The 57,671-nt window shown below is 42.7% G+C and carries 53 protein-coding genes and 1 tRNA gene (2 of these 54 cut by a window edge); 23 read left to right on the forward strand and 31 right to left on the reverse strand.

All coding sequences use genetic code 11. From position 1 onward, the window contains the following. Nucleotides 1-511, reverse strand: the beginning of a protein-coding gene (locus tag IRJ18_RS04700; protein ID WP_194105044.1) for a PAS domain S-box protein. It extends 2,507 nt beyond the left edge of the window; 511 of the gene's 3,018 nt are visible here — the first part of the coding sequence; its start codon is at nucleotides 509-511; its stop codon lies off the left edge, out of view. Between the two features lie 145 nt (nucleotides 512-656). On the opposite strand from IRJ18_RS04700, the gene IRJ18_RS04705 reads away from it, so the two are divergent. Both IRJ18_RS04705 and IRJ18_RS04710 read left to right on the forward strand, forming a co-directional pair. After that, nucleotides 657-1,943: a citrate synthase gene (locus tag IRJ18_RS04705; protein WP_194105045.1), complete on the forward strand. Its 1,287-nt coding sequence runs from the start codon at nucleotides 657-659 to the stop codon at nucleotides 1,941-1,943. Between the two features lie 301 nt (nucleotides 1,944-2,244). Continuing rightward, the gene (locus IRJ18_RS04710) at nucleotides 2,245-2,421 is read left to right on the forward strand and encodes a histone H1 (RefSeq protein WP_144246444.1); all 177 of its coding nucleotides are present in this window, start codon (nucleotides 2,245-2,247) and stop codon (nucleotides 2,419-2,421) included. Between the two features lie 102 nt (nucleotides 2,422-2,523). Here the strand turns inward: IRJ18_RS04710 and dapA are convergent, their stop codons facing one another. The 4 genes from dapA to IRJ18_RS04730 all read right to left on the reverse strand — a co-directional run bounded on the left by dapA (nucleotide 2,524) and on the right by IRJ18_RS04730 (nucleotide 7,383). Beyond that, a complete protein-coding gene (gene dapA, locus IRJ18_RS04715) occupies nucleotides 2,524-3,420 on the reverse strand; it encodes a 4-hydroxy-tetrahydrodipicolinate synthase (protein ID WP_194105046.1) in 897 nt (298 codons plus the stop codon). Between the two features lie 121 nt (nucleotides 3,421-3,541). Beyond that, the gene (locus IRJ18_RS04720) at nucleotides 3,542-5,998 is read right to left on the reverse strand and encodes a DUF5686 and carboxypeptidase regulatory-like domain-containing protein (RefSeq protein WP_194105047.1); all 2,457 of its coding nucleotides are present in this window, start codon (nucleotides 5,996-5,998) and stop codon (nucleotides 3,542-3,544) included. 86 nt (nucleotides 5,999-6,084) lie between these two features. Continuing rightward, entirely contained in the window at nucleotides 6,085-6,723 is a 639-nt protein-coding gene (locus IRJ18_RS04725; protein WP_194105048.1) for an HAD family hydrolase, read from the reverse strand. Between the two features lie 369 nt (nucleotides 6,724-7,092). Then, nucleotides 7,093-7,383 (reverse strand): hypothetical protein, encoded by a 291-nt coding sequence (locus IRJ18_RS04730; protein WP_194105049.1) that lies wholly within the window; start codon nucleotides 7,381-7,383, stop codon nucleotides 7,093-7,095. Nucleotides 7,384-7,925: 542 nt separating this feature from the next. Here IRJ18_RS04730 and IRJ18_RS04735 point away from each other — a divergent pair. Then, complete coding sequence (locus tag IRJ18_RS04735) at nucleotides 7,926-9,212, forward strand: metallophosphoesterase (protein WP_194105050.1); 1,287 nt, start codon at nucleotides 7,926-7,928, stop codon at nucleotides 9,210-9,212. Nucleotides 9,213-9,233: 21 nt separating this feature from the next. Here IRJ18_RS04735 and IRJ18_RS04740 read toward each other — a convergent pair whose 3' ends face one another. Both IRJ18_RS04740 and gpmI read right to left on the reverse strand, forming a co-directional pair. Next, on the reverse strand, nucleotides 9,234-9,743 hold the full coding sequence (locus tag IRJ18_RS04740; RefSeq protein WP_194105051.1) for a hypothetical protein: 510 nt from the start codon (nucleotides 9,741-9,743) through the stop codon (nucleotides 9,234-9,236). A gap of 49 nt (nucleotides 9,744-9,792) precedes the next feature. Further along, nucleotides 9,793-11,316, reverse strand: a complete 1,524-nt coding sequence (gene gpmI / locus IRJ18_RS04745; RefSeq protein ID WP_194105052.1) for a 2,3-bisphosphoglycerate-independent phosphoglycerate mutase — start codon at nucleotides 11,314-11,316, stop codon at nucleotides 9,793-9,795. 102 nt (nucleotides 11,317-11,418) lie between these two features. Here gpmI and IRJ18_RS04750 point away from each other — a divergent pair, with 102 nt between their 5' ends. The 5 genes from IRJ18_RS04750 (at nucleotide 11,419) to IRJ18_RS04770 (ending at nucleotide 15,143) form a co-directional block, all read left to right on the forward strand. Then, a complete protein-coding gene (locus tag IRJ18_RS04750) occupies nucleotides 11,419-11,820 on the forward strand; it encodes a DUF4783 domain-containing protein (protein ID WP_194105053.1) in 402 nt (133 codons plus the stop codon). Between the two features lie 244 nt (nucleotides 11,821-12,064). After that, the gene (nadC, locus tag IRJ18_RS04755) at nucleotides 12,065-12,913 is read left to right on the forward strand and encodes a carboxylating nicotinate-nucleotide diphosphorylase (RefSeq protein WP_194105054.1); all 849 of its coding nucleotides are present in this window, start codon (nucleotides 12,065-12,067) and stop codon (nucleotides 12,911-12,913) included. Nucleotides 12,914-12,958: 45 nt separating this feature from the next. After that, nucleotides 12,959-13,618, forward strand: a complete 660-nt coding sequence (gene plsY, locus IRJ18_RS04760) for a glycerol-3-phosphate 1-O-acyltransferase PlsY (protein ID WP_194105055.1) — start codon at nucleotides 12,959-12,961, stop codon at nucleotides 13,616-13,618. Further along, a complete protein-coding gene (locus IRJ18_RS04765; protein WP_194105056.1) occupies nucleotides 13,615-14,412 on the forward strand; it encodes a M48 family metallopeptidase in 798 nt (265 codons plus the stop codon). The genes plsY and IRJ18_RS04765 overlap by 4 nt, the downstream gene beginning before the upstream one ends. Before the next feature lie 5 nt (nucleotides 14,413-14,417). Further along, nucleotides 14,418-15,143, forward strand: coding sequence for a YqjF family protein (locus IRJ18_RS04770; RefSeq protein WP_194105057.1), 726 nt, complete (start codon nucleotides 14,418-14,420; stop codon nucleotides 15,141-15,143). Between the two features lie 2 nt (nucleotides 15,144-15,145). Here IRJ18_RS04770 and IRJ18_RS04775 read toward each other — a convergent pair whose 3' ends face one another. The 5 genes from IRJ18_RS04775 to IRJ18_RS04795 all read right to left on the reverse strand — a co-directional run bounded on the left by IRJ18_RS04775 (nucleotide 15,146) and on the right by IRJ18_RS04795 (nucleotide 21,977). Further along, nucleotides 15,146-16,375, reverse strand: coding sequence for an MFS transporter (locus IRJ18_RS04775; protein WP_194105058.1), 1,230 nt, complete (start codon nucleotides 16,373-16,375; stop codon nucleotides 15,146-15,148). A gap of 98 nt (nucleotides 16,376-16,473) precedes the next feature. After that, complete coding sequence (locus IRJ18_RS04780) at nucleotides 16,474-17,736, reverse strand: anthranilate synthase component I family protein (protein ID WP_317174052.1); 1,263 nt, start codon at nucleotides 17,734-17,736, stop codon at nucleotides 16,474-16,476. Between the two features lie 69 nt (nucleotides 17,737-17,805). Continuing rightward, entirely contained in the window at nucleotides 17,806-19,083 is a 1,278-nt protein-coding gene (locus IRJ18_RS04785; RefSeq protein ID WP_194105060.1) for an adenylosuccinate synthase, read from the reverse strand. A gap of 34 nt (nucleotides 19,084-19,117) precedes the next feature. After that, complete coding sequence (locus IRJ18_RS04790; protein ID WP_194105061.1) at nucleotides 19,118-19,585, reverse strand: Fur family transcriptional regulator; 468 nt, start codon at nucleotides 19,583-19,585, stop codon at nucleotides 19,118-19,120. Between the two features lie 163 nt (nucleotides 19,586-19,748). Then, a complete protein-coding gene (locus tag IRJ18_RS04795) occupies nucleotides 19,749-21,977 on the reverse strand; it encodes a RelA/SpoT family protein (protein WP_194105062.1) in 2,229 nt (742 codons plus the stop codon). A 104-nt stretch (nucleotides 21,978-22,081) separates the two neighbouring features. On the opposite strand from IRJ18_RS04795, the gene IRJ18_RS04800 reads away from it, so the two are divergent. The 4 genes from IRJ18_RS04800 (at nucleotide 22,082) to IRJ18_RS04815 (ending at nucleotide 24,904) form a co-directional block, all read left to right on the forward strand. After that, a complete protein-coding gene (locus IRJ18_RS04800) occupies nucleotides 22,082-22,693 on the forward strand; it encodes a DUF4294 domain-containing protein (protein ID WP_194105063.1) in 612 nt (203 codons plus the stop codon). Between the two features lie 3 nt (nucleotides 22,694-22,696). Next, a complete protein-coding gene (locus IRJ18_RS04805) occupies nucleotides 22,697-23,203 on the forward strand; it encodes a glutathione peroxidase (RefSeq protein WP_194105064.1) in 507 nt (168 codons plus the stop codon). 6 nt (nucleotides 23,204-23,209) lie between these two features. Next, nucleotides 23,210-23,935 (forward strand): bacillithiol biosynthesis deacetylase BshB1, encoded by a 726-nt coding sequence (bshB1, locus tag IRJ18_RS04810; RefSeq protein WP_194105065.1) that lies wholly within the window; start codon nucleotides 23,210-23,212, stop codon nucleotides 23,933-23,935. 96 nt (nucleotides 23,936-24,031) lie between these two features. Next, the gene (locus IRJ18_RS04815; RefSeq protein WP_194105066.1) at nucleotides 24,032-24,904 is read left to right on the forward strand and encodes an aldo/keto reductase; all 873 of its coding nucleotides are present in this window, start codon (nucleotides 24,032-24,034) and stop codon (nucleotides 24,902-24,904) included. 58 nt (nucleotides 24,905-24,962) lie between these two features. Here the strand turns inward: IRJ18_RS04815 and IRJ18_RS04820 are convergent, their stop codons facing one another. The 4 genes from IRJ18_RS04820 to IRJ18_RS04835 all read right to left on the reverse strand — a co-directional run bounded on the left by IRJ18_RS04820 (nucleotide 24,963) and on the right by IRJ18_RS04835 (nucleotide 29,107). Then, entirely contained in the window at nucleotides 24,963-25,406 is a 444-nt protein-coding gene (locus IRJ18_RS04820; protein WP_194105067.1) for a hypothetical protein, read from the reverse strand. Between the two features lie 228 nt (nucleotides 25,407-25,634). Beyond that, a complete protein-coding gene (lat, locus tag IRJ18_RS04825; protein ID WP_194105068.1) occupies nucleotides 25,635-26,966 on the reverse strand; it encodes an L-lysine 6-transaminase in 1,332 nt (443 codons plus the stop codon). Nucleotides 26,967-27,156: 190 nt separating this feature from the next. Then, nucleotides 27,157-28,047 carry a 1-aminocyclopropane-1-carboxylate deaminase/D-cysteine desulfhydrase gene (locus tag IRJ18_RS04830; protein ID WP_194105069.1) on the reverse strand — a complete coding sequence of 297 codons (891 nt, stop codon included), beginning with the start codon at nucleotides 28,045-28,047 and terminating at the stop codon, nucleotides 27,157-27,159. 4 nt (nucleotides 28,048-28,051) lie between these two features. Beyond that, entirely contained in the window at nucleotides 28,052-29,107 is a 1,056-nt protein-coding gene (locus IRJ18_RS04835) for a DUF6588 family protein (RefSeq protein WP_194105070.1), read from the reverse strand. 71 nt (nucleotides 29,108-29,178) lie between these two features. Here IRJ18_RS04835 and IRJ18_RS04840 point away from each other — a divergent pair, with 71 nt between their 5' ends. Both IRJ18_RS04840 and IRJ18_RS04845 read left to right on the forward strand, forming a co-directional pair. Continuing rightward, the gene (locus IRJ18_RS04840; RefSeq protein WP_194105071.1) at nucleotides 29,179-30,222 is read left to right on the forward strand and encodes an RluA family pseudouridine synthase; all 1,044 of its coding nucleotides are present in this window, start codon (nucleotides 29,179-29,181) and stop codon (nucleotides 30,220-30,222) included. A gap of 19 nt (nucleotides 30,223-30,241) precedes the next feature. Further along, nucleotides 30,242-31,078 (forward strand): aminotransferase class IV, encoded by an 837-nt coding sequence (locus IRJ18_RS04845; RefSeq protein ID WP_194105072.1) that lies wholly within the window; start codon nucleotides 30,242-30,244, stop codon nucleotides 31,076-31,078. Nucleotides 31,079-31,081: 3 nt separating this feature from the next. On the opposite strand, the gene IRJ18_RS04850 is transcribed toward IRJ18_RS04845, so the two are convergent. Both IRJ18_RS04850 and IRJ18_RS04855 read right to left on the reverse strand, forming a co-directional pair. Continuing rightward, a complete protein-coding gene (locus tag IRJ18_RS04850; protein ID WP_194105073.1) occupies nucleotides 31,082-32,071 on the reverse strand; it encodes an aldo/keto reductase in 990 nt (329 codons plus the stop codon). Between the two features lie 98 nt (nucleotides 32,072-32,169). Continuing rightward, the gene (locus tag IRJ18_RS04855) at nucleotides 32,170-33,090 is read right to left on the reverse strand and encodes a PfkB family carbohydrate kinase (RefSeq protein ID WP_194105074.1); all 921 of its coding nucleotides are present in this window, start codon (nucleotides 33,088-33,090) and stop codon (nucleotides 32,170-32,172) included. An 87-nt stretch (nucleotides 33,091-33,177) separates the two neighbouring features. Here IRJ18_RS04855 and IRJ18_RS04860 point away from each other — a divergent pair. Then, nucleotides 33,178-33,254, forward strand: a tRNA-Asn gene (locus IRJ18_RS04860). On the opposite strand, the gene IRJ18_RS04865 is transcribed toward IRJ18_RS04860, so the two are convergent. After that, nucleotides 33,217-34,155, reverse strand: coding sequence for a recombinase family protein (locus tag IRJ18_RS04865; RefSeq protein ID WP_377095089.1), 939 nt, complete (start codon nucleotides 34,153-34,155; stop codon nucleotides 33,217-33,219). The genes IRJ18_RS04860 and IRJ18_RS04865 overlap by 38 nt on opposite strands. A 58-nt stretch (nucleotides 34,156-34,213) precedes the next feature. Here IRJ18_RS04865 and IRJ18_RS04870 point away from each other — a divergent pair, with 58 nt between their 5' ends. The 8 genes from IRJ18_RS04870 (at nucleotide 34,214) to IRJ18_RS04905 (ending at nucleotide 41,456) form a co-directional block, all read left to right on the forward strand. Then, nucleotides 34,214-35,077: a hypothetical protein gene (locus IRJ18_RS04870; protein ID WP_194105076.1), complete on the forward strand. Its 864-nt coding sequence runs from the start codon at nucleotides 34,214-34,216 to the stop codon at nucleotides 35,075-35,077. 314 nt (nucleotides 35,078-35,391) lie between these two features. Then, the gene (locus IRJ18_RS04875) at nucleotides 35,392-35,706 is read left to right on the forward strand and encodes a hypothetical protein (RefSeq protein ID WP_194105077.1); all 315 of its coding nucleotides are present in this window, start codon (nucleotides 35,392-35,394) and stop codon (nucleotides 35,704-35,706) included. A gap of 8 nt (nucleotides 35,707-35,714) precedes the next feature. Further along, nucleotides 35,715-36,662: a hypothetical protein gene (locus IRJ18_RS04880; protein ID WP_194105078.1), complete on the forward strand. Its 948-nt coding sequence runs from the start codon at nucleotides 35,715-35,717 to the stop codon at nucleotides 36,660-36,662. Nucleotides 36,663-37,110: 448 nt separating this feature from the next. Then, complete coding sequence (locus IRJ18_RS04885; protein ID WP_194105079.1) at nucleotides 37,111-37,773, forward strand: hypothetical protein; 663 nt, start codon at nucleotides 37,111-37,113, stop codon at nucleotides 37,771-37,773. Nucleotides 37,774-37,849: 76 nt separating this feature from the next. Further along, complete coding sequence (locus IRJ18_RS04890) at nucleotides 37,850-38,518, forward strand: BON domain-containing protein (RefSeq protein ID WP_194105080.1); 669 nt, start codon at nucleotides 37,850-37,852, stop codon at nucleotides 38,516-38,518. Between the two features lie 61 nt (nucleotides 38,519-38,579). Further along, entirely contained in the window at nucleotides 38,580-39,416 is an 837-nt protein-coding gene (locus IRJ18_RS04895; RefSeq protein ID WP_194105081.1) for a universal stress protein, read from the forward strand. Nucleotides 39,417-39,575: 159 nt separating this feature from the next. Continuing rightward, the gene (locus IRJ18_RS04900) at nucleotides 39,576-40,427 is read left to right on the forward strand and encodes a universal stress protein (RefSeq protein WP_194105082.1); all 852 of its coding nucleotides are present in this window, start codon (nucleotides 39,576-39,578) and stop codon (nucleotides 40,425-40,427) included. Between the two features lie 165 nt (nucleotides 40,428-40,592). Then, nucleotides 40,593-41,456, forward strand: coding sequence for a universal stress protein (locus IRJ18_RS04905; RefSeq protein WP_194105083.1), 864 nt, complete (start codon nucleotides 40,593-40,595; stop codon nucleotides 41,454-41,456). 45 nt (nucleotides 41,457-41,501) lie between these two features. Here IRJ18_RS04905 and IRJ18_RS04910 read toward each other — a convergent pair whose 3' ends face one another. The 12 genes from IRJ18_RS04910 to IRJ18_RS04965 form a co-directional block, all read right to left on the reverse strand. Then, complete coding sequence (locus IRJ18_RS04910; protein WP_228072555.1) at nucleotides 41,502-42,608, reverse strand: zinc-dependent alcohol dehydrogenase family protein; 1,107 nt, start codon at nucleotides 42,606-42,608, stop codon at nucleotides 41,502-41,504. Then, on the reverse strand, nucleotides 42,592-43,473 hold the full coding sequence (locus tag IRJ18_RS04915) for a universal stress protein (RefSeq protein WP_194105084.1): 882 nt from the start codon (nucleotides 43,471-43,473) through the stop codon (nucleotides 42,592-42,594). Before IRJ18_RS04915 ends, IRJ18_RS04910 begins: the two co-directional genes overlap by 17 nt. An 83-nt stretch (nucleotides 43,474-43,556) precedes the next feature. Further along, nucleotides 43,557-46,115 carry a magnesium-translocating P-type ATPase gene (gene mgtA, locus IRJ18_RS04920; RefSeq protein ID WP_317174053.1) on the reverse strand — a complete coding sequence of 853 codons (2,559 nt, stop codon included), beginning with the start codon at nucleotides 46,113-46,115 and terminating at the stop codon, nucleotides 43,557-43,559. 6 nt (nucleotides 46,116-46,121) lie between these two features. Then, on the reverse strand, nucleotides 46,122-46,937 hold the full coding sequence (locus tag IRJ18_RS04925; protein WP_194105085.1) for a hypothetical protein: 816 nt from the start codon (nucleotides 46,935-46,937) through the stop codon (nucleotides 46,122-46,124). An 87-nt stretch (nucleotides 46,938-47,024) separates the two neighbouring features. Continuing rightward, a complete protein-coding gene (glgP, locus tag IRJ18_RS04930; protein ID WP_194105086.1) occupies nucleotides 47,025-48,671 on the reverse strand; it encodes an alpha-glucan family phosphorylase in 1,647 nt (548 codons plus the stop codon). Continuing rightward, nucleotides 48,672-48,836, reverse strand: coding sequence for a hypothetical protein (locus tag IRJ18_RS04935; RefSeq protein ID WP_194105087.1), 165 nt, complete (start codon nucleotides 48,834-48,836; stop codon nucleotides 48,672-48,674). It abuts the gene before it with no gap. Next, nucleotides 48,833-51,223, reverse strand: a complete 2,391-nt coding sequence (locus IRJ18_RS04940; RefSeq protein ID WP_194105088.1) for a phosphoketolase family protein — start codon at nucleotides 51,221-51,223, stop codon at nucleotides 48,833-48,835. The genes IRJ18_RS04935 and IRJ18_RS04940 overlap by 4 nt, the downstream gene beginning before the upstream one ends. Next, complete coding sequence (locus IRJ18_RS04945; protein WP_194105089.1) at nucleotides 51,220-52,416, reverse strand: acetate/propionate family kinase; 1,197 nt, start codon at nucleotides 52,414-52,416, stop codon at nucleotides 51,220-51,222. Before IRJ18_RS04945 ends, IRJ18_RS04940 begins: the two co-directional genes overlap by 4 nt. A 66-nt stretch (nucleotides 52,417-52,482) precedes the next feature. Then, nucleotides 52,483-54,984: a cation-translocating P-type ATPase gene (locus IRJ18_RS04950; protein ID WP_194105090.1), complete on the reverse strand. Its 2,502-nt coding sequence runs from the start codon at nucleotides 54,982-54,984 to the stop codon at nucleotides 52,483-52,485. Nucleotides 54,985-54,986: 2 nt separating this feature from the next. Next, the gene (locus IRJ18_RS04955) at nucleotides 54,987-55,853 is read right to left on the reverse strand and encodes a universal stress protein (protein WP_194105091.1); all 867 of its coding nucleotides are present in this window, start codon (nucleotides 55,851-55,853) and stop codon (nucleotides 54,987-54,989) included. Between the two features lie 89 nt (nucleotides 55,854-55,942). After that, complete coding sequence (locus IRJ18_RS04960) at nucleotides 55,943-56,617, reverse strand: ABC transporter ATP-binding protein (protein ID WP_194105092.1); 675 nt, start codon at nucleotides 56,615-56,617, stop codon at nucleotides 55,943-55,945. After that, a protein-coding gene (locus IRJ18_RS04965; protein ID WP_228072557.1) for an ABC transporter permease crosses the window boundary here: on the reverse strand, nucleotides 56,614-57,671 show its 3' portion. It continues 160 nt past the right edge of the window; only the last 1,058 of its 1,218 coding nucleotides appear in the window; its start codon lies off the right edge, out of view; the stop codon is at nucleotides 56,614-56,616. Before IRJ18_RS04965 ends, IRJ18_RS04960 begins: the two co-directional genes overlap by 4 nt.

The following is a 57,671-nucleotide window of genomic DNA, read 5'->3' on the forward strand; positions in this document are numbered from 1 at the left end:
TTGCAGGTACCATTGTTTCCGTGATGGCCTTACCACGGTATGTCTCCACATCTGCAATAATGTTTTGGCTTTTATTATACCACAGGTTTATGCAAACTTTATTTTCGTCGTACTCAAAAATAATATCCGATAATGAATTAAGCAGGGCATTAGTATTAGTCCTTTCAGCTAACATATCTGCTGATTGATAAGTTTCCCGGCTCAGCATTTCAGCAGGCAGGGAAGGAGGCGGGGTTGTAGTAACAGGTGTTTGTTTAACCGCAAGAGTTTCAAGGTCAAGATCAGGTTCAGGAGAAGGGGCAGTTGCCGTAAACTTAATTACGGGTTGTTGTTTTAAGTCTGTATCAGGCTCTTCAGTGTTATCGTACAAAGCTTCTTCGTGTAACCGGTTCAGTTTTTTATAAAGCAAAAATGCTGCCGCAAATACCAACAGCAACGCAAAGCCGGCCAGCATTAGCTGATTGACAGACAATTCCTGACGTATTAATAAATAAGTTCCTTTAATAAACATTAAGCGCAACAGCAGCAGCAACCAATAAAAAATAGTATAGTGGGTTTAATATTACAACAAAGATAATTTTACAAATTGAAAATTATATTGGAGAGTAATAATACACAGATTTAATTACATTTGCTACGTATACAATTAAATTTCTATGTCGGAAACTGCACAGCTTAAAATAGGGGATAAAACATATGATCTGCCCGTAATTGAAGGGTCGGAAAATGAGAAGGCTATTGATATTTCAAAACTAAGGGACCTAAGCGGGTACATTACCCTTGATATAGGTTACAAAAATACCGGGGCCACTAAAAGCGCAATTACGTTTTTGGATGGTGAGGTTGGTATCCTTAAATATCGTGGCTACCCGATTGAGCAATTGGCCGAAAAATCAACATTTATTGAAGTAGCCTATTTACTGATATACGGTGAATTGCCAAACGCGGAGCAGTTGAAGGAGTTTGAATACCAGATCAGCCGTCACACCCTCGTGCACGAGGATATGAAGAAATTCTTTGATGGGTTTCCTTCAGGTTCGCACCCAATGGGGCAGTTATCATCGTTAATTGGTGCGCTTGCAGCTTTCAACCCGGCATCGCTGAAACCCGGCCTGAATGCCGACGAGATAAACCTGGAGATCATGAAGCTGATTGCCAAAATGAGTACCATTGTATCCTGGATATACAAAAAATCATTGGGCCATCCGCTTATCTACCCGCAAAATAAATACGACTATGTAACCAACTTTATCCATATGACCTTTGGGCAGCGTACCGAAGAAGTAGAGATAAAGCCGGTGGTTGTAAACGCAATGAATAAGCTATTGATCCTGCATGCAGATCACGAACAGAATTGTTCGGCATCAACTGTAAGGATAGTAGGCTCATCTGACGCTAATTTATATGCTTCTATCTCGGCAGGTATATCTGCCCTTTGGGGCCCGCTGCATGGCGGCGCTAACCAGGCGGTTATTGAAATGCTGGAAAAGATTAAAGCTGACGGCGGCGATACCGATAAGTGGATCAAAAAAGCGAAGGATAAAAACGACTCGTTCCGTTTAATGGGTTTTGGACACCGCGTATACAAAAACTTCGACCCGCGGGCTAAAATTATTAAAAAAGCCTGCGATGATATATTGGATGAATTAGGCCTTGATGATGAAGTGTTGGAAATAGCCAAGCGTTTGGAAGAAGTGGCCTTAAAAGACCCTTATTTTGTTGAACGTAAACTTTACCCTAACGTAGATTTTTATTCGGGTATTATTTACCGCGCTTTAGGCTTCCCGACAGAAATGTTCACAGTTTTATTTGCCCTTGGCCGTTTACCGGGATGGATAGCACAGTGGAAAGAAATGAAAGAGAACAAGGAGCCAATTGGCCGCCCACGCCAGATATACGTAGGCGCCACCACCAGAAATTATACAGATATTAAAAAACGATAAACGTTTTAATAATTAAAGTCCCCAAAATAGGGGACTTTTTTATTTAGCCGGCTTTAGTTAATACAAATTGAAAGGAATAATAATATTGTGTAACCTTAGGCATTTATAGCTATAAAACGCTGTAAACCAACCCGTATAATATTAAAATGGGCTATTTTCCCAAACATCTTTTAGAAAATAGCCTTAAAAAGTATTTTAAACGTATATTTTTAAGCTATAAATTTTTTTTTAATAAAAAAACAATTTAGATTAGCATTAAACAAAACAATAAACCTCAACTATTTTAAAGGAGTAACTTAACATGAAAAAATTTACTGAAGTGAAAAACCTAATCGCATCGCTGGAAGCTGATGCTGACAAATTTTACAACAAAGGCAATAGCGCTGCAGGTACACGCGTGCGCAAAGGTATGCAGGACCTGAAAAACTTAGCCCAGGCTATACGTTTAGAGGTGCAGGAAGCTAAAAACAAAGCCTAGTTTTAAGGAACTTCACGATATAAAAAAACCGATCCATTTTTTGGATCGGTTTTTTTCTGCTTTCTGCTTTCTGCTTTCTGCTTTCTGCTTTCTGCTTTCTGCTTATGCAGGTACGCTTTGCGCAACTATCTTTTTTGTTTCAGCTATAATAGCTTCTGCGGTTTTGCTGCTTACCTGTACTAATGGTAACCTCACTACATCGCCGCAAATACCTAATTGTTTTAAGGCGGTTTTCACTCCGGCCGGGCTGCCTTCAGCAAACATTAAGCGGGTAAACTCTACCAGGCTGCTGTGCAGCTTGCAGGCTGTTTTGTAATCGCCCTGCAGGCATAAGCGCACCATATCCGATGTTTGCCTTGGCAGCGCGTTACCGCTTACCGATATCATGCCTACTGCCCCTAAGGCCATCATTGGCAGGGTAATGGCATCGTCGCCTGATATCAAAACAAAGTCTTCCGGCTTATCGCGCATAATCTGGCTGAATATCTCAAAGCTCCCCGAGGCTTCTTTAATGCCTATAATGTTCGTAAAATCGTTAGCTAAGCGCAGCGTAGTTTCAGCACTGATGGTGCTGCCGGTGCGGCTGGGTACATTATATAATATGATGGGTAACTGCGCTACTTCGGCAATAGCGCGGTAGTGCTGGTAAATACCCTCCTGAGTTGGTTTATTATAATGCGGACTTGCCGACAGGATAGCATCATACCCCGGGATGTTGAATACGCGAATTTCTTCTACCACCTCGTAAGTATTGTTACCGGCCAGGCCTGCTATTAATGGAACCCGTTTATTTACAATTTCGGCAGTAAATTCAAACACCTTTCGCTTCTCCTGCTTATTTAAAGTGGCGCTTTCGCCGGTTGTACCTAACGATACAAGGTACTCCAGCCCGCCATCAATCAAATAGTTGATCAGGTTTTTCAAACCCTCATAATCAACCTGTCCATCTGCCTGAAAAGGGGTTACCATAGCCACCCCGGTTCCATAAAATCTGTTCATTGTAATATTAAAGTTGCTAAGATAGGAATTAGCAGGGAAGTCCGGAAGTATGGCAGGCGGAAAAGTCCGGAAGAAAACAATCCGGTAACCCTAAACATCCGTTAAACCGCGGTTCAGACGGTTAAAACTTCGCCCCGATCCTCAGCGCGTTTGTCAAATTATCCCCACTGTTGAACGATTTGGCAAACATTATCCGGAAGCCGAAGTACTGTACACCCAGGCCCAGTTCGGTATAATTGTGCAGGGCAGGGGTGCTCAGGTAATTTACGTCGGCAATTTCCTGTAGCTTCAATTTACGTATCAACGGCAGCTTGTTCAGGAAAAAACCTGAGAAATTTTGCTCGAAATGTCCTTCAAGGTATTGGTCGGGTGTGCTGTAGGTATAATAATCCAGCAGCAGGAACTTGTTGATACCGGCGGTGAATACCCTGATCTCGTTACCCGAAAAGTGGCGGTAATCTACATAGGTAAGGTTCTGGGCGTCCAGGTACTTACCTGCACCTACATAGAACGATGTTTTGCCCAGCATACCCAGGTTCAAATCGCTCTTGGTAATATCTGCGCTAAGCAAACTGTAGCTCACATCAGCTCCAAACACATTCTGGAAGGCATGGGTGAAATTCAGATCTATCCGCGGATATTTTGATGGCTCGTAACGGCGACCGTTGGGATAGGTGGAATATTTGTTACTAAAATCGTAGCTGGTGCGCAGGGTAACTTTAAAGGCTTGGTTCTCGGCAAACAATGGTACATCAGCATTGGGAACTAAGGGGTTGTTTGAGGTAAACTCGCGCCCTTTAGGGGTAAATATGCTATAGCTGGTGCTGTTAGGCAACCATTTGCGATTAGCGTATTCAGTGCTGATACCCGCTGTCCAGGTGCCGGTAATGCGGGTGTTTAACCCCAGGTCAATAAATTGTTTGTCGTACAGTTTCTCAAAGTTCTGCCGGAACAACAGGCTATGCACCGTGTTCATCCAGGTTGAAATAGGCTGGCGGTTATTCATATCTACCACATCGCTGCCTGCGGCAAAGTAGAATGAAAGGTCTCGGTTGGAGATGCTGCCATTAACACTGCCATGCCATTTTTGGTTGGCAAAGCCATAACGCACTTTACCACCCAGGTTTAAATAACGGTTAGTAACGCTGTCTATCTGCTTGTGGTAAGTAGCGCCATAATCAAACGCGAAACCTTCTACGGTGTTGTACAGCAGCGATTCGCTTAGCGAATTGAAATGAAAGTTTGTTTTTTGGTACCGGTTATAATGTGAATAGCCACTGCCGATGATCATACTGCTCGCATGAAACTTATTGCGCTTTTTATCTATCGAATCAAGATATGGTTTTGATTCGCGTTTTTCGGCCAGTTTTTCTTTCTTTTTGTAATCGGTAATTTCCTCACCCGTCAATGGGATGGGGCGTGAGTTTTCCCAATAGGTTGAATCCTTTTTGTTTACGCCCTTGGTAATGCGCATCACTTCGTTAAAAGTGCTTTTGGCAAAAGTGGGTTCCAAATCATAGTTTTTGAATATGCCAATAAAGTAACCACCAAATTTAAAGCCAAGGAAAGCGCCGGTAAATTCAAACTTAACCGACGACGGCATCCACACCGACTTATCAACCGGTAAAAACTGCTGGTTTATTTTTAAGGTATCTAACAAAAAGATGTTCGACCTTTTAGACATGTTCAAATCGACACTGTGAATGCGCCAGCTATCCTCAATAATATAAATATAGCCGTCAAAAACCGGGTCGTGCGCGCGCTTAGGGGTTACCTTTATTTTGTTGATGGTCTCGCCGTTCTCAACCGCGAAGCCTACGTATTTATAGTTGTAATAAAATAAAGCATTATCAGCAATAGGCGATACAAACGGGCGGTTACTCAGCCCTTCCCAATCTAAAAGGTTCTCGTAAAAGTTCACCTTAAAATCCGACGCCCGGTTAAAACTAAACGCCCGGTTATTGCCTGATACCTTGGATGATATCATTTCCTCGTGCTCCTCGTTCGGGCGTTTAAAGCTGTATTTAGATTCAGATTCGGACAGGTAAATAATACCCCGGCGACCGGAATCAAGCCCCATATCACGGGTGATTTCGTCCATATTACGACCCATAAAACGCTTAGGTGTTTGCAACAGCTTTTGTAAGCCTTTAATATAAACATCGCAGGTAAAGGCGTTTACTTCCTTTAAATAGGTTTTGCGTTTTTTTATGGCTTTGCGGATGATGGCGTAGGCCGGGTCCTCGGCGCCAGCGCGGATGGTTACATTTTTAAGTTCGTAAGTTTCGGTTTTCAACTGAATGTTTACTGTTTCAGCTGTTTTGACAATAATGTTGCGGCTTTCCTGTTTATAACCAATTGCTTTATAAAGTAATTCGTACTGACCGGGGGCTAAAGGCATGGTATATTTACCTTCGCTATTGGCCGATGTACCACGGGTGGTGTTTTTAATATGCACACTTACAAATGGTACCGGCCGGCCGGCTTCATCGGTAATGGTGCCACTTACACCGCTTTGTTGGGCAAATGTGCCGGTTGAAAAAATTAGGACAAGGATTAACAGTAAAAGTGTTCTCATTGTGTTTGATAAGGTCACCGCTAAATATGGCGAATTTTCCTCATACAACGGAAGAAACAACTGTTAATTGTTGTTAAAACAAGTAATTATAGTATCTGCTGCAATTGTTTGAACTCATCAATACGGGTTATATAACCATCTTCAACCACGCCGAAGCCATAGGCCGCAAAAATGAACGGCACACCGGCCTTTGCTGCCGAGTCGCGGTCGCCGGTAGTATCGCCTACATAAACCGGTGCCTGCAGGTTGTTATCGGCTACAATATCCAGTATATTTTGGAATTTTGGCTGCCCTTTGGTACCGTAGCATTGGTGGCCTTCAAAGTAATTCGCCATATCATCCATCGCCAAAAATATCTCGATATAACCCGATTGGCAATTGCTGACAATGAACAAGCGGTATTTATTTTTTAAGTAAGTTAGGGTTTCAGCGAGCAAAGGATAAAGCGCGCCGCCTTTCTCGTGCAAAATGTCCAACTCGTGCTGCGCGCACAGGGTTTTAAATTCGTTACGGGTTTCTTCGTCAAGATAAGGGTATAGTTTATCAAAAATGGCGTCGTAAGCCATGCCGGTGATAGAACGTACCATTTGCTGGTCAATATCCTGCTGAATATAGTTTACCTTCTCTTTAGCCCTTTGCCAGCCTTGCGCAACATTAGCGGTCGAATCCCATAGGGTACCATCCAAATCGAATATAATACTGTCGAATTTTTGATTTTGTGACATGGGTGCAAAAGTAGGGGTTGGAATTTAGCGTGGCAATAGCTTTTGGCGTTAATTTTTGATTCATCCAAAGTAGCTCCGCCGTAGGAAAGTCTTACGTTATCCTGAACTTGTTTCAGGATTCTACACGCAAGATAACTTGTATGATGGGATGCCGAAACAAGTTCGGCATGACGTTGTGATATCGAAACTGCTGTGATAAACTCTTAATTACCGTCCTAAAACCCGGTATCGGAATCGCCGGTAGCTACTATCCCAGGCCGTTGTTGGAGTTGTCTCCAACAACATACGCGGGCTATTAGAAATTTGTTGGTGACAACATCAACAACGGCGGTAGGTACCCTCTCCTTTGTTGCTATAACATTAGACCAGTTATGGTTTATTTTTTACCACTTTCATCCATTGGCTGCCTTTAAGTTTTAAAACACTGTCTTTTATTACCACATTATCCTCATCGCCATGCCATCTTACCCATTCTAAATCAAATTGCTGATTATTTACTGTTATTGTTGGTCGGTATTTGCCAGATTCATAGGATACTTTTTGAATTCTGCCATTAAAGCTATAATTGAATGTCTTATAAATCTTATAAGCATCAAAACTCCAATAAAGTATAAATATTAAAAAAACGAAATAAAATAGATACTTCTTTATTATTATCATGCGTGTGTATTAAAACAATTTCTTCTCAGGTTTCGGTTATATAGAAAGCAACTAAAGTTAGTAATATGGTAGCAAAATTTAAATGAATGCCAAGAACGTCCACTGACACTCATTAACTGATTTACCCGACCTAATGAAATCCTAACATGGAAATTGCTTCGTTTCCCGCAATTACGCTGTGGCGAGTTTAAAACAGTCCCCATTTCCCCATTCCGTGTAAAACAATTCCCCAATATTTCTCCACAGTTAATACTAAACTGCCTCATTGAGTAATAAAACGGCACTTTGGCATACCGGCACTGCATTTGTCTTAGGTTTAATACCTTTTTAATTAACTATAAAGATATTGTTTAATATATCCCTTTCCCTTAAGGTTTATTTAAACTATTGATGAAAACGTGCTGAGCGATTTGAAATTAAACATAGCGGCCTGGGCTTGCGAACCCGGCTGCTGTGTTGTAATTTAAAAGTAAAACCTTTCCCCCGAGTTTTCCAGTTCCCATCGTTTCCTTATTTTGCCGGCAAACAAATTTTGAGCGCCCATGCATAACGGAGGTTTCATAAAAGTATTTATCATTATTGCGGCCATCAGTTTGCTAATGGACTGGTATGTTTATCATGGGTTACGCACTTTAACTTTTGATTGGAGTAACAAACGCGCGCAAGCGGCGGTTCTGTGGGGTTACCTGGTAGTATCTATAGGTGTTACAGTGGTTTTTATGGCAGGCTTTGGCAGCTTTAGTACTGCCCAGGGCATGCGGCCCTTCCACGAGTATATGCTGAGCCTGTTCCTTAGTTTTTTTGTCACCAAGCTGGTATTCATCATCGTGCTTTTCCTTGGGGATATCGGGCGGTTTTTTGTGGGGTTGGTGAACCACATTGGTACTAATAAAAACACCGGCGAACGCTACTTTCCATCACGGCGCAAGTTTATAAGCGAATTAGCAGTGCTGATTGCTGCTATACCATTAAGTAGTTTCTTTTATGCTATGATCCGGGGTAAGTATCATTACAAGGTGCACCGCGAAACTTTATATTTTGAAGACCTGCCCGCAGCATTTGACGGGTTTACCATTACCCAGCTATCAGATATTCATTCGGGAAGTTTTGATAGTATGGAGGCGGTGCAGCGGGGTATTAACCTGGCACGGGCACAAAAAAGCGACCTGTTTGTTTTTACCGGCGACCTGGTGAATAATGCTGCTTTTGAAATTGAACCTTACATAGAACACTTTCGCCAGTTGAAAGCGCCTTTCGGGCAGTTCTCTATTTTAGGTAACCACGATTATGGGGATTATATCCATTGGGATAGCGAGGCCGAAAAGGCTGCAAATCTGCAGCAATTAAAAGCCAACCATGGGGCTATGGATTATAAGCTAATGCTGGACGAGCATGTGACATTGGAAAAAGACGGCGAAAAGATATCGCTGATTGGGGTGCAAAACTGGGGGCATGGTTTCAAAAAGGTTGGCGATTTGGATAAAGCGCTGAAAGGGGTAGACCCTAAATCATTCAAGATACTGCTTTCGCACGATCCTACCCATTGGGAAGAAATAGCCAAAAAGCATCCGGCCAACATTCATTTAACGCTTTCGGGACATACGCACGGTGCGCAGTTTGGCATTGAAGCCGCCGGTTTGCGCTGGAGCCCTGTGCAGTATCGCTACCCGCATTGGAGCGGATTGGCCAAATATAATGGGCGTTACCTGTATATTAATCGTGGGTTTGGTTTTCTGGCTTTCTCGGGCCGTTTGGGCATCTGGCCTGAAATTACGGTGCTTACGCTGAAGAAAGGGGCTCAATCTAAATCATCGCCTGTAGAAGCATAGACTACAATTTTACTACCATGTTTAATGGAAAACTCCCTTTATGGTATAAGTGTTTTTGCTCATCACCCGTACTTTTTGTGTTTTGATGATCTGGTAAAGCGAATCGGGAAAATAGCTTAAGCGCTCGCTATTCTCATACAACAGGTTTTTAGTATGGTTAAGTATCAGTATCCATTTTACCTTATTGCCTGTTTTGCCTATAACTATGCGGCGGGTTTTTAGTTCGGGGGTTTTAGCCTGGTAGATAGTTATATTATCGCCCTTGCTTATGCTATAGCTTTCGCGCCAGGCGGGCCTGTTAATATCCGAGTTGGTGAACAATTCAAACTCGCGGCCCCAGTTATCAATATGCACCTTTTTGGTTTCGGTGATATTATTATGAGTAACCGTTTTAGTGATGAAGCTAATTTTGCTTAACCGCGCCGAATCGGCTTTGAAGAAGCTCTTAATATCAAAGTATTGCAGCGTGCCCTTGGTTTCCTTCACATCAGGACGACATGAAGTGATAAACAACACCAATGCTAAAAGCATAACGCTTATGAAGCCCCTCTCTTTTGGAGAGGGGTTTGGGGTGAGACTCTTAAACCAATACATCGCCGGTCATTTCTGCAGGGATAGCAACCCCTAGCATTTTTAGTACAGTGGGGGCAATGTCGCCCAGTTTGCCATCTTTAACAGCTGTCACATCCTTGTCAATTACAATGCAAGGCACCAGGTTGGTGGTATGCGCTGTGTTGGGTGAGCCGTCATCGTTGATCATGTAATCGGCATTACCATGGTCGGCAATAATAATAAATGAATACCCGTTAGCAAGGCCTGTTTCAACCACGGCTTGTGTGCAGGCGTCAACTGTTTCGGCGGCTTTAACTACTGCGCTGAATACACCTGTATGGCCAACCATGTCGGTATTGGCAAAGTTTAAACAAATAAAATCGGCCCAGCGGCTTTGTAATTCAGGTAGTATAGCATCGCGGATGCCTTCGGCGCTCATTTCAGGTTGCAGGTCATAAGTGGCCACCTTTGGCGATGGCACCAGCAGGCGTTTCTCGTTCGCAAATTCTTTTTCGCGCCCACCCGAAAAAAAGAAGGTGACGTGCGGATACTTTTCGGTTTCGGCAATGCGGATCTGGTTTTTACCGGCATCCTGCAATATTTCGCCGAGGGTTTTTAATAGATCATCTTTATGAAAAACTACCTGCACATTCTTAAATGTTTCATCATAAGTGGTCATGGTGATATAGCGCAGGTTTAGCGGGTGCATGTTCTGCTCGGGGAATGCCTTTTGCGTTAACGCCAGTGTGATCTCGCGGCCACGGTCGGTACGGAAGTTAAAGCAAAGTACCACATCGCCTTCTTTTATCAATGCCAGTGGCTGCCCTTTGCTATCTGTTTTTACAATAGGCTCTACAAATTCGTCCGTTACCCCCTGGGCATAAGATTCGCTGATGGCAGTAATCAGGTTATCGGCAGGTTTGCCAATGCCATTTACCAGCAGGTCGTAAGCCTTTTTAACACGTTCCCAGCGGTTATCGCGGTCCATAGCAAAGTAGCGGCCAATAGCCGACGCTATTTTAACCGGTGTGTTGCTCACGTAGTTTTCCATGTCGGTAATAAAACCGATGCCCGAATTTGGGTCGGTATCACGTCCATCTAAAAAGGCATGGATAAAAACTTTATTCAGGCCGTACTCTACAGCGGTATCGCAAAGGCCTTTTACATGCTTTATGTGCGAATGCACACCACCATCAGAAACAAGTCCGATGAAGTGGACATCTTTATTATTCGCCCTGGCGTACTCAAATGCGTCTTTGATCACTTCGTTTGTCGAGAGTTCTCTATCGTCAACCGCTTTATGGATGCGGCCCAGTTCCTGGTAAACCACCCGGCCAGCGCCTAAATTCATGTGCCCCACTTCGGAATTGCCCATCTGTCCGTCGGGCAAGCCTACGGCCATACCCGATGCCTGCAATTTTGAATTTGGATATTTGGCCAGCATCGAATTGAAGAAAGGCGTGTTGGCGTTAAATATTGCGTTTGATTTGTCCTGGCGGCCGTATCCCCAACCGTCCAGTATCAGTAATGCGACTTTTTTTTGTTGTTCCACACTGCAAATATAAAAGCAACGTTATAAGATGGAGAATTATTAAGCTAATTGTAAGCTTTTATTTTTGTAAAGGATATTAATCGTTTTATATTGCGTACGGATATGATCAGATTATTTACTTTATTACTTTTTATTTTACCGCTAAGCGGTCGCCCAACACCAGCTTTAGGACCAATTGACGATGCGGCCGAGCTGATAAAAACCGGCAATGTACATGAACTGGCTAAAAAATTTACCAGCAGTATTGAACTCACTATTTTAAACGAAGAAAACATTTACTCCGCCAGCCAGGCCGAATTGGTTTTAGGCAGTTTTTTTAAAAACAATCCTATAAAAGCGGTAAAAATATTGCATCGTGTAAATTCTAATCCCAATATCCGCTACGCGGTGCTGTTGCTCACTACCGCTAATGCCGAATACCGTACAGCGGTATCCATGAAACTAACCAATGGCGTATTTTTGGTGAATGAGATAAAAATAGAAAGCGACAAGAAAGAGGAGTGATTGATTCTTAACTCTGGCCTCGGACTCTGACAATAAAAAACCGCAAAAACCCCAAAGTTTAAAAAGTAAAGCTGAAAAAAGAATAAGATCCGCTTAAAATAGATAATATTAAATAAGCTTACCTTTAATAGCCTAAAAGCATAACAGTCCCATCAATTTTATTGTATCATAGGCATACTTGCCAAAAAAAACTTTATCCCACCAAATTGTTATTACTTTTGCACCACAAAAAAGTATTACAGACTTGGACAAACAGATTATCCATCAATTTATAAAAAATGCCCTTGCCGAAGATGTTGGCGACGGCGATCATACCTCCCTATCAACCATCCCTGCAGGGACTACCGGCAAAGCAAAGCTTATTATTAAAGATACGGGCATACTGGCTGGTGTTGAACTGGCGCTGGAGATTTTCCGCGAGATTGATGCTAACCTTAAAGTGAATGTATTCCTTCAGGACGGTGCGGAAGTTAAGCCCGGTGATATAGCCTTTGAAGTAGCAGGCAGCGTACATAGCATCCTGATAGCTGAACGGCTTGTGCTTAATTGTATGCAGCGTATGAGTGGCATTGCTACCACTACCAACGAAGTTGCAGATATTTTAAAAGGCAGCAATACCCAGGTGTTGGATACCCGCAAAACAACCCCGGGGTTGCGTTATTTAGAAAAATGGGCGGTAAAAATAGGCGGCGGTGTAAACCATAGGTTTGGATTGTATGATATGATACTGATCAAAGATAACCATGTGGATTATGCCGGAGGTATTGCCAGTGCAATTAACAACGCCAGGCAATATTTAGCAGATACAAACAAAAAACTACAAATAGAGATTGAAGTAAGGAACCTGGAAGAACTGGAAGAGGTGCTGCAAACAGGCGGGGTTGACCGGATATTACTGGATAATTTTAAATTTGATATATTAAAACAGGCCGTAGCCATGATAGAGGGCCGGTATATCACCGAGGCATCGGGTGGGATTACTGTAGATAATGTGCTGGATTATGCCGCTTGCGGTGTCGACTATGTATCTATGGGGGCCTTAACACATTCAGTTAAAAGCTTGGATATGAGTTTAAAGGCTGTTAAACAATAAAATTATATAGATATTGAACTGTCATTTTAGTAATATTGTGGTGAGATGATAACTGTCTGGTCTATTTCCTCCCTGATATTGGCATACCTTTTAGGTTCCATTCCCACAGCCGTTTGGATTGGGCAATATTTTTATAAAATAGATGTACGCGAATACGGCAGCGGTAATGCCGGTGCAACAAATACGTTTAGGGTACTGGGTAAAAAAGCCGGTATACCGGTAATGTGTATAGATATTTTAAAAGGTTTCACTGCTACCAATCTGGCCTACCTTAGTATTTTAGGCATGCCCTCGGCGGTTAACAATCATTCAGTTGTTTTTACCAATTACGAACTTGCCTTAGGCATTACAGCGGTAATGGGCCACCTGTTTCCCATATTTGCGGGTTTCCGGGGTGGTAAGGGGGTAGCTACTTTATGCGGCATGGTTTTAGCTGTAAACCTACAGGCCGCATTGCTGTGTGTTGTTGTATTTATTATTGTTCTGTTAATAACAAAATACGTATCGCTTAGTTCAATTGTGGCCAGTTTTACTTATTTAATTGGGGTCACTTTTGTTTACCCGGTATCTGTACGGTCGGTAGTAATATATGGTATGTGTATTTGTGTACTGATATTGGTTACCCACCAAAAGAATATCGAACGCTTGATACGCGGCCGGGAATCGAAAGTAAACCTGTTTAAGAAAAAAACAGCTGACGTATGAAAAGCCATAGACTATTTTTAGCAACAGTTAGCGCTGTTGTTCTTTTTGGTTGCGCCACAGTCCCGTTAACCGGCAGGCGCCAACTCAATCTTGTTGCCGATGATCAGATCAATCAATCAGCGGCGCAAAGCTACTCCACCTTACTATCAGACCCGAAAACCAAGGTGATTAGCGGTACCGCCGATGCTATGCGTGTTAAACGTGTAGGAAACCAGTTAGCTGCGGCTATAGAAAAATACCTTGCTGCTAACGGCTATGCCGACAAGTATAATTTTAAGTGGGAGTTTAACCTGATACAAAGTAACGAAGTAAATGCCTGGTGTATGCCTGGCGGTAAAGTGGCGGTGTACAGCGGTATACTACCTTTAACTAAAGATGATGCGGGGCTGGCAACTGTAATGGGACACGAGATTGGCCATGCCATTGCCCGCCATTCGGCCGAACGTGTTTCGCAACAATTAGCTGCGCAAGCCGGTGGGGCAGTTGTTGGTGCGGCTACCAGTAGCCAGTCCGACGCTACACAAACCATAGTTGGCCAGTTATATGGCGTGGGTGGAGGATTGATGCTGCTGCATTATTCGCGCAGCCAGGAATCGGAAGCTGACAGACTGGGATTAACATTTATGGCGATGGCGGGTTATGACCCAAACAACGCGGTTGACTTTTGGCAACGGATGGCTGCCCAAAACAAAGCCGGTACGCCCGAATTTTTAAGTACACACCCTACCGATGCTACCCGTATTGCCGATATCAGGGCACATATCCCCGAGGCTATGAAATATTATCATCGGTAAACCGTATGGCCAAACGTCAATTTCTAAAAGCAAAATGGACTAACCTCCTGATGCTGAACTATGAGGTTGATGCGGCTATATTAATGCCCCACCTGCCGCCGGGGACGATATTAGATACCTGGCAGGGAAAAAATCTGGTGAGCATGGTAGGCTTTCTTTTCCAGGAAACCAGCATGTTACGTATCCGGTGGCCATATCATATTAATTTTGAGGAAGTAAATCTGCGGTTCTATGTGCGTTATTTTGATGGACAGGGATGGAAACGCGGTGCCGTATTTATCAGCGAAATTGTGCCTAAGCCTATGATAGCCCTTGTAGCTAATAATTTATATAATGAACATTATAAGGCTATGCCTATGCGACATGAAATCATCCCCGTTGATGACGCTCATACGCGTTTTAGTTACGAGTGGAAATACAGAGGGGAGTGGTGCAAGCTTGCCGCTACCGTAAATAATAAGCGAAGCGTTATTGAAGCCGGCAGCGCCGAAGAATTTATATTTGAACATTACTGGGGCTATAATAAGCTTACCGAAACCCGCACCATTGAATACCAGGTAGAACACATTACCTGGCAAACGGGAGAAGTAAAAGACTATGCGTTTGAAGCACCTATAGCCAAAATATATGGGCCTGAATTTGAACCATGGCTAAGCCGTGAACCAATATCGGCTTTCTTTGCCGACGGATCAGATGTGATTGTGAGGGCCGGCAGTAAGTTTAGTATTTGAGGTTAATTAGCAGCGATTGCTTCGGCAACGGTTTCCTTTTTAATCCTGGATATAACAAACATGATAATACCTGAAATTACGATAAGTATCAAATAACTATAACTAAGGTTGCGTTCATCTTTTGCAGGAAGAACCGAAATGATGCTGTAACTTAAAAAAGATACTAATACATACACAATACCACCGGTTAAACCGCCAGCTATACCCGCATTATTGGGAAATTTACTAAGGCTATAGGTAAAGTAATTATTATACGTATAACCGGCCCCTACATGAATAATAAAGGCAAAAAATATTAAGGTGTATAAATTTGCCACAAAGCTTAAACTTAGTATCATAGCTACTACAAAAAGCAATTGCGCGGCAATATTAACAACCATTTTTTTATAGAAGGGGTGGTTAATAGTTGCTTTGCCAATAAAGCCGCCTGCCATCCAGGCCAGGCCTAAAATAAGCGAACAATATCCAGCCGCAACCGGGCTTAATAACAGTTGGTGCTCTACAATAAACGGCCCGGACATATTGTAAACCATAACCATGGAATATGCCATAGCCAGCATAAACAGCCCCATAGTGAAACTGGTCGTTTTAATCATTTGTAAATAAATGTTGCCTATCTTTTTTAGCTTAAATTCAGTAGTGTGCTTTAAAGTTTCTCCGCTGAAAATTAGCTCCAATATGCCTAATACTGCCGCAATAATGCCTAAAAAGTAAAAGTTAGATTCCCAACCAAAGGCTTTTTGTAAATATCCGCCTATAAAAGGGGTTATAATTGGCCCGGTAGACCATATAATAGTAAAAATACTTAGATAGCTTTTTAGTTTTTCGCCAATAAAAACATCGACAAAATAAGCCCTTTTTGCCACTACAATTCCAGCGACCGTAATACCATGTATTACACGCATTAAATAAATAAGATAGATATTGTGTGTATTGGCAATGATGACACATGAAAGCGTAAATATCATTAACGATATCAAACTGAAGTTATAACGGCCAAAACTATCTAAAACACTGCCGATAAATAGTTGTGATATGCCATAACTAATTAAAAAGATACTGAGTGTTAGCTGCACCTGTAAACTACCAATATGCATAGATGCGCCCATAGCAGGTAACGATGGGATATAAATATCTGTTGCAAAACCGGATAGGGGGATTAGAGAGAAAGCCAGGATAGTTGAAATCCCCTGATGGTGTTCTTTAATGCGTTTGGTAGATGTGAGAGGCATTGCCTTTGTGTTTAAGGTGCCAAAAATATACGATTGACAAATTTCAATTGTCACGGCAAACTATCTTTTTGCCATATTGATGTAATTTACAAAGACGATTAATGGCCTAACACTTTAAACATTGCCGAAGCTTTCACCAGACACTCTTCATATTCTTTTTCTGCATCTGCGTCATAAGTAATGGCACTGCCTACATGCAACGATAAATATTTATTTTCCTGGTTGTACAATAAAGTTCGGATAACTACGTTATAATCGAAATCATTATCCGGACTAAAATAGCCTATCGCCCCGGAATATACCCCACGCTTGCTTTTTTCATACTGTTCCATTAGCTGCATGCTGCTTATTTTTGGCGCCCCTGTCATGCTGCCCATGGGGAAGGTGTTTTTAATAGCCTGTACTTCAGATACGTCATTCCGTAATTCGCATATCACGGTCGATATCATTTGGTGTACCTGGTTGAAGCTATAAATACCAAATAGTTCTTCTGTTTTAACAGTTCCGGCTTTGGCCGAGTGAGTAAGATCGTTACGTACCAGGTCAACTATCATTACGTTCTCCTGGCGTTCTTTCTGATCATTTTGCAATGCATTTTTAACCAATTCATCTTGTTCAGTATTTTCCTGACGTTTTGCAGTGCCTTTTATAGGTTGGGATATTAATTTGCTACCGCGCTTGGCCAAAAAGCGTTCGGGCGAGGCGCAAAGAATATGTTGCTGGTAGTATTTAAAATAACAGGAAAAAGGGGTGGGTGATAATTGGTTCAATTGTTTAAATACCTCCAGCGGATCGATTTTAACACCATTAGCAAAAAACTCCTGACAAAAATTACTCACATAAATATCACCACGGATAATATGGTCCTGTATTTTTTTTACGGTTGCTATATAATCAGCTTTGTTAAAACGGGGCTGGAGTTTTACAGTTGGAATGCTTTGTGGTTGGGTTATTTTTTGCTTTTCAATCTCATACAAAACGCCCGATGAATTTTGTCCTGTGATGCTGACATTGTTGTCTTTTACTGTAATCAGGTATTCAGGCACGAAAAAATACAGATCAGGGAGATGCAGATGATCCGGGTTTGATGAAGAAAGGGTTTCTATCTCGTTTTTCAAATCGTACGTGAAGAAACCCATCAACCACTCTTGATGCTGCTGCCTGAAAGCTTCTAATTCAGCAAAAGCATTACCAACGTTTGCCTTTAACTCATGTTTAGCGCCCGCGGCAATAATAAGGTCGTATTTGGAATAGGGATCGCTAAAATTGTTGGAATCCAGATAGCACAATACATCAAAACGCGTGGCCCATTGTAAGGCTTTGTGTTTAAATATATTGATATCGGTTATGGTAAAATTCACGAGGTGTAAAGATATAAACAAAAAATGCCCGCAATTATCTGCGGGCATTTTTTGTTTATTGTATTTGAATTAATTCAATACCAACGTCTGTACCCTATCCGGGCCAACAGAAAGGTATTTAACCGGCACGCCTAATTGCTCTTTTAAAAAGTCCATATAACGGCTTAATGATGCCGGTATTTGGTCTAATTCAGTAATGCCGGTAATGTCTTCGTTCCAGCCCTCAATTTCCTGCAAAACAGGCTCGGGGGTAATGGTGCAAATATCATAAGGCATATAATCAATTACCTCGCCGTTATAGTTATAATGGGTACAAGCATATATTTTTTCAAAACCGCTTAAAACATCGGCTTTAGTCATTACCAGTTGAGTTACACCATTCAGCATAATAGCATATTTCAATGCCGGCAGATCGATCCAGCCCGTACGGCGTGGACGACCAGTAGTAGCGCCAAACTCGTGACCTAACTGACGAAGTTTTTCGCCTAATTCGTTATCCAGTTCGGTAGGGAAGGGGCCGCCGCCAACACGGGTGCAGTATGCCTTAAATATGCCAATTACTTCGCCTATTTGGCTTGGTGCAATGCCTAAACCAGTACAAGCACCGGCTGATGTAGTGTTTGATGAAGTTACAAACGGATAAGACCCAAAGTCGATATCCAGCATAGCGCCTTGTGCGCCTTCAGCTAATACTTTTTTGCCTTTGCGGATATAATCATTCACAAAATGCTCCGAATCAACCAAAGGGAATTTTTTGATCACGTCCAACGCTTCAAAGAAGGCGGCTTCGCGTTCGCTAAAATCTACCACCTCGCCATAAAGCGATTGCAGCATTGAGGTATGTTTGGCAACCAATTTTTGGTAACGTTCTTTAAAATCGGGCAGGGTAATATCGCCAATGCGTAAACCATTGCGGCCGGTTTTGTCCATATAGGTTGGGCCAATGCCTTTTAAAGTTGAACCAATTTTGCCTTCGCCCATTTTCTTTTCAGAAGCAGCATCAAGCAATTGGTGAGTAGGCAGTATCAGGTGTGCTTTTTTAGCAATTACCAGGTTCTTTTTGGCCAGTAGGTCGTGCCCGGCAGCTTTCAGTTTATCCAGTTCCTTTTTAAGGGTAATAGGATCAATTACCACACCATTACCAATCAGGTTTAGTGTATTATTAAAAAATATACCCGAAGGGATAGTGTTCAATACAAATTTTTGTCCGTCAAACTCAAGGGTATGCCCGGCGTTTGGTCCGCCCTGGAAGCGCGCTATCAGATCGTAATCCGCAGCCAGTACATCAACAATTTTTCCTTTACCTTCGTCGCCCCATTGCAGGCCTAATAAAACGTCAACAGCCATTTATTTTATATGATTGATTTGAAAGGGGGCAAAGTTAAACTTTTCTGTCGCAATAACCTTGCTTAAGTTTAGTACAATTGCCATAAAGATTAAGGGAGTGGTGCTTGATATCAAATTTAAGCAAGTCGCCCATCATACTTTGTATTTGTTGAATGCGTGGGTCGCAAAACTCAACAACTTTGCCGCAGTCTATGCAAATAATATGATCGTGCTGTTTGTAGCCATATGATTTTTCGAACTGGGCCATGTTTTTGCCAAACTGATGTTTGGTCACCAGGTCGCACGATACTAATAGTTCCAGTGTATTATATACTGTAGCACGGCTAACCCTGTATTTTTTATTTTTCATGTGGATGTATAACGATTCCACATCAAAATGATCATTACGTGAATAGATCTCTTCCAAAATGGCAAAGCGCTCAGGAGTTTTCCTCAGACTTTTGTTTTCAAGGTAAGCCTCGAAAATTTTCTTTACCATGGCAATGGTTTCAGTTTGCGACATGTTTTGCTATTAATAATTCAAAGGTATTAAAATAGTCTGGAAGTCGGAAAGACCGAAAGTCCCGGAGATGTCAGGTTTTGAGTTGGAAGAATTCAAGTAAAATTCAATACCGCGTTACCTTTTTAAACTCTTGAATCTTTGTTATTAATTCTTTACTGTCTATCTAAGAAGCCCGTTCCACAGCCGGGGTTGAATCAAACCGTGTTACGGCGGTAATGCCGCGTATCTCTTTCAAGCGTTTTATCAGGTTATCCAGATGTTCGGTATCGTTCACATACACCATAATCGATCCTTCAAAAATACCGTTATCACTATCAACAGTAATAGAGCGGATATTCACTTTAAAATCGTTGGAAATTACTGTAGTTAGTTTATTGATCAGGCCAACATCATCAATACCCGTAATTCGCAAACCGGTTAAAAATGCCAGTTCCTGCTGGTTTGTCCAGCGGGCTTTTACAATGCGGTAACCGTAGTTGGACATTAATTTGGTGGCATTAGGGCAATTAGTACGGTGTATTTTTATCCCATCGCTTACCGTAATGAAACCAAATACATCATCGCCAGGGATAGGGTTGCAGCAGCTGGCAAGTTTATAGTCAATCTTTTGCATGTCATCGCCAATCAATAACATGTCGGTATCTTTGGCCTTAATGCTTTTTAGCAGACTTTGTACCTGGTCGGCGTCAATTTTATCCTGTGGCTTATTCTCAATACTTTTTTCTGATGCCTGGTACTCCTTAAGCTGACTCAGGTCTATCAACCCTTTAGCTACATTGTAAAAGAGGTCTTGGGTCGATTGCAGTTTGAAATAATAACTCAGCTTATGGATGTTCTCTGAATTGTAGGTGATCTTCAGCGATTTTAGCTTACGTTCCAGTATTTCCTTGCCATCTTCAGCTATTTTGCGCTTTTCTTCTTTTAATGCCGATTTTATTTTGGCTTTAGCTTTAGCCGTAACTACAATGTTCAGCCAGTCTTCTTTTGGACTTTGCTTACTGCTGGTAATCACTTCCACCTGGTCGCCGTTTTGTAGTTTATAGCTTAGCGGTACTAGTTTGTGGTTTACTTTGGCGCCAATACAACTGGCCCCCACATCGGTATGTATCTCGAACGCGAAATCCAGCGCCGTAGCGCTTGATGGTAATTGTATTAATGCACCTTTAGGCGTAAAGATGAATATCTCATCGCTAAAAAGGTTCATCTTGAAATCATCCAGAAAATCCAATGCGTTGCTGTCGGGGTTTTTCAGCATATCGCGAACTTTTTGTATCCACAGGTCAAGCCCGTTGTCTACTGATGATTCCTTGTATTTCCAATGCGCGGCAAAACCCTTCTCTGCAATTTCGTTCATACGGGTGGTACGTATCTGCACTTCAACCCATTGCCCACGCGGGCCCATTACGGTAGTATGTAATGATTCGTAACCATTAGCCTTGGGCGATGATACCCAGTCGCGCAAACGGTCGGGATTAGGCCGGTAAAGGTCGGTCACTATAGAATAAGCCTTCCAGCAATCCGATTTTTCATTTTCTGCCGGGCTATCCAGAATGATACGGATGGCAAAAAGATCGTAAACCTCTTCAAATGGGACGTTCTTTTTCTTCATCTTATTCCAGATGGAGTGGATCGACTTCGGCCTGCCGTACATATCGGCGTTCAAGCCCTGGCCTTCTAGCACTTTCTTTATTGGCTCAATAAAATCCCGGATAAACTTCTCGCGTTCCGCCCTTTTTTCATTTAGCTTATTTTTAATGAACTGGTAGGTCTCGCTTTCCATATATTTCATGGAAAGGTCTTCCAGCTCTGACTTTATGGCATATAAACCCAGCCTGTGTGCCAATGGTGCATACAGATACACGGTTTCTGACGATAACTTCAACTGCTTATCACGCGGCATAAACTCCATGGTACGCATGTTATGCAGGCGGTCGGCCAGTTTTATCAATATTACCCGCACATCATCGGCCAGGGTAAGCAACATTTTACGGAAATTCTCGGCCTGTAAAGAGCTGTTGGTATCGAACACGCCGGAAATTTTAGTTAGGCCGTCAATTATTTTGGCTACTTTCTTTCCAAATTCGCGTTCAATATCATCTAAAGTAACATCAGTGTCCTCAACCACATCGTGCAGCAATGCACAAACAATAGAAGTAGTACCCAAGCCAATTTCCTCGGCAGCAATTTGGGCAACAGCAATAGGATGATATATATACGGCTCGCCCGATTTGCGGCGCATATCCTTATGGCTTTCAAGGGCCATATCAAAAGCCTTACGTATCATGCGTTTATCGCCCTTTTGCAAGGTTGATTTTGATGCACGCAGCAATGCCCGGTAACGCTTTAGTATTTCGTTCTTTTCCGCCTCAATATCTATCACTACATCCTTCATTTATAAGCCCTTATATATACCTGGTAATGTCATTATAAAATTTAATTACATATATGTTATGCAATACAACAAAAAATAGCATTATTTTTGTATTACGTAAAATTATGAAATTTATTGGCTTTGTATTACTGTTTTGCTGCTTCGCTACCATAGCGCTGTCACAAAGTGCATTGCCACGACCTAAATTAGGCAAAAATGATACCATCCGGACTTACCTGACAGAATATCAAGGCGAGTTGATCCCGTGGACGGTTGTACCTGAAATAAAAATTGTTGATACACGCATTTTTAAAAGTGAAAAAGACCGGCAGGATTACAACCGCCTGCGTTATAATGTTTACAAAGTGTTACCATATATGCGGTTTGCCAGTAACCGTTACCAGCAGCTGCAGCGCGATTTAGCCACCACCGGCGATAAAGGCAAACAAAAAGAAATGATAAAGGCTTGCGAAACGCAGATAAAAGATCTGTTTAACCGCGAAATAAAAAACCTTACCATTACACAAGGTGAGATATTAATAAAGTTAGTTAACCGCGAAACAGGGAATACAAGTTATGAAATGCTGAAAGAGATGAAAGGCGGATTGAACGCATTTATGTTTCAGTCTATAGCCAGGATATTTGGGCATAATTTGAAAGAAACTTACGATCCCGAACAGGAGAGGGATATCGAATCTATTCTGCAATCTGCAGGATATATTTCCTACAACAATTAGATAATGGACGATAAGAGCATTTACCGGTTTAATGTTAAAAAGTTAAACGGTGAAGAAGTTAGCCTTGGCGATTATAAAAACAAGGTATTGTTAATAGTAAATACCGCATCGCAATGCGGTTTTACTCCCCAGCTTAAAGAACTTGAAGAATTAAGAAAGACCTATAAAGATCAGAACTTCGAGATACTGGCTTTTCCATCTAACGATTTTGGCGGACAAGAACCTTTGGATGGCAGCGAGATAAGCAAGTTTTGCGCTATCAATTTTGGTACGCATTTTCCGGTTTTTGAAAAGGTAAGGGTACGTGGCCCATACAGCCACCCGCTGTTCCAGTTTTTGGCAGATAAGAAACAAAACGGAGCTGTAAACACTGCACCACGGTGGAATTTTCATAAGTACCTGGTAGATGCACATGGCTTAGTGACCGACTTTTTTTATCCGTTCACCAAACCAACATCATCCAAAATAAGAAAGAAAATAGACCGCCTGCTGGCCGCAGATCATCAATAGAATAATATGCTTAAATTAGATATTTTGGTTTTGGCCGTCCATCCGGACGATGCTGAATTAGGTTGCGGGGGTACTATAGCTAAACATGTAGCCATGGGCCATAAGGTCGGTATTGTTGACCTTACCCGGGGCGAATTAGGTACCCGTGGCTCTGCCGAGATACGCGACGAGGAAGCTGCCGGTGCCGGAAAGATACTTGGTTTAGTCGTACGTGAAAATTTAGGCATACCCGATGGTTTTTTTGAGAACACTAAAGAATACCAGCTAAAAGTTATTGCTGCCATCCGCAAGTTTCAGCCGGATATTGTGATCACTAACGCTTACTATGATCGTCACCCAGACCATGGCCGTGCCAATCAGTTAGTAGAAGCAGCTACTTTTTTATCTGGTTTGCGAAAAATAGAAACATTGCAAAACGGGGAACCACAGGCGCCATGGCGCCCTAAACAGGTTTTACATTTTATACAGGATAACTACATACAGCCTGATATTGTTATTGATGTAACCGACTATTGGGATAAAAAAATGGCCAGCATTTTTGCTTACGGATCGCAATTTTATAACCCTGAATGGAATGAAAACGAGCCGCAAACCTATATTTCATCACCCCAATTTACGGCCGTTGTTGAAGGCCGTGGCCGTGAATTTGGCAAAGCGATAGGTACCAAATTTGCCGAAGGTTTTACCAGCCGAAAAATTTTGGGCGTGGATAGTTTGATGGATTTGCGGTAGAACATGGAGTTTCAGGCTTAGCATCATTATCAGTTAACACCCTCTCTGCAGGGCAGAATTGTTTTAACTAGACGCTATCTTTTGTTAGGTTTGTATATGAATAACACCATCACCATTGGAAAAGATACAGCCAATCCGTTAACCGTCCCTCGTTTAGGTTACGGCACTATGCGCCTTACAGGCGAGGGTTTTTATGGCGAACCACCTAATCGTCCTGAAGCGTTAGCGATATTAAAAAGGGCTATAGAAAAAGGCGTCCGTTTTATTGATACAGCAGACTATTATGGCGATGATGTAACTAACCGTTTAATTGCTGAAGCCATATACCCATACCCGGATGATTTGGTGATATGTACCAAAGTAGGGGCAACCCGCAAGCCCGATAAAAGCTGGGTGGTGTATAATACTCCTGAAAATTTGCGTACCAGCATTGAAAATAATTTACGCACTTTAAAAATTGACAGGATAACCCAGGTGCATTTTCGTGTAATGCCCGGAATGACCAATTTCGAGGAAGGTATGGAAGCTATGTTTAAAATACAAAGCGAAGGCAAAATACTGCATGTAGGCGTGAGCAATGTTACCCGTGACGAATTACAAACTGCTATGAAAATGGGCAACGTTGTATCGGTGGAGAACATGTATGGTCATGGACAGCGTACTACTAAACAATTTGCCCATGGCGGGACAAATATGGGCGGTGAGGAAGTACTTGATATTTGTGAGCAGCATAATATAGTTATGGTGCCATTTTGGTCGCTGCACACAGCTGATAGGCAGGATACGCGATTGGCTAAAGTAGCTCAAAAATATGGGGTTACCGAGGCACAGGTTAATATTGCCTGGTTGTTACATAAATCGCCAATAATGTTACCCATCCCCGGCACGTCTTCATTAGCGCATTTTGAAGAAAATCTGGCTGCTGCCGATATCAACCTTTCCAAAGATGATATGACATTCCTGGAATAAGGAGCATAAACAAAAAAGACCTGATATTATCTTCAGGTCTTTTTTGTTTATCACAACGTTATGCTTTTACATATTCAAAACGGTTGTTAGCGTTACTGCGTTCGCGTTTTAACTTATGTTCGTTAGCCAGTTTTAGCAGGATCCCTGATAGTTCAGATGTTTTGAAATCCGAATCGTAGTTAGTTTTACAATATTCGGCTATTGATGATATAGAACGATGTGTGTCGAAAAAGTCGGTACTTGTTAATAGCTGATTAAGCACTTTAGTAGCCCCGGGTTTTTTACGTACCGGCACATGCTCATAATTATTACCATTGATCTTTTGTTTAGGCCCTTTTTTATGAAATATGTCGACCGTGTCAGCATCCGACCTTTCGGCGTCAATAATAACATCAAATAATCTGTCAATTACTTTAACCTGTACTGCTTCGGATTTGAACAGGTTAACTACTTCGGAAATCTCAATTAATTGTTTCTTTAATTTTTCAGTTTGTTTACTCATGATAATAATGTAGCAGCTCCTAATTTGAATAGCATTAGACATAGTACATCAATAGCGACAATACATTAGGGATATTGCCCAGATAGATAGTAATAGTGGTGTTTAGCGCGCGTTTATATAATAAACGTGATGGGACAATATTAGTATGTTTTACGAGAAAAAAATATTATTAGTTACCGAATAGCTTCGTTGTAGCAATATTATTACATTTCATTAACACTATATAAATTATAAAATACTTATTATTTTTTCCATAACATGCAGTCCCTCATCTATATGCGTTTTATCCATGATGAGTGCAGGCCTAAAACGTATGGTTGTATCGGCACAGCCTAAAAACATCACATTATGCGCTAATCCTTTTTGAATAAAGGCATCGCGATGGGCCTGATCACGAAAATCAAAGGCTGTAAGCAAGCCTTTTCCTCGTACATTACCAATTATCTCGTACTTTTCAGAAAGCTTTAGCAATTGCTGCTGCAGATAGTTGCCCATTTTGGCAGCGTTTTCACACAACCTATCTTCTTCAATAATTTCCATTATTTTAGATGAGCGTACCATATCTACCAAATTGCCGCCCCAGGTTGAATTTATACGGGAGGATACCCGGAATACATTGCCTTCAATTTCGTCAATACGTTTACCGGCTAATATGCCGCAAACCTGCATCTTTTTACCAAAAGCTATAATATCAGGCCGGGCATCCTCTCCAAAATGCTGATGGCACCAAAACTTGCCTGTAAGCCCAACGCCGGTTTGTATTTCATCGTATATTAACAGTGCCTCATTCTCATCAGCCAATTGGCGCAGTTGGCGCATAAATTCTACTCTGAAGTGGTTATCGCCGCCTTCCGATTGAATAGGTTCTATAATAATGGCGCAAATTTCATCGGGGTTTTCAGCAAACGCTTGTTTTATCTGGGCTATAGCCTTTTCCTCACGGGCAATAATATCTTGAACATTCGCCTCGTTCTGTGGGAATTGCATTGCCGGGTTATTAACCCGCGGCCAATCAAATTTGGCAAACCATTTGGTTTTGGCTGGGCTGGTATTAGTCAAACTTAAAGTATAGCCTGTGCGACCGTGAAAAGCTTGTTCAAAATGCAATACTTTGAACCCTTTTTCGGCTTTGTGTCCTTTGGCAAAGTTCTTCTGTACTTTCCAGTCCATAGCCGTTTTAAGGGCATTCTCAATGGCCAAAGCGCCGCCTGCAATAAAAAAGGCATGCGGCAGATAGTCGGGGATACCAACACGCGAGAAGGTATCTATAAACTGGGCATACTGCGTAGTATAAATATCCGAGTTAGATGGATTTGTCAATGCAGCCAGCATCAGGCTTTTGGTAAAGGCATCATCGCCCAGCATTTTTGGATGGTTATATCCTAAAGGCACCGATGCAAAGCAGGTAAAAAAGTCAAGTAAACGGCGTTTGTTCTTGGAATCGTAAATGTAAACGCCCTCGCTTTTTTCCATATCAAAAGTAAGGTCGAAACCATCGGCTAAAATATGTTTGCTTAATGTAGCATTAACGTTCTCGGGCGCAATATTCAGGCTGTACATAGGTTAAAGTGTTTGGTCAAATATACCGAAAAACCTCAAACCAAGCTAATTAGGGCACTTTTTGAACCGATTGGGCAAAAAGTAGGTTTAAACAATTTAAAGTTAGTTTTTGTACTGATGATGGTTTTGGTTTAGCCCCGCCAAAGCTTCACCAACACGAAAAAACTATAGAATTCTGCGTAAAAGTGGGTTAAAACTTATCACGCATACCCAATAAACCCCATATGCCACCGCTATGGATGGCCAATATCTCATCGCCGGGGTGGAAGTAATCTTTGCGGGCAAGATCAAATATCGCGTAAAGCATTTTGCCGGTGTAAGCAGGTTCTATCAGGATGCCGGTTGATGCTACAAATTCTTTAATAAAGTTTATCAATTCAGGCGTGGTTTTGCCATAACCACCAAAGTGGTATTCGGTGTGCAGACTGTAGTCGGTTGGCGTTATCAGATATTGATCTATTTCGCTGCGGATAAACTCCCCGTTTTTGAAAACCGGGATAGCATGAAAGTGGGTTTTTAATTGCTGCTGCTGAATTCCATTAATAATTCCCGCGGCTGTAGTCCCGGTTCCGCTGGCGCAGAAAATATGCTGATAGAGTTGCGGCAATTCGGCAATCAACTCGCTACAACCCCGGGCAGCCTCGGTCGAAGCACCGCCTTCATCGATAAAAAAAGCATTTGTATCTGCACCAAAATATTTTTGAAATAGCGCGGGCTTATCGCGATAACTTTCACGGTCGGTAAAAATTAATTGCATACCATGCAGACGGCACATAAACAAAGTATCATTCTGCACGTCCTCGCCACGAACAATGCCAGTTGTTTTAAACCCGAATTTGGCACCTGCGGCTGCGGTAGCTAATAAATGATTAGAATATGCCCCACCAAAAGTAACCAAGTGATTCTTTCCTTCGGTGTGTGCTTTAATAAGCAGGTATTTAAGTTTGCGCCATTTATTCCCTGAAATTACGGGATGGATCAGGTCATCGCGCTTTATAAAAATTTTCAGCCCCTTTTCATCAAACAGTTTGTGCTGTAATTGATGAACGGGGCTGAAAATTTCAAGGGTTATGTCAGGCATTCAATTAAAAACCGAAGCCAATACCACCATTAACAGATTTGTACTCGCCTAAGCTACCTGATACGTATACGCGGAAAATGGCCAGGTTCAACTGGAAACCAAGATCGGTACGTAAACCGCTAAGGCTATTTTGGTTAATGGTTACAGGGTTGTTGTAGGTAGTATAAAATTTTTGACCCGCTATAGCATTTGAAGTGACAGGATAATTTCCTATAGCAGCAATATCTGTTGAAGCAGTTTGATAAGCTACTGAAATGAATGGGGTAAAGACCGCCAGTTTCTTAGATAAAATGGCAGATACATTTACACCCGAAAAGTGGCCTTCAATACGCTGGTTACTAAAATCGGACGATTGCGAAGCATTAAGCGGCAATGCACCGGCATCTGGCTTAACATTCAGGTCTTTTTTGTAGGTTAATTTGTTATAACCAAAAGCGATAGCCAAATCAAAAGGCTTAGGAAGTTTTTTTGCAAAATCCTGTATGATATCATGTTTAATACCGAAGCCTATCATGCCAACCGAGCCAATGTCCCCACTGATTTTTGTAGTTGGTATTGCGCGGATGGTAATATCGGTATTGTGTACAAGCCCTACAGTTAACTGGATATTCGGAGCAGGTATTACAGAGATTAATCCTTTGGGCATATCAAAATTGCCAACAGTATTGCCATTATCATCTTTAATGGTCATGTTAGGCCCGGCCAATTTACTACCGGCAAAGGTTGGAGCTATTGTATTAGATGCTGATGTTGGTACAACGTGGTTTGATAACCCAATTTTAGTTACATCAAAAGATTTATCGCTGTTGGGTACCATGGCAATAGCTGCGGTAATCCTCAAATCAAAATGTAATAGCTTTTTAGTTTTAGCTGTATTGTTCCAACCGCTATTTAGCCCTGTGCCAAAACCTTTGAAAAGCGGCAGGCCATAAGCAGATACAAGTTTAGTGGCATCAGCAGGACTGGATTTAATTAATTGATCAAAACCATCCTGTGCTTGCGATTTTTGTATGCCGATAAAGAAAGTACCGGCAATAATTAGAGCGTAGAGTTTTTTCATATTCGATTGAGGTTTATTTATTCCGCAATAATCAGATATTTAATATTAAAAAACAACTATTTTTGCAATCCATGATAAATAATACTGACCTGCAAGATATTGAGGAACAGGACTTTTACGAACATTTACGAGTAGTTGTAGATAAGGGCCAATCGTTGTTGCGGATTGATAAATTTTTAATGCACCGCATTGAGAATGCCTCGCGTAACCGTATACAAAACGCAATCGAGTTGGGTAATGTACTGGTAAATGATAAAGCGATTAAGGCAAGTTATAAAGTAAAACCGCTTGATGTGATATCGGTTGTATTGCCGCACCCGCCCCGCGATACTGAAGTTTACCCTGAAAATATTCCCATAAATATTGTTTATGAAGATGATGACGTGCTGATTGTTAACAAGGAAGCGGGGATGGTAGTACACCCAGGCTATAATAACTATAGTGGTACATTGGTGAACGCATTGGTATATTACTTTCAGCAGCTACCTACGCTGCCAGGTAATGATGGCCGCCCGGGTTTAGTACACCGTATTGATAAGGATACCTCGGGCCTGCTGCTTATCAGCAAAAACGAACGCTCTATGACCTATCTGGCCCGGCAGTTTTATGAACATACCATCAACCGCAAATATATAGCCCTGGTTTGGGGCGATTTGCCAGAAGACGGTACTATAACCGGTTATATTGGCCGTAGCATTGGCGATAGGAGGGTGATGTCTATTTATGATACCGAGGAGAAAGGCAAATGGTCGGTAACGCATTATAAGGTGTTAGAACGTATGGGCTATGTTACACTAATTGAATGCAAACTTGAGACAGGCCGTACGCACCAGATCCGCGCGCATATGAAACATATCGGCCACCCGCTGTTTAGTGATGCTGTTTACGGTGGTGATAAAATATTAAAGGGTACCGTATTCAGTAAATACAAACAGTTTGTTGAGAATTGCTTTGAACTGATGCCGCGCCAGGCACTGCATGCCCAAAGTTTGGGCTTTGTACACCCATCAACAAAAAAAAGCATTTATTTTGAAGCCGCTTTGCCACAGGACTTTGAGTCGGTGTTGAAAAAATGGCGCGGTTACACGGCAACATCTGCCGGACAAATGGGTTAAATATGGTTTATAATCTGTCATGAAATCCACATTTATCAATTTTAACGACGAGATACTGCCGGCCGATAGCCTGGTAATGAGCACGGCCAACCGTGCCTTTAAATATGGCGATGGCCTGTTTGAAAGCATGCGCCTGATGAAAGGCGAGCTAAAGTTTACCGATCAGCATGTGGATCGCTTACAACGAGGGATGAAGGCCCTGAAGATGGACGGCTATTCACAAATGGATGCCTGGTTTTTGAAAGACAGAACAGAAACATTAAGCATCCGCAATAAATGCAAACATGGCCGTATGCGTTTAACAGTTTATCGCGATGGAGAGGGTTTGTATACGCCAACACGCAATAAGATAGGTTTTTGTATGGAATTGCAGCCTATAGATGAACCACGTTATTTTTTAAACGATAAAGGCCTGATTATGGATGTATTTACAGAATTAGGTAAACCGCTGAATTATCTGTCCAATATCAAATCGTGCAACGCGTTGGTTTACGTGATGGCCGGCATCTACAAAAATCAGAACCGGCTGGATGATGTATTTATCGTTAACCAAAATAAGTTTTTGTGCGAGGCTGGCAGTTCGAACGTATTTGTATTGTATAAAAACCATCTGTACACCCCGGCTTTAACCGAAGGTTGTGTGGAAGGGGTAATGCGGCAGGTTGTCATAAACATTGCCTTGCAAAACAACATACCTGTAACGGAGGCACAAATAAACCCAGAGATATTATACGAAGCCGACGAGGTTTTTCTTACCAACGCTACCCGAGGTATACAATGGGTGATGGGCTATGGCGTAAAACGCTATTTTAATAGGCTCAGCAAGTTTTTAATGGATGAGCTTAATAAATTATAACGCTTACTTGTTTACCATACCCATAGCAGCGCCAGTATAACGCGGGCCGGTATTAGGGTATGCCTTTAATACATTTTCAATATCGTTCAAATCGGATGCTGTTAATACCACGTTTACCGATTGCGCGTTTTCCATCAGGTATTTGCGCTTTTTAGTGCCGGGGATAGGGATAATATCATTACCTTGTGCCAGCACCCATGCAATGGCCAATTGGGCAGGTGTGCAGTTTTTGCCATGTGCCAGTTCAGCGAAGGCAGCAGCCAGTTTAGCGTTATTTTCATAATAGTCACCCTGGAAGCGCGGTATGGTATGCCTGAAATCATTTGATTTCAATTCATCGGGATTATCGGGCAGGGTAGCGCTAAATAAACCACGTGAAAGCGGGCTGAATGGTACAAAACCAATACCTAATTCGCGGCAGGTAGCCAGTATTTCTTTTTCCGGGTCGCGGGTTAACAATGAATATTCGCTTTGCAGCGCGGCAATAGGATGCACACTTACGGCTTTGTGTAATGATTCGACCGATGCTTCGGACAAGCCAAGATAACGCACCTTGCCTTCTTTTACCAATTCGGCCATCGCGCCAACCATTTCTTCAACGGGTACCTTAGGATCGATACGATGGGCATAATACAAGTCTATCACCTCAATATTCAGGCGTTTCAGGCTACCCTCAACCGCTTTACGCATATAAGCCGGAGAAGCGTCGAATGCGCCAAGCTTGCCATCGGTTTGGGGCACAAAACCAAATTTAGTAGCTATGAAAACCTTGCCGCGGTTTGGCGCCAGCACTTTGGCTATTAGTTCCTCGTTAATATAAGGGCCATAAATATCGGCGGTATCCCAAAAATTAATGCCCAGTTCAATGGCCAGGTTTAAAACTGCAATAGATTCGGCGTCATCCCGGGTCCCATAAGCATGCGACATGCCCATGCATCCCAAACCAATAGCCGAAAGTTTTTCACCGGTGTTTCCTAATATCCTGTATTTCATATTTTATAGTGATAGCTCATGGGTCATAGTTCATAGTCAGAAATCAGCTAAATGCTACTATTGATCCATGACTATTAACTACGACCCGCAAAGCGGTTTTACTCAATAATAGCAAATTGCGATAAACTGACAAACTCCTGTATGCGGCCTGCCACTTCGGCCTGGGTAAGGTTTTTTAGCTTTTCGGTGCCAAATTTTTCTACACAGAATGATGCCAGTGCCGAGCCATAAATAATAGCATTCTTCATGTTGTTGAAATTGATAGTACCAACTTTAGCCAGATAGCCAATAAAGCCGCCTGCAAAAGTGTCGCCGGCGCCGGTTGGGTCAAACACATCAGCCAGTGGTAGGGCAGGGGCTGAAAATATCAGATCATCGCTAAATAGTAAAGCACCGTGCTCGCCTTTTTTAATGATCAGGTATTTTGGTCCCATGGCTAAAATTTTACGGGCAGCTTTCACCAATGAGTGCTCGCCAGATAACTGTCGTGCTTCTGCATCGTTAATAGTTAATACGTCTACCATTTTAATGGTTTCCAGCAAATCGTCCATGGCAATGTCCATCCAAAAATTCATGGTATCCATTACAATTAGCTTAGGGCGCTTTTTAAGGCGTTTAATAACCGTTTGTTGTATCTGCGGTGTCAGGTTGCCAAGCATCAGGTATTCACAATCCTGATAGCTTTCGGGGATGATTGGATCGAAATCGGCCAGTACATTCAATTCGGTGATCAGCGTATCACGGCTGTTCATGTCGTTATGGTATCTGCCACTCCAAAAAAATGACTTTTCACCTTTTTTAATCTGTAAGCCTTCAGTATTTATATGATGTTTGTTCAGATCTTTAATTTCGGACTGCGGGAAGTCGTCGCCCACTACAGCAACAATTTTTGTCTTATCGTAAAAGTAAGAAGCAGCCAAACTTGCATATGTTGCGGCACCGCCAACAATTTTATCTGTCTTTCCAAAGGGGGTCTCAATTGCGTCAAACGCCACAGTACCAATAACTAACAAACTCATGTAAAAATATTTTAATTTTTTTTGCTGCAAATATTGTGAAATTACCTCAATAATCATACTTTTGCACACTCCAAACCGGAAAATGATTCCTGAGTAGCTCAGCCGGTTAGAGCATCTGACTGTTAATCAGAGGGTCGCTGGTTCGAGCCCAGCCTCAGGAGCCACAATGGGCAAGCACGTTTTACGGTCGCTTGCCCTTCTTTTTTTCTCTCGTAACGTACTGTTAATCTGATAGATAAGTTGAAACAAAAAATCAACGTTAGCGGTTCGATGTTGCAGATTTTCAAAAGTGAATTTTTCGGGGTACATCGAACCAATTACCTCTCTTTGAACGTAAGTGTCATGATTAGAGTAGATTACATCTATCTGCGTTAATTTAACAATAGCCTTGTCTAATAACCTTTCCACCTCTGCCGGGCTAACCGCCACTACAGGTGCTTCAGAAAGCTTTGCTTCTAAAACAGCGATCCGGTGTTCGCTTTCTGTCTTGATGGTTTTATAATCCGAACCATCCAAATCCCCTGTTAATAATAACTCCCTGGCTTTGGTTATGCGATTGCCTAATTCCGTAATTTCGACAATCCAATTGGTTTTGTCTTTGGTTTCGCCTTTTGTCGCATCGATATAGGCGTCCATGATAGCCGTTTTGAAAAACTCTTTAGATTCATCGTTCAGGATATACAGTTTTAACTCATCTACAAATGCCTTATTAATTTCCTCGGCCTTTTTACGATAACCACATTTAGAAGAACAATGGTAATAATAGTAGTAGTTACCTCTTCCCTTAGAGGCACTGCCGCATAATACCCGGTTGCACCGGTTGCAATTCAAAAAGCCCCGCAATGGCAGCATACTCGGCGACATAATAGTCAGTTTGCTCTTTCGCTTCTTTCCGTCCAATATATCCTGTACCTCATAATACATGGTTTCTGTTATGAGCGGTTCATGTAGTCCTTTTACGAGGTGGCAATCTTCATCCTTATATTTCTCAATAAATATCTTTCCGCAGTACATCGGGTTACGAATAGCCATTAAAAAGCGGTTTTTGTTACATTTTAAGCCCATTGCCCGTGACAAAAACGGTAACGATTGTTAAAACTTATAACTTGTAGATTCCTAAACCATGCGAGAAAGTTTAGACCCTGAAATTATCGGTACCCCGGCCCAGTTAATAAAATTACTCAGTAAACCTGAGCCGATTTTTAATTTTGTGCTATACGATTTTAAGCTTTCATCGAACTGGGTTGACATAGTTAAAGATCAAACCATACCTGGTATTGAAGTTTCTTCGGATGCGAATTTTGAAGAAGATGATAATATTGCTGGATTATATCCGGGATTGTATATTTCCTACATTAAATTTACTAAGCCGGTGCACTTTGTGCAATGCCGGTTCACTGGCCCTGTGAATTTAAGAAACCTTGTTTTTGAAAGTGATTTTCAATTTTTTGAGCCTTCATTTACTGAATCAGTCAATATATTTTCTTCAAAATTTCTGGGAAAAACCAGCTTTAGATCAATGACTGCTAAACAGTCCTTCACAATTTTACACAGTACGATTAATTCAGATCAGCTTGGTTTTCGTAGTTGCACGTTTGAAGATGGGTTGGCTATTTATGCGTGTAACTTTATCAATGATTTAGACCTCGGAGATTCCGTTTTTAAGAAAATGCTTGTTATCCGTATGGGCAACATAGCTGGTAAACTCAACTTAGCTATTTGTGAGATCGAAAACCTACAAATCATCGGTAATCACGAAACGAATGCCCCTCTTGTTGTAAAAGACATCAACCTTTCAGATACGACGGTCGAAAAGCAAACGCAAATTAATTTGGTCACGGTCAAGGGTGAAGTAAAAGCTGATGGTGCTATATTTCAGGATTCTGTCTTTATAGATAATGCTACTTTTCAGGGGAAAAGTTGGTGGACGGCGGTAAAGTTCGATAAAAATTTAAGTATCCAGCAATCAGCTTTTGGGGACAATTGAGTTTCGCTTACTCGCAGTTTGAGGGAAATGTAATGTTAAGCAGGTCTGATTTCTCCCAAGCCGATGTTTTTTTCTCGGACGTTTTAATTAATGCGGATCTTTGGATTTCTGGTAATGCTAAGAATAATCTCCCGGCTATGCTCAACCATAAAATTAGCTTTAGAGGTGCGGTAGTCTCGGCTGCAAGTATTCTACGGATAATTGGGATTAACGAAAAAAATGCCCCAGCCGGGACTTGAGACTAAGGTTATTGATAATCATTTGTATATTAAAATAATATTTATATTACGCCCCACTTAATAACCTTTATCATTATGAAAATAACAATCCCAACCACCGCAGGCACTGCCCTGAAAAAGAAAATTTTTGATGCAGTCGAAGATGAGACATTAAAGACTTGGGAAGTCAGAAGTGGCGAAGTGGAATATCTTACGCATACACCTGAGCAATGGTACGATAAAGTATTGTTAAGATTTACTGTAACAAAAACCGCGCTTGAAATCGATACTTACTATTGGAAAGGCAATGTGCCAAACGAAGACGTAAAAGGCTATTATGTCGGGAGGTTCACCGAAGTTTTATTGGTTCACTTTAGAGACGATTTCGAAACTTTCACAATAAGTAAGTAATTTTTTTGATGAACATAGCGGTAGAATATATAAATACGCATGGCGTATTAGCCAACCAGATGCATCGAATGTCGCGTGTGGCATTTGCAAAACATCTTGCTATCGCCGGACAAGGTTATGCGCCAACTCCCCGAAAATTAATTCGGACGATCGCCATGTTTCTACATTATAGTTATTATACGCGATCAGGCGCATTTAATGACGATAGATTTTCAGAGCCACCAATAGAATTATCTGACCCGACTGAAAAAGGACAATTCTCTAACCTTGCCGGAAGGGCCATCGCAGATTTTTTATCCAAACATATTGGGCATAGTATGTTCACGGTTAATTATGAAGCCGCCATGCGTTTAAGGGGTATGCGGCTCAGTATAGGCCGCAGGCAGGTCAGAAGACCCGATCTGCTTGCTTTTGCGAATAATGAAACGTTCGCTGTTGAAGCAAAAGGGTTTTCAGGTGGATATGGGAATATGGGTGACCATAAAGCACAATCGCAAACCGGAGGTATACCCGTGAATTATACTATTGCTTCGGTTGCCTATGATCTATATCGTAATGTGAAATGCAAGTATCATGATCCGTTCAACGATAATGTTGCTTTCGATAATGAGTTGTTGGGCGGATTAACACGTGATTACTATGCCGGCTTAGCTCAATTTCTTAATGAAAAATTCTTCTACTTTCGGGAGGCCGAGTATTTTGGGGAACAATTTTATGAGGTTGATCTGTCGAACCGTAATTTCTTCCAATATTTTAAAAAGGATTTTCCTTTTAGTTTTTGGCAACATGAACTATTGGACTATTATAGACCGACGCTGATCTTACCCCGAGATATTAGGGCGTTCGCTAAAAATGGTATTTCTAATAACATCCGTCCTTTTTTATTTGATTCCATTGAACAAAATAGTAATATCTACATTGATAATGATCGGGTTGGTTTGAGCTTTAGACGTTAATGTAAAATAAGTTATGTTCCGTTATTGATTTTATACATTGGCTTGGTCAGACCGATCGCAAACCGAGCAACTCCGGAAGAAGAAAAAGAAAAAGGCCTGGCTCAAAGTTATTATAGTCACTTATAAAATCTATACTTAGAAGCCCGTGTTTCACTGGGTTGGTATTTTAAACCACCGTACGCCCCACTGCCTGATTGGCCAAAAGGCTACGGGTAGACGAATTCTGCCGTATGGTAAATCACTGTTAAACAAAATCGGAGCCGGGTTCTCCGGCTCCGCAATGCAATTTGATTGCATCTGACCGAACAGGAATAAATTCCACTCATCGGTTAATCAAATTTAATTGACACTAAGCTAAATAAAGTGCTTGCTATCAGGCATTTCGATGATCTTCGTCACCATTTTTATTAATTATCCTCCTGATCTTAGATAATTATTATTTAATAAGATGAAAACGACAATTGCTTCGCGCAAATTTACAATTACAGGGGGCTTATTAACTATCATGCTAATTCTATTAATTGTAGGTGTATCCCTAAAATGCTTAACCAGGCAAAGTGATTTTGCAATGGGCATTAGCAAGATAAATCACCAATTAAATCAAGTACATAGGGCTGCAATAACGGTTTACCAATTGGATATTGCCCGAATCCGGTATAGGCGAACCGGTTTAAACATATTCAGGTTGGCGTTTCAACAGATCGGCGATAGCTTGTCCACGCAAATAAAGGAACTTCATTATTTAACAAAAGATGATAGTATTGAAAAAGCATGCGTCGTATCGGTTTCAATGGGGATCAAGGATCTTCAGGGATATTGGTTGTCGCCCGCTAACTATACTGAAAAGCCCGGCGGGAAGAACAAACTTCGTGTTGCAATGGAGGAAGAAACAAAGATCGCTGGGATCCAGTCAGATTTGAATACCATAAGCCAGGGTTATACACACCGTTTCAACAATTTATTCCTGGTCAATCAGAAAACGATGAAGCAAACACAGCAAGTGATTATTTTCACAGCTGCATTGATTCTATTGATACTGCTGTGTATGCTTATGATGCAGCGCGTAATGTTAAAAAAAATGAAAACTGACGAAGATCAGCCGGTGCCGTGACTTGTATCATAGCTTACAAGCTGCAATTACTGTTATTTTGATTAACAAATAATACAAACCTTTAACATTAAATGTCATGAAAACAGACCTTGAAATTCAAAAAGATGTAATGGATGAACTGAAATGGCAACCATTTTTACATGCTGCAGAAATTGGCGTAGCGGTAAAGAACGGAATTGTAACGCTTTCCGGCCAGGTGGACAATTATGGAAAAAAAATAACGGCTGAAAACGCAGCTAAAAAGGTAGCCGGTGTTAAAGCAGTAGCTGAAGATATACAGGTTGGGATATCCCCTGCATATCTTAAAACCGACGCCGAAATTGCCGAAGCGGTAGTCGATGCTTTGAGATGGCATACCGCTATACCCGACGATCGCATAAAAGTGAAAGTAGAAGATGGCATTGTTAAGCTGGAAGGCGAAGTTGAATGGGAGTTCCAGCGTAATAGTGCAAAGACGGCCGTACAATACTTAACAGGAGTGCGTATGGTCAGCAACCTGATCACCGTAAGGCCAAAACTTAACGCCAATGACCTGGAACATAAAATTAGTGCTGCATTTCATCGCAGTGCCACAATTGATGCGCAAAAGGTAAAAGTGAGTGTCGTTGATAATAAAGCGATTCTAACCGGTAAAGTGCGATCATTTGCGGAAAAAGAAGAAGCGGAAAGTGCCGTTTGGGCTGCCCCGGGAGTGTTTAGCCTGGAAAGTAGACTACAAATAGAAGAGCCCGAATTGGTTTTTTAACATCCTAATTCATAAGCAGCTGCTATATGGCAGCTGCATTAATTACGTTGAACATTTTAAAATGAAAAAGATTAGCGCGGCCTTTGATGGCCTGAAATTTTCAAAAGCAACGCTGGACTATGCGATCGATCTGACCAAACACAGTCAAGCTATATTAACCGGAGTTTTTCTAGAAGACTTTCTTTATCATAGTTTTAACTTGTATGATATGGTTGGCAGTGAGGGCATTTCATCAACGAAATTAAAACGCCTGATGGACAAAGATAAAGTGAAAAGACAGGATGCCGTACAGCTATTTAAAAAGGCTTGTAGTGAAAAGAAAGTTAACTACATTGTGCATCAGGACGAAAGCTTCGCTATTAATGATTTGCTAAAAGAAAGCATTTATGGAGATTTGGTGCTAATTGGCGCGCAGGAAACGATGAACCACTTCCAACAGGATAAACCTACACCGTTTGTAAAAGATTTGCTGGCCAGCTCGCAATGTCCGGTACTGGTAGTACCTGGCATTTACCGGCCAATCGACCGGGTTACCTTATTGTACGATGGCCGCCCATCTTCAGTATATGCCATTAAAATGTTCAATTATCTGTTCCCCTGGTTAAGCAAGACCCCGGTTGAAGTAGTATTTGCTCAGGATGATGATAAGTCAACGAAGTTGCCCGATGAGTTGTTATTCAAAGAACTCATCGCCTGCTATTACCCGCAGGTAAACTACAAAATTCTGAAAGGCGAACCCGAAAAAGCACTACTTAGTCATCTACAGAACTTATCATCGAACAATGTGGTAGTTATGGGGGCATACAGCAGGGGGACTGTTTCCAGGATGTTCAGTGCAAGTATGGCTAATCGGTTAATGGAAGCACTGGATGTGCCGATGTTCATAGCTCACAAATAATGCTGCGGCCAAATTTGGGTTCAGGGTTACCTGAAGTTTATTATCCGGTAATATTGTCGAAACCGATTGGGTTATAAGTGATCAGAATCATCCCAATCAGTGATAACGGGCAGTATTCGCCTGCCGCCTTTTACTGAATTTTACTTAAAAATTTAAGACATGAAAACATTCCTGATTGCTACTGATTTTTCTGCAAACGCCCGTTTTACAGCGGCTTATGGTTATAGTTTGGCACAACAGATCAAAGCCCGGGTAGTGCTTTGCCATGCTATGAATGTTCCGGCAGAGATACCTCAAAGTGGGGCCATAGCCTGGCCGATGGATGTTTATGATGATCTGACACAGGACAGCAATGATGAACTTGCCAAATTAAAAAGCCGTCTGATTTCAGAGGGAGATATCAAGGCTTATCAACCGGAAGTTTCTTGTGTACACGAAGCCGGTTTTGTAGCTGATGTACTAAATGCCGAAGCTGCTAAATTTCGGGCGGACATGATTATTATCGGCATGCATGGCAATGACGCATTTGGTACCTGGATGATCGGGAACCATAGTCGCAAACTTATAGAGGCGGCCATTACTCCACTATTATTAGTCCCGGCTGGAACTATGCCTAAACCCATTAAACGGATAGCCTTTGGAAGTGATTTTAAACAGCCTGATAAAGATATTAAAACGATTAGCGAACTGGTAGATATTGCTCAAGCACTTGATGCTGAATTGATCCTGACACATATAGAACAACCTAACGCTGATGCACAATACACTGCGATTGTCAAGCAGTTGTTAATGGAGTTGATCGGTAAAAGTAGTCATGGGAAGGTAAGTTATAAAGTGGTTAAAAGTGACCATGTAGAACATGGTTTGAATTGGTTGGTACAGCACGCCCATATTGATATCCTGGCAGTAGTGCATCGCGATCATAACTTTTTTGATCAACTGGTCAACGGGAGCCACACGCAGAAAGCCGCTAAAGTAGTTACCGCCCCATTACTGGTATTTAAAAATTAGAGTAACCAACATACAATACGCAACAAAATAAGGACAGATAACAAGAGCCTGATTTGCATTTTAACTGCAAAAGCGTTGCTAAATATCATTTTATATCGTAATCGAAATCATGTTCCATTATTTGTAAATGAGCCACATTTGTAATATCATCAAAAGCTTAACCTCATGAAAAAGATCTTAGCACTTACGGACTTTAGTGATAACGCGCAAAAAGCTGCGCAGGCCGCTGTAACTATCGCCGGCAAATTACATGCTAATATTATCCTGCTGAACACGTTTGTCAGCCAGCCTGCATTGTCGGAATATGGTGGGAGTCCCTGGTCAGTGGAACAATTGCTTTGGGCGGACGAAGGAAAGGAAAAACTTGCGTTTTTAAAGGAAGATTTACAAGAATCAATTCAACAATTGCAAGCAGGCAACTATTACCCAAGCATTGATGACCGACAAGAGGTTGGCAGCGTGAGTGAACAGGTTAAAGAGTTACTGCAAACGGAAAAGATTGAAATGATTGTTATAGGTGGACGAAACGGCACAGCCTGGGAGCATCTATTGATGGGCAGTGATACCAACGCAGTTATCAATCATACTGATCGGCCTGTATTGATCGTGCCAGCAAGCCAACCGTTGAAGAAACTGAAGAAAGTTACCCTGGCCTCAGATTTTGGTGAGGCAGACCTCAACGCTGTTCATTATTTGACCAGGCTTGGACGAGTCTTCGATTTGGTAATTGAGATAGTACACGTGACTTTATATGGTGAAGAAGCGATGTCTGCCATTCAAAAGGCGAACTTTAAGAAACATGTGGCTAAATATAACTATCCGGCGATCACTTATCAGGAAATTATTGGGAAGGATCTTGTTAACAGGCTTAATCACCTGTGCGAAGAAGAAGGTACTGATTTGTTAGCCTTAGTACATGACCGGCATAGCTTTTTAAACCGCTTGTTCAAACAAAATAATGCAGAAACATTAATGAAAGACCAGGCATTACCAGTGCTGATTATTCCCGCGGGCATAAGCGATAAGTAACTTCCCAAAATCAACCTTAAGGCGGCGGTTTTTACTGCCGTTTTTTTATTCCATAACCAACACTGCAGCGCCATTTATTTTGCCTTTACGTAACTGGTCCAGGGCCTCGTTGGCTTCCGAAAGTTTAAAATATGTTGTTTGCGTTTTGATCGGCGACAACTGGATCTGTTTTAAAAACGCACTTCCATCTTCACGAGTGAGGTTGGCCACCGATTGCACTGACCGTTCACCCCATAATAGGTCATAAGAGAACGCAGGAATGGTACTCATGTGAATTCCTCCGCAAATTACCTGGCCTGCTTTATCAATATCTTTTAGTGCCTTAGGTACCAGTTCACCCGCCGGAGCCAGGATGATAGCCGCATCCAATTTTTCAGGCGGGTCCTCACGGCTACTGCCGGCCCAGCCCGCGCCCATTTTGATAGCGAAGAGCTGGCCTTTTGTATCGCCATCCCGGGTGAAAGCAAATACTTGTTTATGCTGGGCCTTAGCTACCTGGGTAAGGATATGTGCCGCTGCTCCAAATCCATAAAGTCCGATATTTTGTGCCTCTGGCCTTATCATACGATACGACCGAAAGCCAATCAGCCCGGCGCAAAGCAGCGGCGCGGCCGCAGCGTCTTGATAACCTTCGGGCATCGGGAAACAAAAACGGGCATCTGCGACCATATATTCTGCGTAACCACCATCTAATGTGTACCCGGTAAATAGCCCGTTTTCGCATAAATTTTCACGCTCCGACCGGCAGAACTTGCATTCTCCGCAGGTATAACCCAACCAGGGCACACCAACAATATCACCCGATCGAAAACCACTGGTTTTAGCACCCACTAGGGTTACCCGTCCAATAACTTCATGCCCGGGAACAAGTGGTAATTTAGGCTGGGTTAATTCACCATCGATCACATGCAAGTCGGTACGGCAAACACCGCATGCAATTACCTTGATCTGTAATTGAGTTGGCGCAGGTAATGGTATCTGCACCATCTGATGTTTTAGAGGTCGGCCCGGTTGCTCCAGCACCATCGCGTTCATCTTACCTTCCATGTCGTTATTTATTATCCAGCATAAGGTAAATAACCAGGTGCGGGTAATTGTTGAGAAATATTTACAAAGGTGGAATCCGCTTACATACTCAGAAATAAACATCATGGGTGTCGGGGGGAAATACCAATAAAGGGATATGGATATATTTAGCCACGCGTTGCGTGTAACTTCCATTAATTAGTTTTTCCAATACCGGATGAGTGCGGTGTACCATAGCCAGCATGTCTATCATGCCATGCTTAACCAGCCAGTGTAGCCCATGATCGACATCCATGCTTTGAACATGGCGATAATAAATATTGGGATAATCTGCTTTACAGGTTACCTCATTCAGGAATTCGTCTACTTGCTGGCGATGTTCGGCCGGATCGTACTTTGAATCGGTTATGTGCGCTATAAGGATTTCCGCGTTAAAGGGCCGGGCTAAACTGGTTAAGGAATGGATAATATCGATATCTGTTTTACTAAGGTCGGTAGCGAATGCTATTTTGTTCAGTTTATTCGGCATCGGTTTAGCTGGCACCAGCAATACCGGGAATGTGGCTTTTTCAAGCAGGTCCCGACTGGCACTGCCTAATAAAAAGCGGTGCATTAACCCGCTGCCCGACATCCCCATTACCGTTAAAGGGGCATGATGTTGATCGACCAGGTTCCTGATGGTAGTGGTCACATCACCCAATTCTGTTATCCCAGTTATCCGTGATTGATAGACAGGGGGGTAGACTTCCTTTTTTACTTCATGTTCCAGTTTGTGGCGTAACAGATCCAGCTCATGATTGGTCTCTAGCTTGATCTCTTCATAATCTTCCAGCGGCCAGGCCGCCTGGACAGCCACCCTTGTTTCAGCAGGAACCTTGAAAGCATGCGTCAAAAGCAGATCGGCTTGCAGGTGCTGGGATAAAAACAGGGCATAACCGGCGGCGTTTTCCGCAGCAGGTGAGAAATCTGTAGGGACCAGTATCGTTTTCATTTGCTGATTGATTTTAAGCAAATTTCGATTTTAAAAGGCACACAGAATATGACGCAGGTCACTGGTAAACTTGAGATAAGGCATTAGGCATGTTTTGTTTTTATTAGCCTGTGAAGTAAGTTGCGGTAAAACCATTTTTTAATCAATTCTGCCGAAATGATATAACCGCAAATAATCGCCATCGTCCAGACATAAAACACAAATGGTAGCCTGGTAAAATCAAACCAAAGCATCAGTGGCGTAACGGGTATAACCAATACGATGGCTAATATGAATAATGTCGCCATCGACAGGTATTTACCAGGTAAACTTTTGAAAAAAGCCAGCGGGGTACGAACAACTAAAACAATAAGCATGGCAGATATAACCGACTCTGTAAACCAACCGGTTTGAAAAAACTGTTCATTAGCGTGGAATATCAGCAGCAATATACCAAACGTCAGATAGTCAAAAATGGAACTCAATAACCCAAAGGTGATCATAAACCGGCGGATAAATCCCATATCCCAGCGTTGCGGTGATTGTATCTGAACGTCATCTACCTTGTCGGTCGCTATCGCCATTTCCGGAAAGTCCGTTAAAAGATTGGTTAACAATACCTGCTTTGGCAATAGTGGCAAGAACGGTAAGAACAGCGAAGCACCCGCCATACTGAACATATTACCAAAATTGGCACTGGTTGCCATAAAAATGTATTTCATGGTATTGGCAAATGTCTTACACCCCTCCAAAATACCATCCACCAATACATGAAGTCCCTGTTCCAGTAATACAATATCCGCAGCTTCCTTGGCCACATCAACCGCGGTGTTAACGGATATACCTACATCGGCCGCATGCAAAGCTGGTGCATCATTAATGCCATCGCCGATAAAGCCCACCACGTGTCCTGCTTTTTTTAATAACCTAATTATTCGTTCTTTTTGATTAGGCTCCACTTCAGCGAAGATATCAGTGAGGGGTGCGGCATGCAGTAAAGCGGCGTTACTCATTTGTTGCATCTGTTCACCAGTTAATATTTTAGGGTTTGAGAGACCGATCTGCTTAGCCAGACTTTTAGCGATCAACGCGTTATCACCGGTTATGACTTTTAACATAACTCCCAGTTGCGACAATTGCGAGATAGTAGTTGCGATACCTGGTTTCAAAGGGTCGAAAAACGTGATAAAGCCCATAAAGATCATATTCCTTTCGTCATCCCTGGTTATTAAATTACCGTCCGGCATTGGTTTATAGGCAAGGCCCAGCGTGCGGCTGCCAGCTTCACTCAACTTCTGGTATTGCTTCAATAGGGAAGCTCTGCTCTCGGTAGTAATATTTACTATCGCTTCATCAGTTTCCACATGGGTGCAGATGGACAAAACAGCATTTAAGGAACCCTTGGTTATCGCCAGGCATTGCCCTTCCTGTAGTACCTGGATGGTTAATCGTTTACGAATAAAATCATATGGCAGTTCGGCCTGTACTTTAGGCAAACTTTCCGGCTTTTTACAAGCACTGGATATCGCTTCATCTATGGGGTTACGATAACCTTGTTGCAGAAAAGCATTTAACCAGGCATAATGCAACACCTTTGCGCTGTGTTTCCCTGAGCAATTGATCGTCTCTTTCAAAGTTACCTTTCCAGCAGTTATAGTCCCTGTTTTATCAGAACAAAGGATGTCCATACTGCCGAAATTTTCAATTGATGAAAGCCGTTTAACAATTACTCGTTTTTGAGCCATTTTGCGGGCACCGGCTGCTAAATTCACGCTAATAATGGCAGGTAACAACTGCGGAGTTAAGCCTACGGCCAAAGCCAGCGAGAACATAAAAGAATCAAGCACCGGCTTGTGCAACCACACATTCAGTCCAAAAATCACGATCACCAATATTAAGGTGAGCTCCATTAACAGGTATCCAAATTTACGGATGCCCCGTTCGAAATCTGTTTCAGGTGCACGGTTTTGCAAATCAGCTGATATCTTGCCGAATTCTGTAGCCATGCCTGTATTGATAACCAGTGCTGCAGCTTTTCCACTAATTACATGGGCTCCCATAAACAAAGAATTTGATCTTTTAGCCAGCGTGGTATGTATAGGTAAAACACAGCATCTTTTTTCCACTGGGAAAGTTTCGCCCGTAAAGGCGGCTTCATCAACAAAAAGCGCTTCTGATGAAAGCAACAGACTATCGCCTGGTATGATATCCCCGGCAGATAGTTGCACAATATCACCCGGTACTACTTCTTTCGCTGAAATTTTGTTAAGTTTTCCCGATCTTAAAACGTCACAGTTAAGTTGCACCAGTTTTAATAAATGACTGACCGCGTTTGTGGCACCTTTTTCCTGAAAAAATCCCAGCAAGCTACTAAGCAGAATGATGGCTAAAATAATGACAGTATCAGCCACGTCACCAAGGCTTGCAGACAATAAAGCCGCACCAATAAGCAACAGTGTAATGGGGCTTTTAAATTGGGAAAGGAATAAAACAAGTACTGAGGTAGTGTTAGTAGCTTTCAGGGTGTTAACTCCATATTTTTTTAACCTTGAAGCAGCTTCCTTATTTGACAGGCCGGTAGCCGCCGAACTGCCTAATTTATTTAAAGCCAAGGGGGTGTCCCAGTGCCAAAATGCCTCCCGGACGGCCATTTCTTTTTTCACAATTTATCAATAAGGAAATAGCAGAAGTGGTATCCATAAATAGGGCGGCAGTTGATGTGTCAGGTAATCGCCTATGATTTCTTTAAAATGAAACCGGTGATTGATAAGGGCAAGCATATCATTGTGCATACCATTGATAATTACATCAACCGCTTTAATAATGTCCTTTTCCTTAATATTATTAAAGCCGGGCTTTTTGTAATTCATTTTACTGGTAATATTGTCTGCAAAAAATTGACATCCATAATTTTCTTCGATAGGGGGCAACCCTTTAGCGGATAAATGTGCGACTGAAAATGATGCATGTAGCGGTTCTGCCAATTCTGCCAGGTACCGCACTATACTCAAACGGCAGTAGCGCAGATCGGCTATATAGGTCAGGCGTTCGATAGGCTTCAACTCCAATTGCTCCGGCACGATCAATAAAGGACAGCGTAATTTATTTAAAAGGCTTTGAAGATTCAATTTACAAGCGCTGGCCGACATTATGCCGATGCCGTAAACAACCATCCAGACATTTTTTGTATTGGCGAGTTCCGCCAACTGTGCAGCATCGGCATTAGGCATTTCAATTGTTTTTAAGCCGGGGCTATGGCCGGTTATGGACTGGTCTAACCCGTTAAGCGTTTCCAGTAAACGATTTTTTACAATCGGTAACTGGGTGCAATTCCCAGCCATTACTTTCAAAGAAACGGATGCTCTTATCTTGCAGGTTTCAATAAGCTGTATATCAGCTTCCATTTTTTTCGCGGTTATGTAAGCCAGCTTTGCCGCATGGACTGCGGCTGAAGAGCCATCGTTAATTACAACAATTGTTTTCATGGGTCACGGTTTAAATTGTCCATGATAAAGTTCGCAAGCATACTTGTCAAAAAACATGACCGCAGTCACGAGATAAGTTGTTTTTGATCAGTTATATAAGTCATTATAATATTGACATGCTAAACGATCACTGCCAAATGCGGGCATTATATCAGAAAAGGCTGAACGGACGATGGTAATCCAGTCGCTCTGCCTTTCATAATACATGGGTAAAACGTGGTGGTTCAATATTTCCAGCAGGGCTTTGTTTTCAAGCTTATCTTTTTCCATTACAGAGAATTCATCAGAAGCGGGCGTTATCAAAAAGCAATTCTCGGCGTTCCTGGCAAACTCTGGAACCCAGCCATCAGGAATGGTCAAATTTACCGCACCATTCATTGCTGCAGTCATTCCGCTGGTGCCGGAAGCTTCGTGATACATCCGGGGATTATTGAGCCAAACATCGGCACCTTGCTTCAGCATTGCTGAAAGCTGTAGTTCATACCCAGTCAGCACCGCGCAATTGGGGAGTGCCGCCGTTCGGTTGATGATTTGGTTAAACAGCGCTATCGCACCATCGTCTTCAGGATAGGGTTTTCCAGCCCAGATGATTTGTACAGGATAATCAGGATTGTTGACCAGGTTGAGGAACCCGGGCCAATCATACATTAACAGGTCGGCACGCTTATAACCCGCAAAGCGACGCGCCCAAACAATGGTTAGCACATCTTCCCTGAATAGTTTTCCGCACTGGTCCGCTACTACTTTGAAGAGGGCCCTTTTTAATTCCTTTTTACGGAGAACCAGATGTTCAGATTGACCATCGGCAATTGCCTGACTGATTTCAGCATCCATCCAATATCGGGGATTCTGAGCATTGGTAATCGCTATTATCTCACAAACACCGGTGTTTCCGGCCCACATTTGCCGTGCCACCCGGCCATGCATTTGGGAAACGGCATTGGCTTTACGGGCAAATTTTAAAGCGGTAAGCGTGTAATTAAAATTGTCTCCATCGATATTTAATAAAGCTTTTACTTCGGCGGTCCTCAAATGATAGAAGAACGACATTTCCTGCAGCAGATCAAAGCTGTGCGCTTCATTTCCGGCCATTTCCGGCGTATGTGTGGTAAAGACAACCCGTTTTTTAATTTCTGCCAGATTCTTAAACTTGTCGTACAGGTAAAAGTTTGGCGCTACCGAATGCCCCTCATTCATGTGATATACATCAGGTGTTAAACCTAAAATGTCTAATAGCATGGCACCGCCGATACCTAAAACGATGTTCTGAGCAATACGGGTAGATTCGTTAGGGTCATACAATCGATGGGTGATCGTCTGCGAGAGGTAATCGTTTTCGGGGATATCGGTACTTAATAAAAACACGGGCGCACAGCCAAACACTTCGGGTTTCAACAAATAAGCTTTCACATGTACCGGCGCATTATGCACAGTGACCGTAAATATGATGCCTGTATTCGTTAAAAACGAGTAGTCTTTCTCAATAAAAGCACAGGCCATATGGTTAGTGCCATTTCTTACCTGATCGTAATAGCCATACTTCCACAGTATGCCAATGCCAACCAGGTTTTGCTTCATTTCAAAGGCACTGCGCAAATGCGAACCAGCAAGGAAACCTAAGCCACCGGCATACGTTTTAAGTGCCTGATCAATAGCAAACTCCATAGAGAAATAGGCCACTGACGTTTTGTATTTGCCATCAGGGATATAACCAAAAACTTCTGCTCGGTCCATTTATTTTCCCGGTTGGATTTTGTTTATTTCAATCAGTAACTTTGGAGGTATGGGGCGGCAGCCACAGTTTTCGTGATGTTCCAGATGCCAGGCGATCCGTTGTTCCAATGAGGCGTTTTTTGGCATCACATGCGCCAGGTGCCAGTCTTTATTAAACTTTTTCATACTTCTTCAGGCAAATCGAGCAGGTGATGTTCTACAGTCCATTTCCAGTTTTTGATTTCGAGCATATCATCCAAATGCGTACAGATATATTGGTGGTGGTAGGCTAACTTATCCTCGCAGTGATCAATGAACATTTCAGCACACTGGTGGATCAACGGCACCCTTTTAACCGCTTCCATAGCCAAATGGTAACGGCTCATTTGGTTAAGCACAACCATATCAAAAGGGGTTGTGGTGGTACCCTCTTCCATGTAACCTCTCACATGAAAACGTGAAGGGTTTGGTCTGCCATGCACCAGGTCATGAATGATGCGGACATAGCCATGGAAAGCAAAAATGACAGGAGCACTATCAGTAAACAATTCGCTGAATAATTCGTCGCTCATCCCGTGCGGGTGATAAGCTTGCGGTGATAGCGCCATCAGGTCTATTACATTTACAACCCGTACTTTTAATTGTGGCAGGTGCCGTTTTAATTGCCAGGCAGCTGCAACAGTTTCCAAAGTAGGCACGTCGCCGGCACAGGCCAGCACCACATCAGGTGCATCGTGTTTAGCCGTTCCTGCCCATTTCCAATCGGAGGCGCCCTGCGCGCAATGTTTCACAGCGTCTTCCATGTTCAGCCACTGCAACTCCGGCTGCTTTCCGGCTACGATAACATTGATATAATCTTTGCTGCGGAAGCAGTGATCCATAACCGATAACAGCGTATTGGCATCAGGTGGTAAATAAATACGTGCTACGGCGCTTTTTTTGTTAATTACAGTATCAATAAACCCCGGCCCCTGATGGCTGTAACCATTATTATCCTGCCGCCATACATGCGAGGTTAGCAAATAATTTAAAGAAGCCACCGGCTTACGCCAGGGCAATTCGCGGGAGGTTTTTAGCCATTTAGCATGTTGGCTTACCATGGAATCTACAATAGTTACAAAAGCTTCATAGCAAGGAAAAAGGCCATGCCGGCCTGTTAACAGGTAACCTTCCAGCCAGCCTTCACACAAATGCTCGCTCAACACTTCCATCACACGGCCATCCTTGGTAAGTTTATCATCGCCCGAAAGAGTAGTTTCCATAGTGCAGCGCTCCGTAACTTCAAACACAGCTTCCAGGCGGTTTGAGGTGGTTTCATCCGGGCAGAACAGACGGAAGTTATGCGCATCCTTGTTAAGCGTAAAAATATCCCGCAGATATTTTCCTAAGTTCCGGGTACTTTCTGCTTCAATGGTACCGGGTTTGCCTATTGTCAGTTCGTATTTTTTAAAGTCGGGAAGTATAATGTCTGTCAACAGTAAACCGCCATTAGCCTGTGCAACAGCGCCCATGCGCTTCTTTCCTTTAGGTGCCAGCACAGCTAATTCGGGGATTAGCTTTCCTTGTCCATCAAAAAGATCTTCAGGATGGTAGCTGCGCATCCAATCTTCCAGCAATTTCAATTTTTCAGGGTCTTCTTTTACCCCTGTTAACGGAACCTGGTGTGAACGGAAGGTGCCTTCAATCGGCACACCTTTCCACGCTTTTGGCCCTGTCCAGCCTTTGGGGGTTCGCAGAATAATTACCGGCCATAAAAAAGGGTAGGGTAAGCCTGTTGTACGGGCTGCCTGCTGAATGTTTTTGATTTTTTCGTAAGCGGCATCTAATGTTTGGGCCATTTGTGTATGTACCGCCATAGGGTCATCGCCTTCTACAAAATAGGTTTCATAGCCGTGTCCCAGGAACAGACAGGTAAGTGATTCATCGCTCATCCGCGAGAGTACAGTTGGCCCGGATATTTTATAGCCATTAAGATGAAGAATAGGGAGTACCGCCCCGTCACGAGCCGGGTTTAAAAATGCAATGGATTTCCAGCTGCCTTCCAGCGGGCCGGTTTCGGCTTCACCATCGCCAACTACACAGGCAACCAAAAGATCAGGGTTATCAAAAGCAGCACCAAATGCGTGTACCAGGGAGTAACCCAATTCCCCGCCCTCGTTAATTGAACCGGGTGTATTTGCACCAACATGGCTGGGAATACCGCCCGGCGTAGAGAACTGGCGGAATAAGTGGCGCATGCCATGTTCATTTTCCGCTACTTTAGGATAAATCTCACTATAGGTGCCTTCCAAATAAGTATGTGCAATAATGGCCGGCGCGCCGTGGCCTGGCCCGCAAACATAAAGCACATTAGCATCGGTGTTTTTTATCAGGCGGTTGAGATGTACATAAACCAGGTTCAGCCCCGGGGAAGTACCCCAATGGCCAAGCAGGCGGGGTTTAATGTCTGCCGCTCTTAGCGGTTCTTTTAACAACGGGTTTTCCTGCAGATAGATCTGGCCGGCGGCCAGGTAATTTGCAGCCTGCCAGTAGGCATGGATATGTTTCAGTTCTTTTTTTGTTAGCGTGCTCATGATATGAATGATTTACTAATAAGTGTTTGTGTGTGTTTGGCCATCACAGCGGCTTCGTCGGTAGCCATTACCCGTACGGTTACTGTACTATTTTTTTTTGAAATAATACGGTGTCCTTTGTTGTTCAGGCGCTTGTTGATCCGGATGCCTAAAAACGCCATATCCTGGCAAATGTATTCCCTGATCACTGCAGAATTTTCACCGATACCTCCGGTGAAAACAAGGATATCTAAACCACCCATAGCCGCGGCTAAAGCACCGATGGATCTTTTAATTTGATAACAAAAGGTGGTTATTGCTTCCGCTGCCTTTTGGTCCCGGGCTTGGTTAAGCACCAGCGTTTCCATATCACTGTATCCGGCGATAGCTTTTAAGCCCGAGTCGCGACTGAGTAAATCATCCAGTTCTTTTGTCGACAGTTTGCCTTTATTCAAAAGGAAAAGCAGAACCCCCGGATCAAGGTCGCCTGACCGGGTGCCCATCACCAATCCCCCCATCGGGCTTAAGCCCATGGTGGTATCTACGCTTCGTCCATTTTTTATCGCTACCATGCTGGCGCCATTGCCTAAATGGGCGATTACGACTTTCTTTTTTAACACTCCGGGGCTTTTTGTGATCAGCTTTCCCATTATGTATTCGTACGACAAACCATGAAACCCATATCGCTGAAGCCCCTGCTCCTGATATTTTGCAGGTAGCGGATAATGTTTAGCATAGGCGGGCATGTCTTTATGGAAATAGGTATCGAAACAGGCCACCTGAACGGCATCGGGGAACCCGGCTTGGAAGGCTTTTATAACTTCCAATGCTATCGGAATATGGTTGGGCGCGAGATAAGTAAATTGGTGAATTTGCTTTAATAGTTGCGGAGTAATAATTTCTGGTTCCCGATGGTTTGGACCTCCCTGCACCAACCGATGAGCAATTGCTGATATAGGATAACGTGTACGCTGTCCATGCAGCCAACTGATTAGTTCCTTGATACCGGGCAGAACGCCGGAATGAGCCAACGGATGATTTGCCAAAAACTCATTGTGGTGATCCTGTACAATGAAATGGTTTTCATCAGATGAATTGGGCTTGACCGAACCGTGTAAAGCCATCAGTAGATTATCTTTCTGGTAAAGACCAAATTTAAGACTGGAAGAGCCGCTGTTTACAGCTAAAATATATTGAGCGCACGCCGTTGACATAATACGAAAGTACCTGAATGACAGCGTCAAAAAAGTGACCAGTGTCACGATCAAAAATGATGTAGGCTAAGGAGACTGCTTTTTAAAAGGCTCATACCAAATTACAGCGATGATACCGGCTACAACTGCGGTAGCGATTTGCCAGGCAGCTGGTAGTTGCAAACTAAACAAATGGCGAACCATTGGTACACCAAAGATTGTTAAGGTAAGCATAAGCGTTATGGCCAATACAGCGGTCATTAAACGATTATCAGTAAACATACCACGGAATGAAATTTTATTGAATGACCTCCCAATTAATGTTAACGCCATGTTAGCTGTAATTAAGGTCAAAAAAACCAACGCCCTTACTTGTTCCTCATTACAACCCCACCAAATACCTACCTGGTAAACTAGCAGCGCAACGGTTGTAATAGCCAGCCCTTGCCAAACACTGCCGGAAAGTTCCCTTAAAGTAAGTAAATCGGCAGTAACTATACGCGGTGGCAGATTCATAGCGCCTTTTTCGGCTGGTTCGTGTTCGTATACTACCGAACAGGTTGGCCCCATAATCAGTTCCAAAAAAACAACATGTACCGGCATAAAAATATCCGGATATAGCCAATGCAACATTAGCGGTAAGGTCACCACTAAAATGATAGGGATATGGATAGATATAATATACCGGATCGCCTTTTTCAAGTTGAGGTAGATCTGCCTGCCTATAGCGATAGCTTCGGTCATTTTACCAAGGTCGTCATCAAGCAGGATCAATGACGCCGTACTGCGTGCCGTTTCGGAGCCACGCTTGCCCATAGCAATACCAATATGAGCAGCTTTAAGGGCCGGTGCATCGTTCACGCCATCGCCGGTCATAGCTACAATATGCCCCATTTTCTTAAGGGCATTTATCACTTTCAGTTTAGTTTCGGGAAACATGCGTGTGAAAATATTTACCCTCATTAATATACCTGCTAATTTTTGCTGCGTCAAAGATTCCAAAGCACTACCTTCTATTGCCAACTCCGCACCGTGCAAACTTGCCTGGGCAGCTATGGCTTTGGTCGTGTTCAGGTTATCGCCCGTTAATATTTTTACCTGGATGCCTGCCTGATAAAAATCATTGAGCACGGTCGCTATACCTGGTTTAGGCGGGTCATTAAATGCAATTAGCCCTAATAATTCAAAAGGTATGTCTTCCTGTTGGTTTGGAAGTTCGCTATGAGGGTAGTCGCCCTTTGCCACCGCTAAAACCCGATAACCCTGGTTGGTCATCGTGTTTAATGCCTGCGAAATTTCTTGTTGGATACCGCTATCGAGATGACATAGGCTTAGCAATCTCTCCGGTGCCCCTTTTGCGGCAATAATCCTGTTGCCGGCCTGGTCTGCAAAAACATGCGTCATCATGGGAGGGGTACCCGCCAATGGATATTCTTTTTCCATATGATAGTCAGGCCGTTCATCTTTAGTATTCAGCCGGCTGTAAACCTGGTGAAGGTCTTTTTCCATATGATCGAAAGGAACCGATTCGCTGGCCCACATGGCTGTATTTATAAGGTTTCTGGCAGTATCGGCCAACCAATTCTTTTCATCATAAAATTGTTTATCCTGAAGCGTATAAACCTGGGCCAACTTCATTTTATTGGCCGTGATTGTCCCTGTCTTATCCAAGCAAATCACTGTAGCCGCCCCCAGCGCTTCCACCGTTTTAACATCTTTGGCCAATATGCCTTTTTGCATGAGCCGCCAGGCGCCAAGGGCCATAAATGTGGTAAATGCCACTGGTATCTCTTCGGGCAGGATAGACATAGCCAGCGTAAGCGCTTTTAATAAACTACTTACCCAAAGCCTTGATTGATAAAAATGGATTGCCCAAACCAAAACAAAAACAACCGCGCCAGCGAGCGACATACGGGCGACAAACCGACGAATTTGTTTTTCCAGTGGCGAAGGTTCTGCTTTCATCTCCGTCACTGATTGTGTGATCTTTCCCAGGCGGGTTTGATTTCCCAGGTGTTCAACTCTATAAACTGCCAGGCCCGACACCACAGCCGTTCCATCAAATACCTGGTTATCAATGGTATCGGTGCTTTTGTAAACACTGGCGGGCTCGCCTGTAAGCAGCGATTCGTTTACGGCGAAGTCATGCGCGTAACAGATGGTGCCATCAGCCGCTAAAACAGTCCCTTCTTCAGCCACCACATAGTCGCCTTTAACTACCTGACCGCGATCCAGTGATATCACCTCATTATTACGGATCACTTTTGCTTTTTGAGCGGTGAGTTGTTGTAATGCGTTAAGCGCGTCAGCACTGCGCCGTTCCTGATAAAAGGAAATAAACGCAATGAGCACCATGGCCAATAGCATAACAACGGCTTCGGCGGTTTGATCCAATAATAAGTATAGTACCGCCGCCAGCACTAATAATAAAAATATAGGGTCGAAAAAACTTTTACGGAAACTGCTCCAGAAGGCAGAGGAGGCTTTTTGCATCCGCTTATTGCCGCCAAATTGCCTGGCAGAGGTTTCGGCCTCAGCAGTAGAGAGGCCCGTGAAAGGGAACGGATTGACGGCTGCTGCTTTACTCATCTTTACATCGGACAAATTGTTTCATCACAAAAGTTAGCCGGGAAAACCAATATGGGCAGTTGCAAATGATGCAGCGCTTTAAAAGTTTGACTGGTACCCAGCAGCTTGCTAAAAAAATCGTTATGATAATTAACCATGGCTAATACATCCACCTTTTTGTCTTCACAAAAGCGGTTAAGCCGGCTTAGCGGGTCGTTACCGCGCAAATCATGGCAACAAATCCCGGCGTAATTCAGCCCGGTCAAATAGATCTCGAATACCTGCTTTTGTTCCGGCCTCCATAAAGCCGCGTCATCGCCAACCTGGATGTGAACAATATCCAGCAAACAATGATAATCAGCCACCCATTTACTTAAATACCGTAAGGCACACAAATCTGTTTCATTGTAGTCGGTGGCCAATACCAATCTTAATAAAGACTTAGTGTCCCGTTCAGCGGGTATAAAAAGTACCGGTCGATCGGTATTCCTAATAACCGCACGGGTTTCGCTGCCTGTAAGCAAATGATCCCAGACTCCTCCCGCTGGGGCTCCCATAACGATCAGTTCAATATCATTATCCCTGATTAGCTCTTTTACATTCTCGCCTAATCCGCCCTCTCCATTCTTGATAGTGATCTGAACCCCCATAGTAGAACCTGCCTGAAGTTCGTCAGCTAATAATTTTAATTTTTCGTTACTTTCTTCAGCAAAAATGCTCACCGTTTCTGTTACGAAAGCTCCCCCCGCATAGTTCGGGACAATTGGTATAGACGTCATCGCGTGGTAAAGGAGGACCTCGCAATTCAATTTCGCAGCTAAGTTCATTGCAGTTTTTGCAGCATGTGCGGCATTATCACTTAGGTCGGTTAAAACAAGTATCTTTTTCATGATGCTGATAGTTTGATAGACACAAAGATGAGTACTCCCAGCAGTACAAAGAATGACCACCGTCAATGGCAAATTTGATACCGGGCACATTAACTGATGATGTGACCATCCATCATTTCAATGACATGGTCGGCATGTTTAGCAAAGTCAAGATCATGTGTAACGGCTAATACTGCTATGTTTTCCTCATGTGCTAACCGGCTAAAAATATCGAATACCAGTTTGGTGTTGCCGCTGTCTAAATTACCAGTAGGTTCATCGGCCATAATGATCATTGGGTCGTTGATCAGCGCACGGGCAATAGCAATACGCTGTTGTTGCCCACCCGACAGTTTACCGGACAATTTGTGAGCAAACTGATCCATTTCCAATTGCTTTAGTTTATCAAGCGCGCGTTCTGTTATTTCGTCCTTGCCCCATCGGCCCAACTTTAACGCCGGCAGCATCACGTTTTCCAATGCTGTAAACTCGGGCAGTAAAAAATGAAACTGAAATACAAAGCCAATATGTTCATTGCGGAAAGCTGCCAGCTGATTTTGGGAAAGGCCGGTCACTTTTTCATTATTGATCATAATGTTACCGGTGTAATCGGTATCCAGCGTGCTGAGCAGATAAAGCAAGGTTGATTTGCCGCAGCCGGATTTGCCGATGATGGGTACAAACTCTCCTTTATTGACAGATAATGTAATATCCTGCAGTACCCGGAATTCTTCGGGCTCGTGAAAATATTTATTCAGCTTTTCAGCAGTAAGTGCTACGCTCATCCTCTTAAAATAATAACGGGATCAATTTTCGACGCTTTAAGCGATGGCATCAGGCCGGCAACAAAGGGCGTGATCAATCCAAATAAAAGACCAAAAAAGTAATGTGCCGGATTAAAAGCGACGGGGAAAAAATTTAGTGCTACATAATCGTTTTGCGGAAAAGGCACCTTTGATAAGGCATAAGATAATAGAAAGCCCAGCATTAACCCGCTTATAGCGCCCAGCAAACCGATGAAAACTGATTGACTCAAAAATATCTTTACAATATCCTTACCGGCAAAGCCTTGTGCTTTTAATATGGCGATATCTTTCATCTTATTATTAATAGTCATGTTCATGATATTATAAATACCGAAGCCAGCGACGATAAGCAAGGTTATACTAACCACATAGGTCAATACATTGCGCACCAGGTTAGACGCGCTTACCGAGGAATTGGCAGTGTCCCAATCGTCGGCTTTGTAATTGTACTTTTTAAAAAAATCGTCGGCAACTGAGCCCGCCTGTCGGTTATCCTGTAGTTTAATATTGATATCGGTAATATAACTTTTGTCTTTCCCTAATAGCTGTTGCCCGTTCGCCAGGCTCACGTAACTGCGTACGTTATCTACCGCACTGATACCAATGCGGAAAATTCCGACCACCCTAAAACGCATGGTTGTGCCATTTGGCGTGGCCAGGCTAACCAGATCGCCCATACCCAGGTTTAGTTTATCAGCCAGCCCGCTCCCCATTAATATTCCTTTATCGGTAGTAAGCAGATTCTTCGGTACGCCACTAACCATTTTTCCCGCAAGATCGAACATGCGAGACTCTTCGGTAATGTTGACCCCGTTGATATAACCATTGATCTGCACCGAGCCATAGTTATAGAAAACCTGTGTGCCTACCATTGGTGAGATGCCCGAGATTTGCTTGTTATGGTGAAGGTCGGCCATGATACCGGCGGCATTTTTTATATTCAATTTTACCTGCTTAGGTTTGGGGTGCGCAACAGTAACTATTAACCGCTGCTCCTTAAAATACTCCCCTGCAACCGAAGTGGTATAATCGG

Origin of the sequence: Mucilaginibacter boryungensis, assembly GCF_015221995.1 — a bacterium.
GTDB lineage: Bacteria > Bacteroidota > Bacteroidia > Sphingobacteriales > Sphingobacteriaceae > Mucilaginibacter > Mucilaginibacter boryungensis.

Excerpts from the sequence above, each read along its gene's own strand:
- IRJ18_RS04705 (WP_194105045.1), top strand. The coding sequence starts at position 657 with ATGTCGGAAACTGCACAGCTTAAAATAGGGGATAAAACATATGATCTG.
- IRJ18_RS04710 (WP_144246444.1), top strand. The coding sequence starts at position 2,245 with ATGAAAAAATTTACTGAAGTGAAAAACCTAATCGCATCGCTGGAAGCT.
- dapA (WP_194105046.1), bottom strand. The coding sequence starts at position 3,420 with ATGAACAGATTTTATGGAACCGGGGTGGCTATGGTAACCCCTTTTCAG.
- IRJ18_RS04720 (WP_194105047.1), bottom strand. The coding sequence starts at position 5,998 with ATGAGAACACTTTTACTGTTAATCCTTGTCCTAATTTTTTCAACCGGC.
- IRJ18_RS04725 (WP_194105048.1), bottom strand. The coding sequence starts at position 6,723 with ATGTCACAAAATCAAAAATTCGACAGTATTATATTCGATTTGGATGGT.
- IRJ18_RS04730 (WP_194105049.1), bottom strand. The coding sequence starts at position 7,383 with ATGATAATAATAAAGAAGTATCTATTTTATTTCGTTTTTTTAATATTT.
- IRJ18_RS04735 (WP_194105050.1), top strand. The coding sequence starts at position 7,926 with ATGCATAACGGAGGTTTCATAAAAGTATTTATCATTATTGCGGCCATC.
- IRJ18_RS04740 (WP_194105051.1), bottom strand. The coding sequence starts at position 9,743 with ATGCTTTTAGCATTGGTGTTGTTTATCACTTCATGTCGTCCTGATGTG.
- IRJ18_RS04750 (WP_194105053.1), top strand. The coding sequence starts at position 11,419 with ATGATCAGATTATTTACTTTATTACTTTTTATTTTACCGCTAAGCGGT.
- plsY (WP_194105055.1), top strand. The coding sequence starts at position 12,959 with ATGATAACTGTCTGGTCTATTTCCTCCCTGATATTGGCATACCTTTTA.
- IRJ18_RS04765 (WP_194105056.1), top strand. The coding sequence starts at position 13,615 with ATGAAAAGCCATAGACTATTTTTAGCAACAGTTAGCGCTGTTGTTCTT.
- IRJ18_RS04770 (WP_194105057.1), top strand. The coding sequence starts at position 14,418 with ATGGCCAAACGTCAATTTCTAAAAGCAAAATGGACTAACCTCCTGATG.
- IRJ18_RS04775 (WP_194105058.1), bottom strand. The coding sequence starts at position 16,375 with ATGCCTCTCACATCTACCAAACGCATTAAAGAACACCATCAGGGGATT.
- IRJ18_RS04785 (WP_194105060.1), bottom strand. The coding sequence starts at position 19,083 with ATGGCTGTTGACGTTTTATTAGGCCTGCAATGGGGCGACGAAGGTAAA.
- IRJ18_RS04790 (WP_194105061.1), bottom strand. The coding sequence starts at position 19,585 with ATGTCGCAAACTGAAACCATTGCCATGGTAAAGAAAATTTTCGAGGCT.
- IRJ18_RS04795 (WP_194105062.1), bottom strand. The coding sequence starts at position 21,977 with ATGAAGGATGTAGTGATAGATATTGAGGCGGAAAAGAACGAAATACTA.
- IRJ18_RS04800 (WP_194105063.1), top strand. The coding sequence starts at position 22,082 with ATGAAATTTATTGGCTTTGTATTACTGTTTTGCTGCTTCGCTACCATA.
- IRJ18_RS04805 (WP_194105064.1), top strand. The coding sequence starts at position 22,697 with ATGGACGATAAGAGCATTTACCGGTTTAATGTTAAAAAGTTAAACGGT.
- bshB1 (WP_194105065.1), top strand. The coding sequence starts at position 23,210 with ATGCTTAAATTAGATATTTTGGTTTTGGCCGTCCATCCGGACGATGCT.
- IRJ18_RS04815 (WP_194105066.1), top strand. The coding sequence starts at position 24,032 with ATGAATAACACCATCACCATTGGAAAAGATACAGCCAATCCGTTAACC.
- IRJ18_RS04820 (WP_194105067.1), bottom strand. The coding sequence starts at position 25,406 with ATGAGTAAACAAACTGAAAAATTAAAGAAACAATTAATTGAGATTTCC.
- lat (WP_194105068.1), bottom strand. The coding sequence starts at position 26,966 with ATGTACAGCCTGAATATTGCGCCCGAGAACGTTAATGCTACATTAAGC.
- IRJ18_RS04830 (WP_194105069.1), bottom strand. The coding sequence starts at position 28,047 with ATGCCTGACATAACCCTTGAAATTTTCAGCCCCGTTCATCAATTACAG.
- IRJ18_RS04835 (WP_194105070.1), bottom strand. The coding sequence starts at position 29,107 with ATGAAAAAACTCTACGCTCTAATTATTGCCGGTACTTTCTTTATCGGC.
- IRJ18_RS04840 (WP_194105071.1), top strand. The coding sequence starts at position 29,179 with ATGATAAATAATACTGACCTGCAAGATATTGAGGAACAGGACTTTTAC.
- IRJ18_RS04845 (WP_194105072.1), top strand. The coding sequence starts at position 30,242 with ATGAAATCCACATTTATCAATTTTAACGACGAGATACTGCCGGCCGAT.
- IRJ18_RS04850 (WP_194105073.1), bottom strand. The coding sequence starts at position 32,071 with ATGAAATACAGGATATTAGGAAACACCGGTGAAAAACTTTCGGCTATT.
- IRJ18_RS04855 (WP_194105074.1), bottom strand. The coding sequence starts at position 33,090 with ATGAGTTTGTTAGTTATTGGTACTGTGGCGTTTGACGCAATTGAGACC.
- IRJ18_RS04865 (WP_377095089.1), bottom strand. The coding sequence starts at position 34,155 with ATGGGCTTAAAATGTAACAAAAACCGCTTTTTAATGGCTATTCGTAAC.
- IRJ18_RS04870 (WP_194105076.1), top strand. The coding sequence starts at position 34,214 with ATGCGAGAAAGTTTAGACCCTGAAATTATCGGTACCCCGGCCCAGTTA.
- IRJ18_RS04875 (WP_194105077.1), top strand. The coding sequence starts at position 35,392 with ATGAAAATAACAATCCCAACCACCGCAGGCACTGCCCTGAAAAAGAAA.
- IRJ18_RS04880 (WP_194105078.1), top strand. The coding sequence starts at position 35,715 with ATGAACATAGCGGTAGAATATATAAATACGCATGGCGTATTAGCCAAC.
- IRJ18_RS04885 (WP_194105079.1), top strand. The coding sequence starts at position 37,111 with ATGAAAACGACAATTGCTTCGCGCAAATTTACAATTACAGGGGGCTTA.
- IRJ18_RS04890 (WP_194105080.1), top strand. The coding sequence starts at position 37,850 with ATGAAAACAGACCTTGAAATTCAAAAAGATGTAATGGATGAACTGAAA.
- IRJ18_RS04895 (WP_194105081.1), top strand. The coding sequence starts at position 38,580 with ATGAAAAAGATTAGCGCGGCCTTTGATGGCCTGAAATTTTCAAAAGCA.
- IRJ18_RS04900 (WP_194105082.1), top strand. The coding sequence starts at position 39,576 with ATGAAAACATTCCTGATTGCTACTGATTTTTCTGCAAACGCCCGTTTT.
- IRJ18_RS04905 (WP_194105083.1), top strand. The coding sequence starts at position 40,593 with ATGAAAAAGATCTTAGCACTTACGGACTTTAGTGATAACGCGCAAAAA.
- IRJ18_RS04910 (WP_228072555.1), bottom strand. The coding sequence starts at position 42,608 with ATGATGTTTATTTCTGAGTATGTAAGCGGATTCCACCTTTGTAAATAT.
- IRJ18_RS04915 (WP_194105084.1), bottom strand. The coding sequence starts at position 43,473 with ATGAAAACGATACTGGTCCCTACAGATTTCTCACCTGCTGCGGAAAAC.
- IRJ18_RS04925 (WP_194105085.1), bottom strand. The coding sequence starts at position 46,937 with ATGAAAACAATTGTTGTAATTAACGATGGCTCTTCAGCCGCAGTCCAT.
- glgP (WP_194105086.1), bottom strand. The coding sequence starts at position 48,671 with ATGGACCGAGCAGAAGTTTTTGGTTATATCCCTGATGGCAAATACAAA.
- IRJ18_RS04935 (WP_194105087.1), bottom strand. The coding sequence starts at position 48,836 with ATGAAAAAGTTTAATAAAGACTGGCACCTGGCGCATGTGATGCCAAAA.
- IRJ18_RS04940 (WP_194105088.1), bottom strand. The coding sequence starts at position 51,223 with ATGAGCACGCTAACAAAAAAAGAACTGAAACATATCCATGCCTACTGG.
- IRJ18_RS04945 (WP_194105089.1), bottom strand. The coding sequence starts at position 52,416 with ATGTCAACGGCGTGCGCTCAATATATTTTAGCTGTAAACAGCGGCTCT.
- IRJ18_RS04950 (WP_194105090.1), bottom strand. The coding sequence starts at position 54,984 with ATGAGTAAAGCAGCAGCCGTCAATCCGTTCCCTTTCACGGGCCTCTCT.
- IRJ18_RS04955 (WP_194105091.1), bottom strand. The coding sequence starts at position 55,853 with ATGAAAAAGATACTTGTTTTAACCGACCTAAGTGATAATGCCGCACAT.
- IRJ18_RS04960 (WP_194105092.1), bottom strand. The coding sequence starts at position 56,617 with ATGAGCGTAGCACTTACTGCTGAAAAGCTGAATAAATATTTTCACGAG.